Raw genomic sequence first — 57,671 nt, 5'->3', positions numbered from 1 at the left:
TGTGATGTACAAATTAAAACACCTTGTATTTGTTGTGCATAACGAGTAATCGTTGTTTCCTTCCAATTAACACTATTAAATATTATTTCTACACTTTGCATATTTTTACTAAATACAAATTGTAATGTATTCGTGTCTTGTAGCTCATAATATGTTTCACCAATAATAATAGGTGACATTTCATATAATGTATTACCGTTTTGAAACTCTTCTATTTCTTCCTCATTCATTTCTTTAATTTGTTCCAGTTGCTCTTCAATCTGTAAATTCAAACTTTCATAGGAGAGAAAATTAGAAACTTCAATAGTAATCGGAAATAAACTTCCTCTTACATGATAAAGCACGACAATATGTTTTTCTTTAGAAATATGATATAACCACGTTGCAGTCGCTCCTATTAAATCTACAATGTGAGTCAAATTTGGAAATAGTTCAGTTTTCCTTTTTATCCTAAGTTCCGTTCCTTGCACATCTTTAGGTATTTTAATACTTCCTTCTACTTTCCCTAAAAATTCTTTTACCATCTCATTATAAGAAATTGCTAATTTCATATTTATGTAAATTCCTCTCTTAAATATAATAAAGGTGTGAAAATTCACACCTTTTTCATCCCTTATTAACGGGCAGATTCGTTCAATTCATAATCAGTAGCGGAGATATCCCCTTTGATTAGAATTGAACTTTCTCCTTATTCGCTTTTAAACTCACCAATAAGCTCTTGTAATTCCTGAGAAAGCCAACTTAAAGAAGTCGCTAATTCTGCAATATCTTGTACTGATATTTCTTGCTCTTTCATGCTTTCTTCAACATTACTACTGCTGTTGGCATAAGTGTTTGCAATATGTGATAATTCATTTACGACTTGAACGATATTCTGGCTATTTTGTAAAATGTCACTCGAATTACCCGAAACAGCTTTTACTTGATCTGTAACAGATTGCGCTGATTTGGAGATTTTTTCAAAGAAATTCCCACTACTTTGAACAAGTGAAATTCCAGTTTCTACTTCTTTTGAACCTTTTTGCATTGAAACTACAGCATCTTCTGTCTCAGCTTGTGTTTCACCAATTAATTTCGCTATATCTTTAGCAGACGCTTCCGTTTGTTCTGCTAATTTTCGTACTTCATCAGCAACAACTGCAAACCCTCTCCCCGCTGCTCCAGCACGTGAAGCCTCAATAGAAGCATTTAAAGCTAATAAATTTGTTTGATTTGAAATACCTGTAATTACAGTTACGATATCACTAATTTCTTTTGACCTTGTTTCTAACGAATAAATGATGGAAGATAAATCTTGTACTGCATTTTGAATTAAACTCATTTGATTAATAATTTGTCCAATCACTTCATTACCTTCAATTGAATGTTGCTCCATACCTTCAGAAGCAACCGCAACTTGTTTCGCAGCCCCAGTTATCTCTTCTACCTTATCTTCCATTCCATGTACAATCTCTAAACATTGTTGTACTGAAGTTTTTTGAGACTGTGCCCCTACTCTTAAACCTTCAATAGAACTTGCAATCTCTTGAACTGCCATGCTGTTTTCCTCTGTACTCGCCGACAATTCTTGTGAAGAAGAAGAAACTTGCTCAGCAGTTTGCCTTACTTTATCTATAATCCCTTTAAACTTTTCAATCGTGTTATTGAAATAAACATTAATAATTCCAATATCATCTGGTCTTTCTTTTAATTTAATACTTAAGTCACCTTCACCAATTTTACGTAACCCTTCTCGTAAATCTTTTAATGGAGCTAACGAGTGACGCACGATAAAGAATTGAGTAATAGTCGCAATTGCTAATGAAATAATGATAAAGAGTAAGCCCTGTATCATAAACTTCTCTTTTGTAATAGGAACAATGGAAGCATCTAAGTCAGCCGCAATAATTGCAACAATATTATTTTCTCCATCTGTAATTGGTTCTAATATTGTCACCCACGAACCTATTTCATCTTCATATACTTCTGTCATTTGGGCCTTTTTCGTATCAATGACTTTATCGTATGCCTTCATCCAATGAGCGGGTTGTTCATAATAATCTCCCGGCTTTATAGGGAACGCTTTTGTTAACTCTGTAGTCAAACCAACGAGTTGTAATTCTCGCTTTTCATTCGGCTTTGCTCCTGTAACATACGTTTGTCCAACACTTTTCAATTCTTTTGACACTTCATCTAATTTCTCTGTTAACTTTTCTTTTTTCACTTTTTCGGCTGTAGGATCTTTCGCCATGTCTCTAACTAATTCTACATCCAATTTTTTCAATACTATTTCTCCTGTTTCAATAGACTGCCTTTCAAATAAAGACATCATACTATTTTGAAACATGTTGAAACTTAGTGCACCCATACTTCCAACAAGTGTCAAAATAACTAATACAGTTAATAAGACGTTCTTTTGAAGGAACGATAACTTATGCCAATATTTTTTCATTAATATCCACCTTCCTTAATTAACATAAACAAAAAAACAAAATATATGAATATTTTGTTTGAAAATGTTTCTCAATATGTTCGAGAATAAAAAAAAGCCAATGTAAAAGCATTGGCCAAGACCAACCCTATCCGTCCGGTAACTGGCTAGCGTAGCCTTTCGACCTTAGCTCCTGTAGTTTTGCGTCCTCATGTTTCCATCAGTTTGCCTTTCTCGCTGAACGAGTTGAACGATATGGGAGTTCTATGAGAATTAATTTATTCTCTTTCAAAGATTACAACATATAAATCAAAATGTCTACTTATTTAGAGATATAAATACAAATTTTTAATGCATTGCTTTTTCAAAATAATTTCAAAAAGTACGTGAATGTTACTTTTTTTGTGTTATATAATAAAAAATGTATAAACAACAAGGATTTCTTCGAGTATTTATTTAATTTTCATTCAAATTAAACTATTCGAATATATCTTAACTAATGAATTTCGGAGGTAGTTTATCATGTTTTGGCTACAATTTCTTACCTTGTTACTCTGTATTTTTATTGGTGCACGCCTAGGCGGAGTTGGTTTAGGAGTAATGGGTGGAGTTGGTATGGCAATACTCGTTTTTGTCTTCCACTTACAACCAACCGCGCCTCCTATCGATGTAATGCTTATGATTTTGGCAGTAATTACAGCCGCTGGTGCTTTGCAAGCTGCTGGAGGAATGGACTATCTTGTTCATCTAGCTGAAAAAGCATTGCGAAAAAATCCAAAGCGTATTACTTTTTTTGCTCCAATTGTTACTTATTTATTCACACTATGTGCAGGTACTGGTCACGTTGCCTATTCTGTACTTCCTGTTATTGCAGAAGTCTCTCGTGAATCAGGGATTAGACCGGAACGCCCAATGTCGATTGCCGTAATCGCTTCTCAGCAAGCAATTACAGCTAGTCCAATTTCAGCTGCCACAGTTGCTCTTTTAGCAATGTTAGCTGACTATAAAATCACTTTATTAGATATTTTAAAAGTGAGTATTCCTTCTACTTTCATTGCTTGTATGTTAGCAGCATTCGTTGCTAGTAAGATGGGAAAAGAATTAAATGAAGACCCTGAATACTTAAAACGATTAAAAGAAGGAATGATTCCTAAGCTTGAAGAGAAAAAAGAATTTGTAGGTGTAAAGGGCGCAAAATTATCAGTTATCCTTTTCCTTGTAGGAACCTTCCTTGTTGTACTTCTTGGTTCATTTGAAGCACTTCGTCCAGGATGGATAGTTGATGGGAAGTTAGCCCGTCTTTCCATGCCGAACACAATTGAGATGGTTATGTTAACTATCGCGGCTCTTATTATTATTTTCTGTAAACCAAATGTAGAAAGCATTGTGTCTGGTAACGTCTTTAAAGCAGGAGCAACAGCAGTTGTTGCAATTTTCGGTATCGCTTGGATGGGAGATACTTTCTTTAATGGAAACTTAAATATGATTCAAGGATCTATTCAGCATTTAGTAACAAGTGCGCCTTGGCTATTTGCCATCGCACTATTCATTCTATCTATTTTACTGTACAGCCAAGCAGCAACAGTACGTGCCTTAATGCCACTTGGACTATCCCTTGGTATTCCACCAGCGCTACTGATTGCGATGTTCCCTGCAGTAAATGGATATTTCTTCATTCCGAACTATGGAACAATCGTTGCTGCCATTAACTTTGACCGTACCGGTACAACAGGTATTGGTAAATACGTATTAAATCATAGCTTTATGATTCCAGGCTTAATTGCAACATTTACTTCTATCGGAATTGGAATGCTCTTAATTTCAATTATGTTTTAAAGAAAAAGCACAAACCTTTATTTAAAAAGGTTTGTGCTTTTTTAATCAAACGTTTGTTTAAATTTTTTGGGCAGTCTACTTCTCGATGTAGCACTTAAAATACTACATGTCCTTTTCTACAAAATTCGCTTTACTTCTTCAGCTAATTTTCTCGTACTTTCATACGTAGATTCAGCTAAACTAATTGCTGAAATAACTGAAACACCGTCCGCACCCGCTTCTATAACTGCCGCTGTATTTTCAATTGTAATCCCACCAATACCAACGATTGGCACTGTAATTCCTTGTTCTCTAAAATAAGCTAATCCTTTCGTTCCTTGAACCGCTTTCGTATCTTTTTTCGTACTCGTTGGGAAAATAGGTCCAACGCCTAAATAATCTGCTCCGTTTTCGATTGCAAAGCGTGCTTCTTCAATTGTATGAGCAGATACACCGATAATTTTATCTCCCATTTTTTCACGAACAGATGTAATTCCTTCATCATCTTGTCCTACATGAACACCATCTGCATCTAATTCAATGGCTAATTCTACATCATCATTTACAATGAAAGGAACACTATATTCCTTACAAAGCGTCTGCAATACTTTTGCAAAGCGCACTCTATCTCCTCCGATTAAAGAACCTTCCCCCTTCTCGCGAAATTGAAAAAGTGTCACTCCACCATCTAACGCTTCTTTCAATACAGCTAAAGGATCCCTCGTGCAGTTATTACTTCCCATAATAAAATACACTTGTAATAACTTAGACATCTTCTTTGTTTCAATGCGCATCATGTGTTTCATCCCCCTTACTCTAACTCCTCAATCTTTCCATACTTCTCAATATCACCAGCAGTAGTATTCGCTAACTGATTTAAAAATTCAATTTGGAAACTACCAGGTCCCTTTTCCACGGTCTTAGCAGCTGCCAGTTCCGAAGCTACACCATAAAACGTTAATGCTGCTACTGCTGCTTTTACATAATCTTTTTCTACTGCTACAAATGCTCCTATTACAGACGTTAGTAAACAACCTGTTCCCGTAACTTTCGTTAAAATAGGGTGACCGTTTCGAATAACAATAGTTCTCTCTCCATCTGTAACAACATCTTCTTTTCCAGTAATAACCGCAACTGTATTTAATTCGTCTGCTGCCTGCCTTGCAATACTTACAACATTGCCATTTCCAGTACCAGCGTCTACCCCTTTAATTTCCCATTTCTCATTAATAACGTTTGCTATTTCAGCCTCATTGCCGCGGATAATTGCTAAATCTATTTCGGCTGGAATATGTCTCGCAACTTCTGTTCGATACGAAGTTGCTCCTGCACCAACTGGATCAAATAGTACTGGCACATTGTTCGCATTTGCTGATTTACCCGCGAGTAACATCGCTTCTACTTCTTCAGGACGAAGTGTCCCCATATTTAATACTAACGCTCCAGCAATGCTAGCCATTTCTGCTACTTCTTCTTTTGCATACGCCATTACAGGCGATGCCCCAAGTGCCAACAAACCGTTAGCAGTAAAATTTGTTGCAACAACATTTGTAATATTATGAACAAGCGGATTAGATTCTCTCACCAAATCCACTACTTTACTAATTTCTTTCATATTCATCCTTTTCATCTCCTAACTATAATGATGGGAGATACACAAAAAGACACTTTGCGCGTACGCAAAGTGCCTGAACATGTGCTTTTACACTCTCCCTACGCTGGCATTATCCAACAGGTTCAAATGGTCAATGACGGACTAGTAGCCATACTCTCAGTTTGTATCCACAAACTCCCATGTGTTTCTTATTCATCTACTTCAAAGTCTACTCTTATTCTAGTAAAATAACAAGTTCTTTACTTTTCTATTTAATATAGAAGCAACTGATAAAGTGAAACTTTAATCAGTTGGGATTTTGTTCACTCCATTAAAAACAGCTCAAATATGGAGCGAAACTGAATCTCAAGAAGATGTATGCTATATTTAACTTATGGAAATTTGAAAGGATGTTTTTAATATGCCAAAAAGCGTTGTAATCGCTGAAAAACCTTCCGTTGCACGAGATATTGCTCGTGTACTGAAGTGTGATAAAAAAGGAAACGGCTATCTTGAGGGTAATAAATATATTGTAACTTGGGCTTTAGGTCATCTCGTTACATTAGCAGATCCAGAAAGTTATGATGTGAAATATAAAAAGTGGAATTTAGAAGATTTACCGATGCTACCTGAGCGTTTGAAATTAACGGTTATTAAACAAACTGGTAAACAATTTAATGCTGTAAAAAGTCAGCTACTTAGAAAAGATGTAAATGAAATTATTGTAGCAACAGACGCTGGACGTGAAGGGGAATTAGTCGCACGCTGGATTATCGATAAAGTTAAGCTAAATAAACCAATCAAACGTTTATGGATTTCTTCTGTAACCGATAAAGCAATTAAAGATGGTTTTGCAAATTTAAAACCAGGTAAAGCCTATGACAATTTATACGCTTCAGCAGTTGCGCGTTCAGAAGCTGACTGGTATATCGGTCTTAATGCAACTCGTGCTTTAACGACTCGCTTTAATGCCCAGTTAAATTGCGGCCGTGTACAAACCCCTACTGTTGCTATGATTGCTAGTCGTGAGGATGAAATAAAGAACTTCAAAGCTCAAACTTACTACGGCATCGAAGCTCAAACGATGGAGAAACTCAAACTTACTTGGCAAGATGCAAATGGCAATAGCCGTAGTTTTAATAAAGAAAAAATTGATGGTATTGTAAAAAGTTTAGATAAACAACATGCTACTGTTGTGGAAATTGATAAGAAACAGAAGAAGTCATTCTCTCCTGGTCTTTACGATTTAACTGAATTGCAACGTGATGCAAATAAAAAGTTCGGTTACTCTGCTAAAGAAACATTAAATATTATGCAGAAATTGTATGAACAGCATAAAGTGCTAACGTACCCTCGTACAGATTCACGCTACATTTCATCTGATATCGTTGGAACACTTCCAGAACGTCTAAAAGCATGTGGTGTTGGAGAATACCGTCCCTTCGCACATAAAGTATTACAAAAGCCTATCAAACCTAACAAATCATTTGTTGATGATAGTAAAGTAAGCGATCATCATGCGATTATTCCAACAGAAGGATACGTTAACTTCTCAGCATTCACAGATAAAGAACGCAAAATTTATGATTTAGTTGTAAAACGTTTCTTAGCTGTTTTATTCCCAGCATTCGAATACGAGCAACTAACATTACGTACCAAAGTTGGTAGTGAAACGTTCATTGCACGCGGAAAAACGATTTTACATGCTGGTTGGAAGGAAGTATACGAAAATCGATTTGAAGACGATGATGTAACTGATGACGTAAAAGAGCAGCTTCTGCCTCACATTGAAAAGGGCGATACATTAACTGTAAAGTTACTTATGCAAACATCAGGCCAAACGAAAGCACCTGCACGCTTTAATGAAGCAACTTTACTTTCAGCAATGGAGAATCCTACAAAATATATGGATACGCAAAATAAACAACTCGCTGATACATTAAAATCGACTGGTGGATTAGGTACTGTAGCAACGCGTGCTGATATTATCGACAAGCTATTCAATTCGTTCTTAATTGAAAAACGTGGCAAAGATATTCATATTACTTCAAAAGGCCGTCAGTTACTTGATTTAGCACCAGAAGAGTTAAAATCCCCTACACTAACTGGTGAATGGGAACAAAAACTTGAGGCTATCGCAAAAGGTAAGCTGAAAAAAGAAGTATTCATTTCTGAAATGAAGAACTATACGAAAGAAATTGTTTCTGAAATTAAATCGAGTGATAAAAAATATAAACATGACAACATTTCAACGAAGTCTTGTCCAGACTGCGGTAAACCAATGCTAGAAGTAAACGGCAAAAAGGGAAAAATGCTCGTATGCCAAGATCGTGAATGTGGTCATCGTAAAAATGTATCTCGTACAACAAATGCTCGCTGTCCACAATGTAAGAAGAAACTAGAATTACGTGGTGAAGGTGCAGGCCAAATTTTCGCATGTAAATGTGGCTATCGTGAGAAATTATCAACATTCCAAGAGCGACGTAAAAAAGAATCTGGAAACAAAGCCGATAAACGCGACGTTCAAAAATATATGAAACAACAGAAAAAAGAAGAAGAACCATTAAATAACCCATTCGCAGAAGCATTAAAAAAATTAAAATTTGATTAAACAAAAAGGTTCCTACCTCTATCGGTAGGAACCTTTTATTTTAGTGAATGATTTTACTTCCTTTTGCATTCTCAACAAATTTTTCACTTGATTTGTTAATTGGTGTTTTCAGTAATAACGCAGCAACAATCATAACTACTACGAAAGCACTTAACACAAGTAAATCTCGCGTTACGATATCCCAAAGCATTCCGCCAACTGTTTCACGAATTGCGCTAATTGCGTATGTGAATGGTAAGAACGGATAAATCGCTTGGAAGAACGCTGGTGTCATTTGGATTGGGAATGTTCCGCCCGATCCTGCTACTTGTAGTACAAGTAAAATGATCGCCATCGATTTCCCAACGTTTCCGAAAATAGAAACGAGTGAGTATACAATACAAACGAAGACTCCACCAATAAATAAACTAAATAACACAAACCAGAACTTATCGACTACGTACGTACCGAGTAAGAATATATCTCCCATCGATACGATAAACGCTTGTGAAAGACCTATCGTTAAGAATGTTAATAAACGTCCGAAGTAAATTTCATGGCTCTTATAATTCGCGCCCTCTTCGTGTACTTCTACCGTTAATAATGAAACCATTAATAATGCGCCTACCCATAATGCAAGCACTGTATAGAATGGTGACATCGCTGAACCGTAGTTCGGCATCGCAAATAATTTATTCTCTTTTAAATTGACTGGATTCGCAAAGTAATCACTTTGCTTTTCAACATCGTTTTTCAATAAGCGTATGATGTCTTTTATATCTTCTTCAGATTCAAAATCACGAATTTTATTTGCTAAGTCTTTAATCTTTTTCTCAGTCTCCGGCATTTCAGCTTTAATGTCTACTAATTTCTTTCTACCGTCTACTAAGCCTTTTGATGAATCTTCTAGTAATTTTTTAACATCTGGAAGCTTTTTGTCTGCATCATTTAAAATTTGAGTTGTATTTTTCGACATCTCTTTTGTACGAGCAATTGCTGTATTGAAATTAGGTACAATTTCTGAATCATACGTCGATAATACATCTGTTAATTGAGCTGATCCGCCCTTCGCAGCGTTGTTAATACTTTCAATTACATCTTTTGTAGGTTTCTGGCCATTGTTAAGAAGTGTAATTCCCTTATTCGTTGCCTCTACACCTTTTTGTAAGCTGCTTTTCGCTTTGTTTAATTTTGCGATTCCATTATTAAGGTTTTTATCACTATTTACATCCGCTAAAACCTTATTTGTACTTTCTAGAACTGGAATCATATCATCAATTAAACCGATTCCAGATTGGAATTGACCATTTAAGCTATTTAAAGCTACTTTCGTTGAATCTAAACCGTTAATACCTCTATTTTGTACATCTTCTTTTGCTTTCTGTAAATCTGCTTTTGCACCTTCAAGGCTATTTTTTGCTTTATCATAATCTGCTTTTGCATTATCATATATTTGATTCGCATCAGCTTTAGCTTGATCTACCGCGCTAACTGCCTTTTTATAATCAGCTACAAACGTTTCATTGTAATCTTTTTCAGCTCGATCGATTAAAGCATTTGTTTCATTTAATTTCTGATTAATTCCATCACGCACATCTTGTTTAACTTCCTGACCTGTGCTAATTAAATCGTTTAAACGTTTAAAACGATTATTTAAATCTTGTTGTCCATTCTTAATATCCGTTAAATGCTCTTTTCTTGTTTTAAAGAAATTTTGTCCAAACTCAGTTTGAGCCCCTTGCTCTAAACGAGCCATAACATCAATTACATAAGAAAGATTGTCAATATGCGTTTGAAGATTATTAGATATAGTCGAAATATTTTTCTTAGCTATCTCTGGATCAACGCTTCCATTTTGCAATCCATCCATAACACTTTGTGCATAAGCTGTTCCTGCACGTGATGAGCTTAGAACATTATTTACTGTTTGATTAATATTTTGTGCTATCCCTTTATACCCATCACTATTCAACTTAGAAAGATCCGGTCTCGCTGGGAATTCAGGTAATCCATTCATTCCAGACAAGTCAGGAATATTTAGTTCTACACCTGGATTCATTAAAAAGTCAGTAAATGCAGCTGCACTATCCATAACGCCTTTTGCTGCTACTAAATCATTTCTGATCGTTCCTGGAGCGTTTTTTAATGTTTGATCTTGTCTTGCAAAGAACTTATCTAAATTCGCCAACGCTTCCTGCCCATCATTTATTACACTCTCTACAACAGGTAAATCTTTCTGCGCTACTTTTACAACATCTTCTGCTCGAGTTGCATCATCTAATGCCTTATCCATGAGTGTATTCATTTCTGGGAACTGCGCTTCTAACTTAAATACAAGATCTTTTACTTTTTCGATACTTGGTAAGTTTGTTTCTAAATCGATTCCAAGATCATTGAAAATTTTAAAAATCTCACCGTTTGCTGTTTTTACAAAGTTTTTACTAATTTCTTCTGTAATACCTGATGCACCTTTTGCTGTAATCTTCGGTGCAATCGCGTTTACTTTTTCATTCACATAGTAATCCAGTTCTGGTTTTTTAGGATTTTCATCCAGAACAGTTGCAATTTTTTCAGAGAAGTCTTTTGGAATCGTAATACTTGCATAATAATCCCCACGCTCAACTCCGTAAATCGCTTGTTTTTCATCTACAAATTTCCAGCCAAGATTTTTGTTTTTCTTAAGGGAGTCTACAATCTCTTTCCCGATATTAATATCTTTCCCTCTTAAATTAGAACCTGCATCTTGGTTAGAAACTGCAATGGGAACCTCTTTTGTATTTCCATACGGATCCCAAGAAGCTTTAATGTTAAACCATGCATATAACGATGGTAAAATCATTAATCCTAAAACAATAACAATTGCAGCCCAATGTTTGGCTACATTCCGTAAATCTGTCTTATAAATACGCCAAATCTGTTTCATAGAAGTTATCACCTAATTATATATTTTTCCTTCTTTAGAAAATGATACATGCATTTTGCAATTATATCACTTTCTACATCGTGTATTAACCAAAAACGTACTATTTTTTCCCATTAACTTTCACTTACTTTATTATATAACGAAGTGAGTCAAAGTATGAATACAAAATGACCAAATCGGTTTTACATTCAATAATAACAAATATATATGAAATGTCATAAAAAATACAAGTATTTTCTCTTGGAAATACTTGTATTCCTAAAAAAAATCCTCACAGCTTTTATTCTCTGTGAGGATTTCTTCTATTATATATCCAATTGAACCTCTACACCGAAATGATCTGAAATTACATTTCTGTTTGTACCATTAAAAATAACTTTTGAAGAATGAACCTTTTTACTTTGGTTACACAATATTAGATCGATTCGCAAATTATGTTTATTTTCATCCCAACCAGCAATCTCGCCTTGGACAGTCGTTCCTTCATCCTTCTCTATTGCTAATTCATATGTGTCATACAACCCTTTTTGCATCATATACTCATAACCTTCGCCTTCCAAGCGAGCATTGTTATTAAAATCCCCCATTAAGAAGGCGAGCTTATTACTATCTACACGCTCCATCAAACGATCAACTTGACCTTTGAATGACTCTTCTTCATCATTCCACCAACCGAGATGGCAAGAGTAAAACGTTATATCTTTACCATTATAAGCAATTGTTGTACTTACAATTTTACGCGTTTTCCAATACGTTGTATCCTCGTTTTCTGAAATAAAGAACGTATCTTCTTTTATAATATTATGCTTCGTTATAATCGCTAATCCTTCTTCGTACACGTCATAACCAATATGAGAGAAATCCCAAGTAATATTGTAATCTTTTACATATAGCGCTTTTAACTCTTCTAATAGTAAAAGTCCAAAATTATCTTTTTTCTTGTTACCGCATACATTTTCAGCTTGTATGGACTGACTTACTTCTTGCAATGCGATGACATCGTACTCTTCTTCTTGAATTACTTTAGCAAGATATTTTATCTTTTCTATTTGATTCTCTTCTTGCCAAGAATGACAGTTTAAAGTTAGCAATTTCATATTATTACGCACCTAACATATCTTGAATGTCTGACTTTAATACGTCAGCTTTCGGACCATATACCGCTTGTACACCTTTATCTTTTACAATAAGCCCTAAAGCACCATTTTGTTTCCACTGTGCTTCTGGTGCAACAACATCTAAGTCTTTTACTGTTACACGTAAGCGTGTCATACAAGCATCTACGTCAGCAATATTTTCTTTTCCACCTAATAAATCGATAACTTTTGTTGCTAATGAACCGTCTTGTACATTTCCTGTTCCTTCTGATGCCTCATCTTCATTATCAATATAGTTACCTGCACGCCCTGGTGTTGGTAAATTGAATTTTTTAATTAAGAAATTAAATAGTGTAAAGTTAAGACCGAAGAACACTAATGAAACAATAACAAAGTTGATTAAGTCTCTTGTTAAACCTGCGTTAACCATCATTGGTGTACGAGTAATTAACTCAATAAATCCGAATGCATGAACACGTAAGTTAATTAAATCAGCTAGTGCGAATGCAAGTCCTGTTGTAATAGCATATACAACATATAATACTGGAGCAATAAACATGAACATGAATTCAATTGGTTCTGTTACACCTGTTAAGAATACTGCTAATGCTGCTGATAAAAACATTGGTTTATATTTTGCACGCTTTTCTTTATCAACGTTACGGAACATCGCAAATGCAATCCCCATTAACGCTGCTGTTGAGCCGATAACTTGTCCAGCTTTGAAACGAGCTGGTACAACGTTATTTAATAAATCGTTATATGCCTTCGTATCTCCATTTGCTAATAAATTATTTAAATCTGTAATCCATGCAAGCCATAATGGATCTTGTCCTGCTACAACTTGTCCAACTTTTGAACCAGTTAGCATCGTATATGTTCCGCCTAGCTCTGTATAGTTCATCGGAATCGTTAACATATGGTGTAAACCAAATGGTAATAATAAACGCTCTAACGTTCCATATACAAACGGTGCAACAACTGGTGCACTATCTTTTGAAGCTGCAATCCAGCGACCAAATTCATTTAACCCACTTTGGATGAATGGCCATAGAAATGATAATACAATCGCAGTAACTGTAGACCAAAGAATTACAACGAATGGTACAAATCGTTTTCCATTAAAGAATGCTAATGCCTGTGGCAATTTATTATAGTTATAATATTTGTTATATAGATTAGCTCCTAAGAAACCTGTGATAATCCCCACGAAAACTCCCATGTTTAATGCTGGTGCACCAAGTACAGAAGTAAAGTAATCTTTTACAAGTAAATCTCCTGCTATTACTGAAGAAACTGTCGCTTTTGAATCCGCTAACATTTGAGCGTTTACGCCAAATATAGCTCCTGTAATTCGGTTTGTTAAGACGAATGCTAATAGCGCTGCAAATGCACCACCTGCACGATCCTTCGCCCAAGATCCCCCAATTGCTACTGCGAATAAGATGTGTAGATTTGTAATGATTGCCCAACCGATGTCTTCCATTACGCGAGCGATTGTATGAACTGCGTTAACATCCCCAGCAGACATACCAATTAACTTACCGATGGAAATCATTAAACCAGCTGCTGGCATTACGGCTACAACAACTAATAACGCTTTCCCGAACTTTTGCCAAAAATCAAAAGAAGTAATTTTCATCTGTTCTTCCTCCCCTTTATTTATAACAACATAATGATTTAAATTATAATTTCTGTTCCCTTTATGAAAACGATTCCTTATGTTACTTTATTTTTATCTTTACGCAACCGTTTTCATAAATCTATTTTAATAAAAGCGTTTTCACTTTGCAATAGAAATTTATTTTTTTTCATAAAAAAAGATGCTCAAAGAGCATCCTTTTTTATTATGAAATGCGATAAACCCTTGTTTCATAAGGTTTTAAAGCAATTGTTGTTACTTCTTCATGTTCTGCAACTTCATAGTTATTTAAAAGCAAACGTTTGCGTTCTAGTGCAAATGAACCCTCATTATACACAGCTTCCTCTTTTGAGATATTACTAATTACAATGACTTTTTCATCCTGTAACGTACGTGTATATGCATAAATTTGTGGATCGTCTTCTAAAAGTAAATCGTACGTACCATAGTTCAGTACATCGTGCTCTTTTTTCAGGGCAATCATTTTCTTATAGAAATTGAAAATAGACTTTTCTTCATTTTTTTGCTTCTCAACATTAATTTCTTTGTAATTTGGATTCATGCTAAACCAAGGTGTACTTGTTGTGAAACCAGCATTCATCTCATCATTCCACTGCATAGGTGTACGTGAATTATCGCGGCAAGAAGCCCATACAATCTCCATCATATCTTGATGTGGTACGCCCTCTGCAATTTTCTCGCGATATAAATTTTTAATTGCTACATCATCGTAATCTTCAATATTTGGTAACTGAACATTTGTCATACCAATTTCTTGTCCTTGATAAATAAACGGTGTACCGTGCATAAAGAAATACATCGCTCCTAGAGCTGTTGCACTTTCACGCCAATATTGTTTGTCATCTCCCCATGTTGAAACGATACGTGGTTTATCGTGATTCTCAATATATAAAGCGTTCCATCCTTTATTTTCTAATCCTTTTTGCCATTTCGTTAATACTTTTTTCAATCCTACAACATCAAGGTCTTTCTTCTTCTCTGCATCCCATAAACTTAAATGTTCAAACTGGAATACCATATTGAACTTACCTTGCTCTTCTCCAACCCAAAGCTCAGCATCTTCAATCTTAACGCCATTTGCTTCACCAACAGTCATAATATCGTACTTAGAGAATGTATTTTCTTTTAGCTCTTCTAATAAAGGTTGAATACCTTTCACATTCATATGTTTATCAAAAGATGGCACATATTTTAACTCTTTTGGATTTGGCATATCCTTAAGGCCTTCTTCTTTTTTTATATGACTGATCGCATCAACGCGGAAACCATCAATACCTTTATCAAGCCACCAATTAACCGTATCATATAGTACTTCACGAACTTCTTTATTCTCCCAGTTCAAATCTGGTTGTTTACGTGAGAATAGATGTAAATAATATTGTTCTGTTTCTTCATCATATTCCCATGCCGAACCATTAAAAATACTTTCCCAGTTGTTTGGCTCCGCACCATCTTTACCATCATGCCAAATATACCAATCACGCTTCGGATTATCTTTAGATGAACGTGATTCAATAAACCATGGATGTTCATCACTCGTATGATTAATAACTAAATCAATAATAAGCTTCATATCACGCTTATGAACTTCATCTAGTAAAGCATCAAAGTCTGCCATTGTACCAAACTCATCCATAATATCTTGATAATCACTAATATCATAACCATTATCATCATTAGGCGACTTATACATTGGACAAATCCAAATTACATCTATACCTAAGTCTTTTAAATAATCCAGTTTTGCAATAATACCTTGTAAATCTCCAATACCATCACCATTTGAATCCATAAAGCTTCGTGGATAAATTTGATAAGCAACTGCTTCTTTCCACCATGTCTTATTCATAGTCCTTCTCTCCTTTTGCATCCCATCAGAATTTTATGCAAACGTTTTCGTAACACTATCATAACAAAATATGAACAGTTTGCAACTGTTTTCATTGAACTCTATGTAGATTCTTTATTCTTATGCTTTATTTATTTCTCACAAAGGTAAATCTCATTCTCCACCTCTCCTTGTCCACGCGTATTACAGACATTTTTCATATATTAATAAAAAGCTCTGATTATTTTGGAAAGGAGTAAGAAATTGAAGCAAACAAAATTAACAGGTCGTATCGTTGTTCCCACAGATCCTGACTACGACGTAGCCCGAATGAATTTAAATTTAAGTATTCCAAAACTCCCTTGTATTATTGTTTTTTGTCAAAATAACAAGGATGTATGTAACGCCTTAAAATGGGCACGTGAACGTCATATACCATTTCGGTTAAGAAGTGGACGTCATAGCTATGAAAATTTCTCTCTTTTAAATAGAGGACTTATTATTGATGTGAGTGAAATGCATCGCATTACTGTTAATACAGAGAAATTAACAGCAACAATTGAGGCTGGTGCAAATCTTGGCACTGTTTATAAAGAACTTTGGAATTACGGTGTTACAATTCCTGCTGGTACAAGTGCAAGCGTTGGAATTGTTGGATTAGCACTTGGCGGTGGTATTGGTATGCTTTCACGCTTATTTGGATTAACATGTGATCAATTAATGGAAGTGGAAATGGTACAAGCGTGTGGAAAATTTGGTGCCAAACTCATTCGTGCAAATGAACAAGAAAACTCTAACCTTTTTTGGGCATGCCGTGGTGGCGGTGGTGGAAACTTCGGAATTATCACTTCCTTAACTTTTCGAGTCCACCCCGTAAAAAATGTATCAATTTTCTCAATTACATGGGAATGGGAAGACTTTATTGCTGCATTTCAAGCGTGGCAAAACTGGGCACCTTATATAGATGAACGTCTCACTTCATCGATCGAATTATTCGCCAAGCAACGAAATAAAATCGAAGCACAAGGCGAGTTTGTCGGTTCTCCCTCTGAACTCCATTCCCTATTATCCCCTCTTCTTGAAACTGGTAGCCCCTCTCTCTTTATAGAAGAAGTTCCTTATATAAAGGCTGTTGAATTTTTTAATGGCGGTAACATCCCTGAAAATTTCAAGCGCTCTGGTTCCTATGTCTATAAACCTATTTCCCTTAAAGGCATTCAAATCATGCAATCCTTTCTTTCTCATGCACCAAATAAAGATGCTAGTATTTGGCATCAATCGCTCATAGGTGCTGTTGAAAATATTTCGCCGAATGAAACGGCTTATTTTCATCGTAAAGCAATTATTGCTCAAGAATACATTACCTCTTGGAAATGCGATGATGAAGAAAATCGAAATATACGCTGGGTTAAAGGTTTACGAGAAAGCTTAGATCCTTATACACTAGGTGACTATGTGAACTGGCCCGATATCGACATTAAAAATTGGCAAACTAGTTATTATGGCTCTAACTTTCACAGATTACGTAAAGTAAAAACCATGTATGATCCTTGTGATGTTTTTCATTTCCAACAAAGTATTCCTCCTTTTCATACGTGAAAAAAGGGGATAACATAAAAAAATCATCCAATATACCGTTACCTCGCAGTATGTTGGATGATTCAAGTTGATTTTCTATATCGTTTCAAATTCTTGCTCCTACTCATAAACTTTTACTTACAGATTAATTGTATTTCGTATTATTTTCATGCAATGAATGTAATTTAATATTTGGTACTTTATCTTGTTCAATACCTCTATTATAAGAAACAGGAACTTGAAATTCAAATTGCTTTGTCTCATGTTTTTGTAAATAGACTGGTTTCGGTACTGGATAGCTTTTTGAATTCTCGTTTGCATTATCATATAAAACAACTTTTAATGCTTGTGAATGATTACGATAATTTTTTAAAGTAACAATGCACTTCGGTTGGATATTCTCTCCATTTTTCTCCATTCTACACTGGCTATCTTCTTTTTTATATTCTATTGCTTCTACCCCTGTTTTTCCTGCGTAATACCATGTTTTATTCAATGTCTGGAGGATTGTATTTAAAATAAACGGCATCATTACAATCAAAATACTAATGCCTACTACTTTTATCTTATTCATTTTTCTAAATGCACTAGACTCCTTTTTTCCTAGCCATTTTAAAAATAATATAAATGCAAGTACATGTAGTATGAAAGAAACAATCAATATATTTGAGACTTTATAATCCATATAAACATACGTATGTATCGGAACCTTATAGACATTGAATAGTTTTTCCCCAATTAATTCATTATCATTTGGAATTTTTAATAATAACAAAACCCCTATACTGTAACAAATAGCTACTAATCGATCATACTCAATACGAATCATTCTTTCTCCCCTTCACTTTGTTTTTTATTATCGATTTTAGCTATTATTACCATACTATACAATCTTTTTATAGAGGATAACGTAAAAAAGTTCCTTATAAATATATAAAGAACCTTATTAATATACATTATGAATTAAAAAATCAATATACAATTTTCACATAGAGATTTCTTCAAAATATGTTGGATTGTGTATTGTAATTTTTTTATCTAAAATTGTAACAATGCTATCATTTTTTAATTGTTTTAATACGCTGCTAACTGTCTCTCGAGATGTTCCAGATATTTTGGATATTTCAATTGTTGTAAGTGGACATGAAATTACAATCTTTTCCCCACTCTGTTCTCCTAAATCCTGCATTAAATAATTTAACGTTTGGATAACACGATCTTGTGCATTAGGAATTGTAATATTTTGCACTCGATTTTCATTCAATTTTAATATAGATGATAATTGCTGAACAACGTACATCAATTGCGTTCTGCTCGATTTTACCATATCTTCAAAGATTACCGTTGGAATATAATATACCTCCACATCCGTCATTGCTTCTGCTGTATAGTTATATCCTCTGTCTGTAAACATACCACCATAAGGAAAAATAGAATACCGCTTTACATAGTCATCGTATAATAAGTTCCCATTTTGATTAACCCGCTCTAACTTTACAAAACCATCTAACATGAAGTAAATTCTTTCCCTTGAATCCCCTTCTAAAAATAAAAATTGACCTTTTTTATAAGTTCGCCAATAAACAAACTCTGTTAAGCCTTTCAATTTTTTTTCTGTTAAATGAGCAAATAATTCGAACTGCTTTAAGTCTTTCACTACGTTCCGTCTATTCATAAAATTCCCTCTCTCTTGCTGTATGTTGGAGCGAAAAATCAAGAAAGCGTATTCAATTTGAATTTTATCATAATTAACTTATATATTCAGATTTCATCATGAAAACTTTATGAACAATGAGTACAAAAAATATTAATAAATAAAAAGAATGAAGTTATTAACCTCATTCTTTTTTTTACTATTAAGTAGCGTACATAATAATTTAAACATACATGCATACATTCTGTTTTGAAATAATAGTACCAGCTTTTTCTTCTAGTGCTTCATATACTTTTTCTAAAGACGTAATAATTGTTTTTCTTTTTGGATTTGTATTAACAAAATTAATAGCAGCTTCAATTTTTGGAAGCATGCTTCCCGCAGCAAATTGTTGTTCTTCAATATATTCTTCTAATTGATTCACTGTGACATGCTCTAATTTTTTTTGATTCGGTTGATTATAATTTACATACACATGATCAACTGCAGTTAAAATAACGAGCGTATCGGCATCTACTAATTCTGCTAATTTCTGCGCAGCGAAATCTTTATCGATAACCGCTTCAGTTCCTTTTAACCCTTCTTCGGAATCAATTACTGGAATTCCACCCCCGCCAACAGCTATCACTATGTTTCCATCTTCCACCAAAGAATTAATCACTTTATGTTCATGAATACTTACAGGCTTCGGTGATGGAACAACACGTCTCCATCCTCTACCAGCATCTTCTTTAAACACTGCTTTTGTTTCATCCATTAATCTTCTGGCCTCTTCTTCTGTATAAAAAGGACCAATTGGTTTAGTTGGATTTTTAAATGCCTCATCTTTTTTATCCACAACAACGCGCGTTATAACCGTTGCTACATCTTTTTGTATATTCCGTTTTTTTAATGCCTTTTCAATCGCATTTTCCATCCAATATCCAATCATCCCTTGGCTCATTGCCCCACAAGTATCTAATGGCATTGCAGGTGTCTTTTCCGTTTCTGCAGCTTTTTGCTGTAATAAAATATTCCCCACTTGTGGGCCATTTCCATGCGCAATTACTATATCCACATCATTTTCCATTATTTTCACAAGTTGTTCCGCTGTTTTTTCCAACGCTTCTTGCTGCGCTCCCGCAGTAGCTTCTCCAGACTGTATCGCATTTCCCCCTAGTGCAACTACAATTTTTCTTCGTACCATATTTCAGCCCTCCAGTTCATTTCGCTTTCACAGCGCTTTATAAAGTAATACTGCCTGTAATTAATCCATAAATCGCAAAGAATGCTAAAGCACCAATTGCTACGGATGATGCTAATTCCACTCGAGTAAATATTTGCTTCGAACTCTTTTGCTTTTGAACATTGTAAAAAATAAAAATACCTGGCGCATATAAAGTCATTGTTAATAATAAATACTCTAAACCAGCTGCATAAACTAACCACACACCATAAATACTTGCTATCAAACCAATTATTATATTTTTATTTCGATCTACTTCTTCAGATTTTAAGCTATGCTTCAGTTGATAAAATGCTGAAAAAGCATATGGAATTAAAATGGCTGAAGATGCTAAAGAGAATGCAAAGTTATACGCCTGATCAGAAACGACGAATGTTAACAAGAATATTTGAATTAAACCATTTGTTATCCATAATGAATTTACTGGAGCCTTATTTTTATTTTCTTTTGCGAACCATTTTGGAAATACTCCATCTTTAGCGGCTAAATATGGAATTTCAGAAGCGAGCAAAGTCCAACCTAACCAAGCACCTAATACAGAGATGACCAAACCTAAATTTATAAAGATAGCACCCCATTTTCCAACAACACTTTCAAATAAATAAGCCATAGCTGGATTTTTCAAACCAGCAATATCTGCTTGCTGCATAAGTCCAAGAGACAATAATGTGATTAAAATGTAAATGATGAGTGTACCAATTAAGCCAATAACCGTTGCTTTCCCTACATCACTTCTATTTTTTGCTCGACTGGATAAAACAACAGCCCCTTCTACCCCAATAAATACCCATAGAGTTACAAGCATTGTACTTTTAACTTGGCTGCCAACTGCTCCCCATGAAAAAGAACCAGTTTGCCCCCAAAATCCATCTAAGAATGTATCAATATGAAACGCGAAGATTCCTATGACAATAAATACAAATACAGGTACTAATTTTGCGATTGTAGTTACTAAATTCACAAGTGCTGCTGATTGAACTCCACGTAAAATTAACATGTGAACACACCACAATAATACGCTTGCACCAATAATGGATTCTACATTTTGACCGCCTTCAAAGATCGGGAAGAAATATCCTAATGAAGAAAATAATAATGTACCGTAAGCTACATTCCCAAGCCAAGCAGATAGCCAGTATCCCCACGCACTATTAAATCCCATAAAATTACCAAATCCTGCTTTTGCATAGCTAAAAATACCACCATCTAAATCTGGCCGTTTTACAGTTAGATTTTGAAAAGATAATCCAAGTGCAATCATCCCAATTCCTGTTATAACCCAGCCAATAATAATGGCTCCAGCACCAGCACCTTTTGCCATATCACTCGCTAAATTAAAGGCTCCACCGCCAATCATAGACCCAACTACAAGAGCCGTTAGTGTAAACAACCCTAATTTCTTATCTTCACCCATTCCACTCACCTCTCTTTAATTGCAATAACAATACAAAAGCAATAGTGAATGATAGTGTCTAAAGGAGGAGAAAGAAGAAAGGAAGACTCCCTTTCTTCTTTACTCCATGTTTCCTAAAGTAGCTGCCATAACCGCTTTAATTGTATGCATTCTATTTTCAGCTTGATCAAATACTTTTGAATGTTTACTGCGGAATACTTCGTCAGTTACCTCCATTTCTTTCAACCCATATTTCTCGTAAACTTCTTCGCCATACATCGTTTCAACATCATGAAATGCAGGTAAACAATGTAAGAAAATCACGTTTTCATTCCCTGTTTCTTTAATCATTTTCATATTTACTTGATAAGGTCTCAATAACTCGACACGTTCAGCAAATTTTTCTTCTTCCCCCATAGACACCCATACATCTGTATAAATTACATCTGCATTCGCAACAGCTTCTTCCACATTACTTGTTATCATTACCTGTTCATTATATTTTTTTGCTAAATCAATTACTTCTTGTGCAGGCCATAAAGATTCTGGTGTGCAAATACGTACATCCATTCCAACGATTGCTCCACCAACTAGTAAGCTATTAGCAACATTATTTCGTCCATCTCCAACGTAAACGAGCTTCACATTTTTCAACTTCCCTACATGTTCTCTAATTGTTAATAAATCTGCTAGTGTTTGTGTTGGATGCCACATGTCTGTTAATCCATTCCAAACTGGCACACCAGAATTTTGTGCTAAAGATTCTACAGTCTCATGATTAAATCCACGAAACTCAATTCCGTCAAACATACGCCCTAACACTTTTGCTGTATCCTCTACGGATTCTTTTTTCCCAAGCTGAATATCACCTTTCCCTAAATATTCAGGATTCGCCCCTAAATCTGTACATGCTACTGTAAATGCACAGCGCGTACGAGTGGAGGTTTTTTCAAATAAGAGCGCTACATTCTTATCTTCTAAATAATGATGCGGGATACCATTTTTCTTTTTCTCTTTTAATTCTGCTGCCAAATCTAGAAAATATAACAATTCTTCTTGTGTAAAATCTTTTTCTGCTAGAAAGCTTCTTCCTTTTAAATTTGGTCTAGTCATTAACATACTTCATCCCTACTTTCTCCGTTATTTATACTAAATATCTTTACGAACAATTGGCATACTCATGCAACGTGGACCCCCACGACCACGAGATAATTCCGAACTTAGCACTTCAATTACTTCTATACCGTGCTCCCGTAATAACGTATTGGATACATAGTTGCGATCATATGTAACAACTACACCTGGTGCGATTGCTAATGTGTTCGAGCCATCATTCCATTGTTCACGAGCAGAAGCAATTACATCTCCTCCTCCACATGGAATAAGAACTAATTCACTTAAGCCTAATACCTCTTTTAATGCTTCCATTAAAGAAGTACGATGTGTAATTTTAAGAGTTTCCTCATCTGATCCTTTTTCTAAAATATAAATATTCATATTCCCTTTTGGCCCTTGAATGGCTGGATGAATTGTAAACTTGTCATAATCAACCATTGTAAATACTGTATCTAAATGCATAAATGCTCGGCATTTTGGAATTTCTATTGCTAACACTTTCTTAATTTTATTTTGTCGGCTAAAGAGATTTTTAGCTAAACGTTCAATTGCTTTAGCTGAAGTACGAGCAGACACTCCAATCGCAATTGTTTCTTCATTTAAAATTAGCTCGTCGCCACCTTCAATTGGAAATTTATAATCACGATCTAACCAGATTGGTACATTATGTTTTGCAAATCTTGGGTGATATTTAATGATGTACTCCATGAATAATGATTCACGTCTACGCGCTGGTTCTCTCATCTTATTTATCGTTAAGCCATCGCCCACGCTAGCTGCTGGATCACGAGTAAAATATAAATTAGGCATTGGATCTAAGTAAAACGGATAATGATCTTCCATTAATTCATATAAATGTGTCTTCTTACTTGTTTCAATTTCGTTTTTCCGTACACCGCCCATAATTTTTTGAATTAATTCTTCATTTGAAAAGGAAAGTAAATATTCTTTTAAAGTTTGATGTGCAACATTTACGTCAGCCTGTCCTTCTTTTAAAATACGATCAACAAATTCTTCTCGAAGTTTTTTATCTACTAACGCCTCAGCAGCTAGTTTTTCTAAATAAAGAACTTCAACACCCCGATTGCGTAACGTTTGTGCAAAATAATCATGCTCTTTTTGAATAATTGGTAAGTATGGAATATCGTCAAATAATAATTGTTGCAAATAATCTGGCGTCAAGTTTTCCACTTCTTTACCCGGTCGTTTTAATAAAACCGTTTGTAATTCCCCAATTTCTGAAGTAACATGTATCGGATGTTTCATTTGTTGTACCTCCTTTTAAATATGTTTGATGTCTTACAAGTACATAATAAATGCTCTGCACTTTTATCTTTGTGAAAGCATCCACATTATCATTGTGAAATATTAAACAAGTTATTTTTTTAAAATCATACGAATTTGTATTTTTATAACAAACTCTCTCGCTTTTTCAATAAAAAACACATATATTACGCATATATGTTGAATATTTAACTTCCGTATTTAAACAAAAATCCTGTTTTTAATTTTATTAAAAACAGGATTTTTGCATCTAAATAATTAAATTTAATCTTTCTTCTATAATCTCCCTATCTGATTTCGACTGTGAAATTATAAGGCATGTATCATTTCCACATATACATCCTATTTTTTCTTTCCAATCTAACTCATCAAATAAAACACCAATAACATGTGCATTACCAGGTAATGTTTTAATAACCATTAATTGATCTACACAATCAATTTTCACAACAACTTCTCGTAATTTTTTCTTTAACTTTATATCAGTTTGTAAATGCTCTTCTGAGAAAACTTTATATATCATTAATCCTTCTTGAGAAGGTACCTTCGTTAAGTTTAACTCACGAATATCGCGAGAAACCGTAGCTTGTGTTACTAATACATCTTTTTTTGCTAACAATTCTACTAATCTTTCTTGCTTATCTATTTCATACTCCTTTACAAATTGTTTAATTAACCGTTGTCTTTTTTCTTTTTTCATAAAAGACACCCCTTTTAATATTATAGCTCGCTATAATTTTCATCCGAAAGGGAGAGAAAAGAATGTTGCGGAAACGTTCATAGTTTAACTGTAAATATTAAATCAAACTAAATAAAAAAGAGAAGAACAGCATTCTGTTCTTCCTTTTACATTGAAAATCGTTCAATTGTTTGTTTCAAATCAGTTGCTTGCTTCTCTAAGTCCTTTAATAATTGATCGATTACTATCATATTTTTAGACTGTTGTAGCGTTACACGCGCCACTTCTTGCGAACCAGCTGACGTTTCTTCAGCAATTGCTGCTACAGCTTTTGTTTGTGCTCCTGTTTGATGAATGTGGCTCACTTGTTCATTCATATAACTACTAATTTGCTGAGTTGCATCGGCTACTTCCATAACACTTGATGACATTTCTTTTAAAATTAATTCCGTAGCTTCCCCACGTTTCGCCTCTTCTTTAGCTATTTTCACTTGTTCTGTCATTTTCATTGCAACTTGTTGTACTTCATCTTGCATATTCCGTAATAACTGAGATATGTTTCTTGCAGAATGATCACTTTCATCAGCAAGTTTACGTACTTCTTCCGCAACAACCGCAAAACCTCTTCCATGCTCTCCTGCGCGAGCTGCCTCAATAGAAGCATTTAGTGCTAATAAATTCGTTTGGCTAGCAATCGCACTCACAACAGACACAATATGTTCTACTTGTTTCATTCGTTCTTCTAACTTCTGTACATTTTGCATGGAATCTTCATTTTCTTTTGCCAATGTTTGAATACCTTGAATTAAAGACGTAAAGACACGAGTACTATGCCCTAAAGCTTGAACCATTTCTGAAGACAACGTATCAGACTGCTTCGCTTTTTCTTCTACTTCACTTGCAATAGACGTCGTTGTATCAACAGCAGAAACAATTGCTTGAATTGATGCTGCTGATTGCTCAGCGCCTGAAGAAATCTCTGCAAGAGTCTCAGATACACCTTGCGCTTGTCTCGTTGCTTCGCCTGTTTGTTTTCTAATCTGCTGTACTTGATTGTTTGTATAAGAAAATGTTGTATCAATATTTTTTACCATGCCCCTTAAGTTTCCTAACATCATATTAAATGCAACACTTAAAGATTTAATTTCATCATCTGTCTTCGGTAATGGAACATCTTCACGAATATCACCCTCAGCTGCTTTTCTTGCCGCTTCCTCTAACTTGCGAAGCGGTTTAATTAAAAATACGGCTGCTCCATATGCTAAAATTCCAGACCATACTACCCCTAATAACATAACGATAATATTATATACTGTTTGACTTACATAACTTTGAAAATAATCGTATATCACGTAAATAAAAAATATACTTGTTGAATATGTAATGAGAGCTAAAACTGTAGTGAATAGCATAAGTTGTGTACGTAATCCAAAAGAAAATGTTTTCCTTTCTTTTTCCATCTTCCCTTTCCCCCTTTTTATAAGCAATATAAATACTACCTATATATTATTATCCATATTTTCATTATAGAAGGATATAGGGATTTTAAAAATTATTATTTCTTTGAATATCAAATTGCACGAAAAAAATAAAGGATTCTGACAATTTATGACTAATAACAGAAATAAGGGGCAACATTTGTAAAATATATTTTTAACTGGGGGTTTTGTATGATTCAAGTTCGAAATCTAGTAAAATCATTCGGTTCACTTGATGTGTTAAAAGGAATTGATTTAGAAGTAAAAGAAAAAGAAGTTGTTGTTTTAATTGGTGCCAGTGGTTCTGGTAAAAGTACATTACTTCGCTGTCTTAACTTTTTAGAAATGTACGATGAAGGCGAAATTCACTTACAAGGTGAGCGAATTGATCCAAAGCATTCAAATTTAAATAAAGTCCGTGAAAATGTCGGTATGGTTTTTCAGCACTTTAACCTCTTTCCTCATATGACCTCACTAGAAAACATCATAGAAGCACCTATTCACGTAAAAAAATTAGAGAAAGCAAATGCAAAGGATATTGGAAATCAACTTCTCCAAAAAGTCGGCCTTCAAGATAAAGCGGATGTAACTCCTCATCTTCTTTCAGGTGGTCAAAAACAGCGCATTGCCATTGCACGAGCTCTTGCAATGAGCCCTAAGATTATGCTATTTGATGAGCCTACCTCAGCTTTAGACCCTGAACTTGTTGGAGAAGTATTGCAAGTTATGAAAGAACTTGCTGAAGAAGGGATGACAATGGTTATTGTTACTCATGAAATGAATTTCGCAAAAGATGTAGCTGATCGCGTCATCTTTATGGACGATGGAAAGATTGTAGAAGATGCTCCGCCAGCACAATTCTTTTCAGCTCCATCACATGAACGAGCAAAACAATTTTTACGCAACGTTTTATAATGTAACTTCTGTTTCAAACGAAAAGGAATATATTCATACGGTGCACAACTAATCATCCAAATAAAATATTTCAATAACATACTAAAAAACCATCCGTATGATCAATATATAGGAGGGGTTTTATGAAAAGAAAACTATTAACCATTGTTGCGAGCATTACACTATGTACATCCTTCATACTAGGAGCTTGTAGCAAAGAAAGCTCTACTACTTCATCAAATGGTGAAAAAGAATTTCGCTATGCGATGAGTGGATTATACAAACCTTTTAACTATAAAGAAAATGACGGCAAACTTGTCGGCTTTGATGTAGAAATCGGTGAAGCTCTTGCTAAAAAGATGAACATGAAGGCTACGCCAGTTACAAACCCATGGGAAACGCTAATTCAAGGTCTTCAAGCGAAGAAATATGATGTAATACTGGGTAGTATGGCAATTACAGAGGAGCGCTTAAAAGCTGTTAGTTTCTCAAATCCGTACTATCGCTCTGGCGCCCAAATTTTTGTGGCTAAAAAGAATACCGCTATCTCTTCTCCAGAAGATTTAAAAGGTAAGAAAATTGGTGTTGTAAAAGCTAGTACCTTTAAAAATCTTGTTGCAAAATATACAGATCAAATCACAGAATATGACAGTGATATTACTGCTCTTATGGACTTAGAGCCTGGGCGTGTTGATGCAGTAATTACGGATCAAATGGTTGGTCTACGTATGATAAAAGAAGGAAAATCGAATATAAAAGAAGCCGGAAAACCATTAAATCTTGATGAAATGGGAATTGCTATCCGCAAAGATGATAAAGAAATGGTTGAGCAAGTAAATAAAGCGTTAGATGAAATCATTAAAGATGGTACGTATGAAAAGATCAGTAAAAAATGGTTCGGGCGTAATATTCTTGGTGAAGAGGAAAAAACGAAGTAAGTAAGTTAGCCATTCAAAAGATTCATAAACAGTGCCCCACTGATTAAGTGTTCATTTTATGTGGGGCATTTCATTCTCTACTAAAATCTATACAATATGAGGTGAAACGCATGTTTGAAATTTTTATCTCTTCCTATCCCACACTCTTAAAAGCTACTATTGTCACATTACAATTAACATTAACTTCCCTAGTACTCGGTTCATTAATTGGATTATTATTCGCTTTCTTTCGAATCTCTAACAATAAAGTTTTAAATAGTATCGCTCATGTCTACATTGCTATTATTCGTGGTACACCTTTAATTGTTCAAATTGCCATTCTCTATTTTGGAATTACATCCGTTGTTGTTTTCACCCCTTTTTGGGCAGGAGCAATCGCTTTAGCAATTCATAACGGTGCATATATTACCGAAATTTTCCGTGGATCTATTCAATCCGTTGACCGGGGACAATTAGAAGCAGCTCGCTCTTTAGGCATGCCTTATCCTTTAGCTATGCGACGAATTATATTACCACAAGCATTTCGTCTGTCTCTTCCTCCTCTAGGAAACCAATTTATTATCGGATTAAAAGATTCTTCACTTGTTGCTTATGTAGGAATGTCCGAATTATGGGGATCAGGTTTATCAATTGCAGCAGGTAACTTCCAACAATTAGATACTTACATAATCGTTGGTGCATACTATCTCGTACTTGTTCTTCTATTTACTTATTTTGTTAATCTTTTAGAAAAACGATTACAACGAAAAGAAACTAACTCCGTCCAAGTGAGCAGAAAAAACAAGAAAGAAGTTTCTTTATAGCAAAAAAGCAAGCTCACTAAGAGCTTGCTTTTTTGCTATAAAATACATCTATTTTTACTGATTTACTTTTTTAATACTCTCTTTTTCTTCTATATGTTCCTCACGATATGAAATATTATGAGGATCTAGTCCATTTCCTAAAGAACCATAGAAATGCTCTCTATGCGGATCAACTAATTCACTTCCGTGATAATACACACGTGGTGTATTCCAAAGTGCTGCCAATGCTTTTGTCATCGGCATTTCGTGATAGCGTTCCGGCCACATTTCTTTAATCTTCTCTTTTACTAACGGATAGTATTTTGAACTCATAGCAGGAAACAGATGATGTTCTGTATGATATGAGAAGTTGAAATGTAAAACGTCTACCCAGCGCGGCACTGTTACTGATAAACAGTTTGCTAATGGATCATTTACTGGAACAATTGGATTTAAGCGGTGATTTGTTGCGATATATGCCATTACAATAAAGTTAGCAATTAACAACGGAATGACATATGCAAATAACCATTTTCCTGGTCCCATAATAAACAATAAACTAATCCAAACTGTCCAAGGTAAAAGAAGTTGAAGCCATACAGATTTTTGATTGGATGACTTAAATTCTTTTATAAAATGAAAGAACATTCGAGTCGAATGCAATGTAAATTGAATTGTTAGTGACAGAAAACTAAAGAATGAACGTACATGAAGGGGCATACGATATACCCAACTCAAAAACTTACTCTTCTTAAGTTTCTCAAGTGTCGGCCATGCATCTGGATCATTCTCTTCATGCTGTGTATGAACATGATGCGTTGCATTATGCCACTTTCTCCAAAGCTTTGGCCCTGTTGATAATGGCATAAATGCAATCGCGCCTAAGAAGTCACGAAGCCATGCCTTTCTTACAACAGTTCCATGTAAAATTTCATGCCCTAAAAATCCAAGTGAAGCAAAACATAATCCAAGAACAATTGCAATTCCTAGATTCGCCCACACATTCAATTCAAATACACCAATCGCTATTAACCCCGCCAATGCCACAAGCAAATAAGCCAGTCCACCAAATAAACGAGTAGGCACTGGTTTAAATGCTTTTTTCGGCAAATGTGGTGATACACGTGCTGCATACCACCCAAACGTATGAAGCTCCTTCATCCTTTTGCTCCTTTCTTATGCCGCGCCTTGCGCAACTTACATATATTAATTCTTGCTTCCAGATTGATTTTACTAGGTGATCCAAAAAGCATCTATTATAAGGAAAATATACTCACTCTATCGTCACTTATTTTTCGCTTTTATTATCAATGAAAAACATTTCTCTTTTTACTCTCTATCAACCTTTCCACATGATGAATCATAACAATAGAATTTCTATATTGTCAACACCTTTTATGACCTAGTAATAAAAGGTGGTTATATTTTTATAATCATACTTTATTTCACTAAAGAAAATGTATAGATTCCATAAGGATTTACCCAATATATATAGACATTTTCTTAAACGCCATAGACTCTATCTCATTCAATAACTCCCTATGTAATCAACAAAACTGAATCACTTGAATTTAGTTTTATATAAATCCTACTACTTCATAATGCCCCACCTAATTAATTATATTAAAATAATTTATAACCTCTTTTAATAAAAATAGACTACTTCTAAAACAACACACATGAATTTCATATAATATGGAAATATTAAAAGGAAAATTGTTCTAAAATCAGGAGGTTTCCGCAATGACAAGTGATACATTTCCACAACTGCCGCTATCTTATTGGATTGAATCTACTCAGTTTCCTACTTTCCCTCGTTTATCCGAAAATATAAAGACGAAAGTTGCTATTATCGGTGCTGGTATTACAGGTATTACTACTGCCTATTTACTTGCAAAAGAAGGCGTCGATGTTGTTTTAATTGATTCCGGCCGTATTTTAAACGGAACGACTGGGCATACAACAGCGAAAGTAACAGCACAACATGATCTTATTTATGATGAATTAATAAATCATTTCGGTGTAGAAAAGGCCCGGCTTTACTATGAATCAAATAATAAGGCTCTACAATTCATAAATAAAACTGTTCAAACATATAAAATCGACTGTAATTTCTCAAATGAAGATTCATATTTATATACAACTACTGATAACGGATTAAGAAATTTATCGAAAGAATATGAAGCTTATCAAAAATTAAATATACCTTGTGACTATGTTCAATCTCTATCGATTCCTATTCCAGTACAATCTGCGCTTGTAATGAAAAATCAAGCACACTTCCATCCCCTTCTTTATTTAAAAACACTTTTAGAAAAGTTTGTGGAGATGGGCGGAAAGGTCTATGAACAAACAACAGCTATGGATGTGGAAAAGGGCGATTATCCACAAATAATTACAAAAGAGGGCCATCATATCACTTGTGAATATGTCGTCTCTTGTTCACATTTTCCTTTTTATGATGCGAATAGCTTTTTCTTTACGCGAATGTACGCAGAACGCTCCTACGCTCTTGCAATAAAAGCAAAAACGGAGTATCCAGGTGGCATGTATTTAAGTATTGATGATCCAAAGCGCTCCTTACGCTATATAACAAACAATGGAGAAAAATTAATTTTGATTGGCGGAGAGAGTCATAAAACAGGTCAGGGAATAAATACAATGCTTCATTATGAAGCACTCTATTCTTTTGCTGAAGCCACTTTTGGAATAGATGAAGTTCCTTATAGATGGTCAGCACAAGATTTAATTACTCTAGATAAGCTTCCTTATATCGGACATATTAACGAAAGAAATCCAAATATATTTGTTGCAACTGGATATCGCAAATGGGGAATGACAACTGGAACTGCTGCCGCTCACCTACTGAAGGACTCCATCCTAAAAGTTCACAGTCCCTATAAAGAACTGTATGCACCATCACGCTTCCATGCAAATCCAGATATAAAAACGTTCCTCTCCCAAAACATTGATGTTGCGAAACATTTAATTGCAGGAAAGATTGAAACCGCATTACGTAAGCCAGAAGATCTCGAAGTTGGTGAAGGATCTGTCGTACATGTTAACGGTAAACGAGCAGGTGCTTATAAGGATAAAGAAGGAAAATTACATATCGTCGATACAACTTGTACACATCTCGGCTGTGAAGTTGAATGGAATAATGGTGATTGTACTTGGGATTGCCCTTGCCATGGTTCTCGTTTTTCAATTGAGGGAGACGTTCTTGAAGGCCCAGCAGATCAACCGTTAAAACGAGTTGATAATGAGTAAACAAATAAAGAAGTTCAACAAAATTACTGTTGAACTTCTTTATTTGTTATAAACCCTTTTCAGATAAAATTCGACACAAGGAGGAAAATACTAACATTAAATAAAATAATATATTCATCTACAAATTAAAAGGGGTGAATATTATGCAACCTTCAGCTCCACCTCATCTAGAATCTACAGAAACTATCTTTCCAAGCTCTATTACAAAACTTGTTGTTTTTATTTGTTGGCTAGCCATTTTAGCTGATGGATATGATTTAGGTATTTACGGTGCCGTTCTACCAAAGCTCCTAGAAGACAAAAGCTGGGCGCTATCACCAGCGCATGCTGGTACAATTGCAAGCTATGCTTTATTTGGGATGTTTATTGGGGCTATTCTAGTTGGAACGATTACAGATCTAATTGGGCGTAAATGGACGCTTATATGCTGTTTAGCACTTTTTTCTATCACAATGGGTTTAGCGGCTATCGCTCCTTCTCCTGAGTTATTTGGATTATCTCGATTTATAGGAGGAATCGGATTAGGCGGTGTTATCCCAACAGCTTCAGCACTTACTGTTGAATATTCACCAAAAAAAAGGCAATCTTTTATTTATGCTCTTATGTTTACTGGCTATCCTTTAGGTCTCGTGTTAGGTGCTATTTTGTCCATGCTTATGTTAGAAGATTTCGGATGGAGAATTATGTTTGGTATCGGAATGATTCCACTACTCCTCATTCCTTTCATTATTCGCTATTTACCCGAGTCCATTCAATTTTTATTATCACGTAATCGCCAAGAAGAAGTGAACCAAATTCTTAATCGTTTTCAAATTGAATTTCATGTAAAAGATAAAACTCATCAAGACCCATCTACTATACGAAAGAAAAATGGATTTTTTACTTTATTCTCAAAAGAATACATAAAAGCAACGCTACTTTTTTGGATCACTTATATAATGGGAATGTTTTTAATATATGGTTTAAACACTTGGTTACCACAGATGATGCGCCAGGCAGGATATCCTCTTGGGTCTAGTCTGTCATTTCTACTTATGCTAAATATTACCGCAGCTATCGGCGCATTATTCGCTGGAGCAATTGCTGATCGTATAGGAGCAAAAATTATTATTAGCATCTCTTATCTTATGGCAGCCATATGTATCGGACTATTAACAATCAAACCATCTGTTACAATCATTTATCTTTTAATTGGCCTTGCTGGTATTGGATCAGTCGGTATTACTCAAATATTAAATGCATATGTAACACAATACTTCCCATCACATATCCGAGCTACCTCCTTAGGCTGGGGACTGGGGCTTGGCCGAGTTGGTGCAATTGCTGGCCCAATTCTCGTCGGTATTATTATGACAATGCAATATGACTTAGCATGGAATTTTTACTTATTCTCCTTTGCAGGTCTTATCGCAGCTATATCTGTTTTCTTCATTCCTACAAAATAAAAAGGGCACAAACTTACTTGTGCTCTTTTTCATATGCTTCAAACAACATATCTCGAAACAATGTATTTAAACTCTCAATATCGATTCCTGATCCCTTTTCAATTCCTTTTACATATTGCTGATAGTAATGAATTTGTTCTTCTAAAAATTGATTTAGCACCTTAATTTTCAATCCAACATCTAATTCAGTACCTGCTTTTTTCTTTATTAACAACTTTTCAATTTCATCTAATACGCTACGTTCTAATGATAATTCTGTAATCAATCGGTCAAATTCTACAGGAGGTAAAGTCGTTTTCTCTTCTAGCCACTTACAAGCTAAAATGGGACGTAATACATAAAAGTACTTTTTCAGCTTTACATTCTCACCTTGCAAAAATTCACGATAATTTTTCGACGCCATATGTAAATAATGATATATCGTTGCTTTTGGATCAAAATTCTTCTCACTCATCTGTTGAAGTAGTTCTGGAAAATTAGAGTTTTTCGAATAAAAAATTGGTGATCGAATCCACTCAAGTAAAGCAGGATTCGACTTCGCGAATAGTTGCAAAGACTTTTTAATATCCCAACCACTTATATCTAAATCATCACTAATTGGATATTCAATTACATCTCGTTTGTCATGAATTGATAAATACCATTCTACCGGATGTATATAAACAAACCTAACATCATAATCGCTATCTTTCGATGGAAAACCCCAAGCACGACTCCCTGATTCTACCGCAAATAAAATTTTCACATCATTCTCTTTTTCAATTCTTTCTAACTCCGACTCGATTTTCTCTCTCATTGCATAACACCTCCATTTTTTGATTATTTCCTTGGAAATTCGACAAATACAATACTAATTTTACTACATACCAAAAAAACTGTCAGAAATTACTGACAGCCTAATGAAACGTCTATTGTTGCTTTTCGATTACAGTAGTAGCAATTCGTTCAAACTCTTTTTGAATCTCCTCTTTATATGCATCTACTATTGAAAAATCCATAGCAGCAATATAAATTCGTTCTAATTTATCACGAACCGATTTTGCTTTCGCTAAGAAAGACATCGCCTCATTCATTTTTGCTTTATATTGAATGGAGACATCACGAATTTCCTTCGCATATTTCTCATCCGTCCCTGGCGTAACAATAAGGGCATACATATCAATAATTTCATCACCCTCGCGACTTGGAAAATATTCATGTGGTGCGGTGCTATCAAAAATTGCAAATCCTAATTCTCTTACGATAACCATATCAAGACTATTCGGGTCAAATCCGCAATGATATACTTCAACTTCAAACCCTTTTTCTTCAGCTGCCTTAGCTAACTTTTTGAGCATCGTTGATTTTCCAGAGCCTGGGCGCCCTTTTATAAAATAACGATGTGGTAACCCTTCTGTTAAATTAGGAACAAAATCAACTGCTCCTTTCGGTGTAGCAGCTCCTAAAAAACGATGTTTTACAAGCGATTGTCTCCCGCTTTTATCTGCAAATAATTTCTGGATTAGCTGATTGGTTAGTTCATTTGCTTTATTAAAATCTATATTATCAATATATATCTTCTCCCACTCATCATGTATAACCAATGCCTCTTTAAAACGTGCGTAAGCAGACTGAAAAGCTTTGCTTGCTTCTGAAACAAATCTTTCAATTTCTAACTTCTGCTTTCTTAGTTTATCTGAGTCCCAAGCAATTCCTAAATTTATATACTCTTCAACAACTCCTGGCATTTTTGGCTCAATAACATGCGGCGATGTCCCATCAACAATTCCTACTTTTAATTTTGGGATAATTACACCATCAACCGATTTATTATCAGAAGAACAATGTAAAAATTCAATATCATATCCTTTTTCAATCCATTCACGACCTATTGCCTTTATTAAAGAAGATTTTCCCGTTCCTGGGCCACCCTTTAAGATAAATAACCTGTCTAATCCTTTTAAATTCTCTTCGTATAAATTGTGAAATCCCCTAGCTGTATTACCACCAGCATAATAATTTAATACATTTCCTGTCACTGCACTCACTCCTTCGCAGCATTCTATTTACATAAGCTACAATATGCGAGCAGCTTTATTTGGGTGAATACCTATTTTGCATTGCACGAAAAAAGGAAATGAATTACAATTTAACTATCGGAAAATTCCGATTTCAAAATTAAATACTTCTTTATCAAGAGAGGCAGAGGGACCGGCCCTTTGAAGCCCAGCAACCTCAGTTTATACAAACTGAATAGGTGCTAATTCCTGCAAAATGCATTGCATTTTGGAAGATAAAACTCAACTAGCATGTAAAGCTCATCTTTCTTGATACTGAAGGATGAGCTTTTTATTATTTGAAAAATATATATTGGAGGTATGTAAAATGAAAGTAATTGATCTATCGCAAACATTTGAAAATAATATGTCTCAATTTCCTGGAACACCTAAAATACAACTAGAAGCTGTTACAAGTGTTGAAGAATCAGGCTATCAAGTTACAGATTTTCATTCTGTCGTTCACGTTGGCACACATTGTGATGCCCCTGCGCATTTTATTTCAGGCGCAACGACCATCGATCAATTACCGCTGGATCAATTTGTAGGCGAAGCTGTTCTTATAGATGTAACACATATTCAAGAGCGAAAATTACCTAAGGCAGTATTGCATAATACTGTCATAAAAGAAGGTGATATTGTTATTTTTCATTCTAATCTATCCACTAAATGGAATACAGAAGCTTATGAGAAAGAAGCATTTTACCTTTCTGAAGAATTAGCTAAAGAACTAGTGCGATTAAAGGTAAAATCTATCGGTTTAGATTTCATTTCTCCTGATGAAGTCACAACAGAAACATCACCGATTCATCACATATTACTAGGGAATAATATTTATTTAATCGAAAACTTAACAAATCTAGATGCTATCGAAACAAAACGTTTCTTTTTCTCAGCCGCACCTTTAAAAATTAAAAATAGTGACGGTGCTTTCGCAAGAGCATTTGCTGTTATATTTTAAACACAACCTATAAAGTGAACCTTTAATCAGTGGGGGTTTTGTTCATCCCACACCTAACTTCTTTGCTTCCGCTGAATTTTGAGGTGGGGGTCTTACTGCCCGGCAAATAGCGGGATTAAAAAAAGCAAAGGCCACTACTGGTCTTTGCTTCTATATTTTCTATTTAAATTAAGAAAGAATTGTTCCACACGAGGACGCACCCAAGCTAAACAATCTATCTCTTTCTTCTTTGTGCAAGCTATCTCTTCTCCATCTACCATTTCAACAAGTTCTAGTTCTAACAGTTGCCTCGTGAATGCTAACATATTCACTTCTTCAGATGGATACTCTTCTTTTAATTTCTCCTCAATTTCTCCCAATAAAAAACCGTCACGCATCATTGCCAATGCATCAATCCAAAGTGGCGGCATTTCATATTTTTCTCCTGTAATTGTATCTTTTACAATATAATTCTTTTGCTCTTTTCGAAATTGAATCGTGTGTAAACATACAGTCGAATTTAATGTTAATTCCATCATACCACCTCTTTCATAATATCTGCATAGAAAAAAGGATGCGCGTGCACCCCTTCTTATCTTTTCATAACACTACTGAACCGTTACATGAGCAATCAATCTCATGTCGATATTTTCCTCCATTATAAACGAAGTATTTTATAAAAAAAACCCTTCTTGAAACATTTTATAAAATGTTTATATTTACACAACAAGAACACTTTTCTGAAAAATCTTTTCTCCCAATACATTAAACGGTCGGCAGAAAAATTTCGACTTTCGTTCCTACTCCTAGACTACTTTGGATCGTGATACTCCCTTGATGTTCCTTAATAATTTTATATGTAATCATTAATCCAAGTCCTGTACCATTCTCCTTTGTTGTGTAAAACGCCTTGCCGATTTTTTCCAACTTTTCATTCTCTATACCAAATCCTTGGTCTTTAACAGAAATACACAAATGTCCTTGCGTTTTTTGATATGCACGGATATGAATTTCTCCACCCTCTGGCATTGATTCTATTCCATTTTTAATGATATTTAATAACACTTGTTTTAATTGCTTATCATCACCGTTTATAGCCGGTAAATTCCCATCTACTTGTAAATGACATTTAACTCTATATTGCGTTGCATAACTTTCCATTAGATGCACAACATATAGAAGGATGTCTCGTATATTACACCTTTCATAATTTGTTGGCTTTGGTTTTCCTAACAACATCAATTCACTAACAAATCCATTAACCCTTTCAATTTCTTGTAACATAATGTCGTAGCTCATCGTATCAGCTGGATTTCTTTCTTTTTGCATTTGCGTAAACCCTTTTAACGCTGTTAACGGATTTCGAATTTCATGGGCAATTGTTGTAGACATAGTCCCAATCACAGCTAAATTTTCCGTCTCTTTCATATTGTTCATCATTTCAACCACTGTTCTTACATAAGATTGAAATCGTTTTAATAAAGAATGTGAAATAATGAAATAGAATACACATAAAACAAGTGGAATTACCACTTTTAAATCTTGTAATAGCAATGTGAAAAATACGTACTTTCCAATTACACTAAAGGAAACTAAATAAAAGTATTTTCTATTCACGAAAACTGGGGCAAATAAAATTAATAACATTTCTACCATACTACCATGTTCAAAAGGTCTATCCGTTCGCAAATAAATCATTAAATTATTAACAAGATTGATAAACATGTACCCAAATAAAAATAAATATTTTACAGAATATACATACCCTCTTTTTTGAAGATATATAGAAATAGGAAATATTGCTATTACAAATATAGGCACACCTATCCCAAGACTACCTTCTGGCCAACCTACCGCTGTTCCACTAATATTCATAGCAGGATACACAAAATAATATATAGCGTCATATAAAAAGAATATAATATAGAATAATAATATAAATACCTTTAAGGCTCTTCTTTCTTCATAAATCAAGCTCTTGTATTTATTCATATAAAAACTCCCCTTGATCGATACAAAAAACTTTCATTGTTATCTCCTTAAAGTATAAGTATGAAATTGCTTTCAGGGCAATATTTAACCTTATAATACTGAAAGGAAGGAGATCTCTCCTTCCTTTTAGTAACAACTTACATCCATCTTACCCTGTCATGTAACAATCCATCCGTAAAATTATTATGCCCCATTACAAAATCCTTCATATATAAATTTAAATACTCACCGTACTTACTTTCTGTATTTAATAACAACTCCTCGACGTAATAAGCACCTTGTTCGAATTGATCTAAAAGTAAACTGGACAAGCCCGCATAAATCCCGCACCCTACCTGAAAATACGTTGCATTCGTTTTATATTTACGAAAAACTTGGCTACTATTCATCACATTATACATATATGTCTCACTATTTTCATAAACGAGTAACACACCGACCAAGTCCTCTCCAGCAACCTCTTCTTCCGCTGGATTAAACACTTTACGATTCCAGTTCCATAAATCTTCTACTTGATCTAAGTTCTGTCTAATTATATTTGTTGTATACTCATTAATTCGATAAAGAAAACCAACTTCCATATTGAAGTTTTTCCCTAAAATTAATACTTCCTCATGTGGCATTAAACAACCATAGAATTCTTTTTCTCCTAACTTCACTTTATACTCTGAAGCATATACATCTTCATAAAAGTAAAGAGGACGATGATGACTCATATACATCGGATAACTCCAGATCGCTTCATCTAAAAATCGCTCTACTGCCCATGAAGCATAAAGTGTATGTGGCTTTATAAGTGCTGTATCATTCAAAAATGATGTGTCATGTTCTACAATATAACATGCTCTGGGCCTTTCATTTGGTCGTTCCTTCATAAGCTCAACAACCATCCATTGAACAACACCTGGATTCATACCTGAACCTATAATCGCTTTTGTATTTGTAAATTTCTCTTTCTCCTTCTCAAACCTTGTATATCTTTCCGTAAGCTGAAAGCCGATTAAGCTATCGTCCTGATCTACTGCCTCATTTTCCAAGGCTGAATTAATATAACAAATTCCTAGTTCATTACAGCAGCTTAATACTCTAATCGTATCTGCCCCTGAAACATCAATCACAACACTCGTTCTTTTTTCTTTTAAATGCTTTTTAAATTCCACTACATTTTGAAGGTTTATTTCATATAAATATAATTGACCTTTCAGATTCGAAAACAACTCATCATAATAAATCCTATCTTTTTGTTTTATATCCACCAAATGAAATTTGGCATTCTTTAATACTTTATAAATTGGATCTTTTTCATTTGCTATCGCTTGATTTAAAATTGCTAAAACTGCTTTTGCTGCTCCACCAGCACTACCAAGCAATGTAATTGATAACGAATTCGGAAACTGCTCCACAAACAAAACCCCTTTAATAAATTAGTTGAGCAGCTCCTCCTCAAAAAATAAATTGAATACATAAAAAGATAGCTCGTACATATTTCTTTATAAATTAGTGCAAAATTTTCTCAAAAAAATCACACCATAATATATTTATATTCAATTCATTTTCCCCTCATATTCAAATCGAGCTAAACAAATAGGCTCGACCTTTTCTTCTGCATATAAAAGAAAAAGCCAGCCCTTTCAACTAGCTTACGGACAATGGACAGATTTTACATGTTGAATATTTACATACATTTTCGCATCACGTGCTTTTGATATTTCAATATGACCTTCATCAATTTTCGCCATTTTTCCAATTTTATTGGACTCCTCACCTAAATCGAACACCATAATTTTCCCAGCCATTTTAATAAGCTGTTCTTCAAACGTTCGAGCTAACGTAATATTTAACGGATTCACGGGGAGTTCATTTTTATTGAGGGCATAAGGCACTTGATTTTCTTTATACGGAATTAACCATTTCAAGTGTTTTAAAGATATATATACCGTTTTATAAACCGGACTATAAAAAACAATATAATCGTTCATCACACTTGTAACATAACCATGTATTGGAGCATTTCCTGCTACATAAACTTCTGTAAAAATCCCTTTAGAAGTACTTAATACTTTTCTCAAAGAAATTGAAGGGGATTCCCTCTTAATTACAGAATCAACATCTGGTTTTAATATTTCTTCGTCATATGGTCTTAAAAATTTATAGTATTGTACATGATATAAAGATATATATACGTAATCTTGTCCATTGTAAAGAACAACGATATCATTTCCTACATCAATTAATACACCTTTAAACCTTTTTTCACCGATTAATTTAACATATATATTTTCTCCAATACTTTTGTTTAACTCATTCATCTATATCCTCCTTCCTATGAATTTCTTCTTACCTGTCTTCCATTTCTAAAAAAATAATCAGGGCAAAGTTCTGTTTTAATAGTAAGTAATTCCTTTTCATACTATCGAAATAAGAAATTGTTCTTCTCTTTCCCTCATAATGCCCCTCTTATTTATTAAACATTATTCATCTTCATTCTTTTTACATTTAACTACTTGACTCACACTCTTAATATGAGACTTAATTACATAAATAACTTCATCGCCGTTTACTAGTGTAATACAGCCATGGTGTACCTCACTTAATAAACCTTCCACACACTCTGGACCGCCACGATTAATTTTTACCCACTTATACTTCAAGTCTTTTAATATATCTAGAAAAGTATCCTCATCAGAGCAGAAACATGAACTATAGCAATCGCCACATTTACTTTCTTTCACTTTCTTCACTAGACTCTTCACATGTTTCAACTGATAATATACTAGTTCACCATGAGGTAACTGTAACGTTAGATAATCTTTTCCTAACGATACGAGCTCACCAACTCGACTTTCTGGTCCACGAAGATTTACTTTTACATTCTCACCAACTAAACATCTAATTTGGTCACAGCATAATACGTTCTCCAATTTCGTATCCCCCTTTCTTATTATCTTCCTCTACTTGATTGTCTTTGTGCACGAGCGCGACCTGAGTTATCGCTACTACTTTCCTTACTGTTACTATCGTCGCTCTCATCGCTCTCTCCGCATGCTAATGCATTATAGTTAACACTTTTAATATGCTTTATTGCAATTAATATAACTTCTTCTTTTACAATTAATGTAACGAAGTCACAAGAAACATCTTGCAAAATGCCTTCCACTTTCTCTGGACCACCGCGATTAATTTTCACCCAGCAATATTTGAAACTTTCAAGTAGTGCTTCAAAGTCGTCTGCACATTCGCAATCTTCCCACTCACCATCACTTGATCCACATTCTTTCGCATTTTTTGTAATACTTTTTAGATGACTAAGTTGATAGTAATAAAGCTCACCTTTTTCATTCTGCAATACAAAGTAGTCCGGACATACTGATATTATTGTTCCTTTTTGAGATTCTGGACCACCCCTGTTTACTCTCACAAAAGATCCAATTAAGTCTTTCAAAAAATCACAATGAAATAAACTCACGAGAAAACCCCTTCCATTAATTTATAAGCTTTTGCACTGATAGTATATGTATCTGTACAGGTTACGTTCTCTATGTTTGTCCTAGCTAGAAAAAAATATGCTTTTAACATGGTAGACTACTACCTATCAAAATTTGAAGAAAGGCTAAGAACTCCTTATGTTTTTGATATCTTTAAACAAAAAACCCCTTATGAAGATACATTTCTGCATATCTTCATAAGGGATTTCCCATAGTTTAATCTTCGTCTTTAACATCCATATCTTCTGGAATTGGTTCGTTCAATATTTCTTCCACTAATTGCTTATATTTCTCCATTTGTTCTAAATGCGTATTGAATTGTTCTTTATTTACTAAATATTGCTCTCCATCGAATAGCGCACGAATTTTCTTTTGCTGAATTAACTCTTCAATATACGATTTTGGTAAATTCAAATACTCCGCAGTCTCTTCTACTGTTATATACAATGCGTTCATTCCTTTATTATTTTTTCATCTATACTGTATCTTACTTTACTTTATTTTTGTAAACAAATAAAAAAGATTTTGTAAATGCAGTTCAAAAAGCAGGTAGATGCATTCCATATATTGTATAGTATTATATAGTAAGAATTTTTTAAATATAGAATGGTATTACCCATTTACACAAAGGAGAGTTAACATATGGCTACTCGTCACATCATTACAATGTTAGAAAAAACACTACAAGTTGAAACAGAAAACACAATTTCTCATTTGAATGTATCTTTATCTGATCGTTTTCTTTCTCAAAGCACAGCAATACATGAAAACAATTGTTATCATACAATTGGTGAATGGTACAAAAATCATTTCTTATTCCAACAAGATGATTTCCTTTGGGCTAAATATGCCTTCTATGACGCATATTGTGAAGCCATCAAAAAACAAGGTCATCTTACAAAACGTGTTCGCCAAATATTAGAATCATTAGCTCGAATGCATGGAAAACAGTATATTGCTTCTATACTAAATATGCCATTTCCTAATGAACGCGCTAAAGGGACAGCGTAATTTAGCCATGTTCTGCGTAAGCAAAACATAGCTAAATTGTTTTCTAGGATGCTTTACCAATAAAATGTTCATATCATATGAACTGATGAAACCGGTGTCATTATAATGATAGAAAATATAGTAAACAGGAAAACCCCCACGTACATCTCTCATCCATTGGAATAGAGAAATACGTGGGGGTATGCTTGTTCCTTATTATTTCATCATCTGCTTAATCAGTTCGCGATTTCTCTTCTTAAATACTTCATTATGAGAAGAAACCATTCCATACTCACTTGCATCTGGTTGGATAAATTGTTTTGCTTTATTCACAGCATTTCCAGCATCTTGGAATGCACCTGCAATTAAGTGTAGTTTCCCTTCGTGCTTTAAAATATCTCCAGCAGCATATAATCCATCTACTGAAGACTCACTATTTGCATTACCTGCAATATAATAATTATCTATAATTGCAACGTCTAACTCACTATTTTCTAATAATGTAATGTCGCGTTCATATCCATGATTAATAATAACTTCATCAATAGGTAAATGAGAAACCTCACCTGTTTCATGATTTGTTAATTCTACATATTCGATCGCTTCATGATTATCACCAGCAATTAATTTTGTAATCGATGTATTAAAGAAACACTCCGCTGAGCTGTTCATAAGTTGTTTTACTTGTGCTTCATGACCAGATAATTCTTCTTTTCTATAGGTTACAAACACTTTTTTCGCAATTGGTTCTAATTCATTTGCCCAATCAACAGCAGAATTGCCTCCACCGGAAATAATAACTGTTTTACCTTTGAAACGCTTTAAAGATTTAACTGTATAATTTAAATTCGATACTTCAAATCGCTCAGCACCTTCAATAGATAACTTTTGCGGTTTCAATATACCACTTCCTGTTGCGACGATAACTGTTTTTGAAAAGTGTTCTTCGCCAGTACTTGTTTTTAATGTAAAAGTACCATCTTGATTACGAATAATCGATTCTACTTTTGTACCTAATACAACTTCCGGCTTAAATGTTAACCCTTGCTGTACAAGTTGTTCAATTAACTTATCACCTGTAACTGGCAATAGTCCTCCTACATCCCAAATCATTTTTTCCGGATACACATGTATTTTTCCACCTAAATGTGGTTGAAATTCTATTATTTTCGTTCTCATTTCTCTGAGTCCACTATAAAAAGCTGAATAAAGCCCTGCAGGTCCTCCGCCTATCACGGTTACATCAAACAATTCTTCTCGATTCATTCGTGCTCACTCCTCAGCTATTAATCATTGATTATCATTCTCAATAAAATATAACCTGTTTCCGCAAAATTTACAATCAAAATTACTATTGACAATACACCTATATAAAATTATATTATTTAAAGAATCAATAGTGATAATCATTATCATTTTGTTAATAATTAGCAAATTTGAGATTACATCTTCTTTCATTAATATGGTTATTACTATATTATAAAATCTCATATTCAAGATTTTTAATAAATTATTTTGCATTACCACTACTATTTCAAAAAGATTGCAGTTAAACAAATTATTGTATACACATATCATCTATGTTAAAGGAGAAAGACGATGAAAAAGTTATTTATTTCACTAACAGTCCTTTTCGTTCTTGTTATGAGCGCTTGTAGCAATAGCTCTACAGACAAAAAGAACGATGCAAAAGGTAGCAAATCAGAAACAATTACATACCAATCTGAAGATGGTAAAAAAGTAGAAGTTCCTGCAAATCCAAAACGCGTTGTTGTATTATCATCATTCGCTGGTAACGTAATGTCATTAGGTGTAAATCTTGTTGGGGTAGATTCATGGTCTAAACAAAACCCACGTTTTGATAGCAAACTTAAAGATGTTGCTGAAGTATCTGATGAAAATGTTGAAAAAATCGCTGAACTAAATCCAGATTTAATCATCGGTTTATCAAATGTTAAAAATGTCGATAAGTTAAAGAAAATCGCGCCTACTGTAACATACACTTACGGAAAAGTTGATTACTTAACACAGCATTTAGAAATCGGTAAGTTATTAAATAAAGAAAAAGAAGCAAAAACTTGGGTTGATGACTTCAAGAAACGTGCACAAGAAGCTGGCAAAGAAATTAAAGCAAAAATCGGTGAAGATGCAACAGTTTCTGTTGTAGAAAACTTCAACAAACAGCTTTATGTATACGGCGAGAACTGGGGCCGTGGAACAGAAATTCTGTACCAAGAAATGAAATTAAAAATGCCTGAAAAAGTAAAAGAAAAAGCATTAAAAGAAGGTTACTACGCATTATCTACTGAGGTATTACCTGAATTTGCTGGCGATTACTTAATCGTAAGTAAAAACAAAGATACTGATAACTCATTCCAAGAGACAGAATCATATAAAAACATCCCAGCAGTAAAAAATAATCGCGTATATGAAGCAAACATGATGGAATTCTATTTCAATGATCCACTTACATTAGATTTCCAACTAGACTTCTTCAAGAAGAGCTTTCTTGGTAAATAATACAAACATGAGGAATTCTTAATTTAAGAATTCCTCTTCCTTTATTCTATGAACAGAAAAGATGTGAAACGAATGACAAAAGATCATGACAATCCACGTTCTATAGCTTTTACATACAAACTAATTTTAAGCTTAATTGCATTCTTTCTTATTTTTATGGTTGCAATGGTATTAGGTGCTGCAGATACTTCGATAAAAGATGTATGGTTAGCACTCACTTCCTCCGCTAAAGGAGACAAAATATCTATTATTCGAGAAATACGTTTACCACGTGAAGTTGCTGCTATTTTTGTAGGAGCTGGATTAGCCGTTTCTGGAGCAATTATGCAAGGATTAACACGAAATCCACTTGCGGACCCTGGATTATTAGGGCTATCTGGTGGAGCAAATGCTGCGCTTGCACTAACACTTGCTTTCAATCCTTCCATCAGCTATCTTTACTTAACGTTAGCTTGCTTTATCGGTGCTGCAATTGGCGCAATTATGGTATTTGGAATTGGTATGGTGAAAAAAGGCGGCCTTTCTCCTCTTCGAATTGTATTAGCGGGCGCTGCAGTTTCAGCATTTCTACTCGCAATTTCAGAAGGAATTGGCATTTACTTTAAAATTTCACAAGATGTATCACTTTGGACTGCTGGGGGCGTAATTGGAACAACTTGGAGCCAATTAAAAATTATTATTCCAGTCATTTCAATTAGTATCTTTATCGCTATCTTACTAGCAAAAAAATTGACAGTTCTTAGTTTCAGTGAGGAAGTGGCTATTGGACTAGGTCAAAAAATTATTGTTATTAAAACTATTTTATTTATCATTATTATCTTACTTGCAGGTGCATCTGTAGCGCTTGTTGGAAATATGGCATTTATCGGTTTAATGGTACCTCACATGGTACGCCCAATTGTCGGTCCAGATTACCGATTTGTTATACCGATGTCAGCAATTGCTGGAGCTTCCTTTATGCTACTTGCAGATACAATCGGACGTACTATTAACGCTCCGTACGAAACACCAGTTGCGGCAATTGTCGCGATTGTAGGATTACCATTCTTCCTATTTATTGTACGTAAAGGAGGAAAAACATTCTCATGATGCAATCTATTTTAAGAAAACAGCGTCTCATTATACTCGCTTTACTTATAGTAATCATCACAACCATTGTAATTGGAATGGGACTTGGTTCAGCATCTTTATCTTATGATCGACTACTCCCAACATTAATGGGGCAAGGGACTTTTAAAGAGGAGTTCGTTTTATACTCTTTAAGACTACCTAGAATTGTCATTACATTATTAGCTGGTATGGCTCTCGCTTTATCAGGGGCTATTCTGCAAGGAATTACCCGAAATGATTTAGCTGAACCTGGTATTCTTGGTATTAACTCTGGGGCTGGTGTTGCTGTTGCTATTTTCTTTTTATACTTTCCAATAGACGTAGGTTCATTTCTTTACTTACTACCTGTCGTTGGATTTATTGGGGCATTTCTGACAGCTGTTCTAATTTACGTATTTTCATATAGTAAATCAACTGGACTTCAACCAATACGATTAACATTAACTGGTATCGGTTTTGCATTTGCACTATCTGGAACGATGATTGTCCTTATTTCATCCGCGGATCGTATGAAAGTAGACTTTATTTCAAAATGGATTGCCGGAAATATTTGGGGAGATGACTGGATCTTCGTTTTAGCAATGCTCCCATGGTTAATCATATTAATTCCGTTTATTTTCTATAAAGCAAATCGATTAAACATCTTAGCATTAAACGAACCAGTCGCAATCGGCGTTGGAATTGAAATTGAAAAAGAACGCAGGTACTTATTAGTTGCAGCCGTTGCACTTGCAGCTGCAGCTGTTTCCGTAACAGGAGGAATTAGCTTTATCGGATTAATGGCTCCTCATATCGCGAAATCTTTAGTAGGTCCAAGACATCAAATCTTCATGCCTATCGCCCTTTTAATCGGCGGATGGCTATTATTATTAGCAGATACAATTGGACGAAATATCGTTGATCCTAATGGCATTCCAGCAGGTATTGTCGTTGCTTTAATTGGGGCTCCTTACTTTATGTATTTGTTACTTAAAAAAGCGTAAAAAACACCCTCAAGATCTTTTCTTGAGGGTGTTTTTGTTTCATTCTACTGTTGCCCATACCCTTCAAACTTCTTCGCCAAATTCTCCATCTCGTCTTCTGGCAGTAACTTCGGTTCTCCGACGCTTTTTGTTTGATAATAAATTTGAGCACAAAATTCAATCTCTTCTGCAATAGTAAACGCCATTTTTATATTATTTGCCCCAGCAATTAAACCGTGATTCGCAAGTAACACTGCACGGCGATCAATCATGCCTTCAAAAGCAGCATCTGCTAATTGCTTCGTACCAAATGTCTCATACGGCGCACAGCGTACATTCGGGCCTGCAAAAGCAATTAAATACGATACTGCAGGAAGTTCCCATCCTAATGATGCAATCGTCTTTGCATAAGGAGAATGTGTGTGTACAAGCGCATTTATATCTTCACGCTTTCTATAATAAATAAGGTGCATATCTAGTTCACTTGATGGCTTTCTTTCTCCTTCTACTACTTCACCATCTAAGTTTAATATAACTACATCTTCAGGCTTTGTTTCATAATAATCTAAACCACTTGGACTAATCGCAACAAGACCTTGTTCACGATTAAAGATACTAATATTACCGCCCGTCCCCTTTGTTAAACCACTAGAAATCATTTTCTTTCCATACGCTACAATTTCTTCTCTTTCTTTTTGTAATAACATATACATCCCCCTAAGTATGAAGCTTATGATGACTGACTTTTATATTTATCTACTTATTGAAATAGCTTTTTTAAATTCTCCGTAAACGGTGCCTTTACAATCCCTTTTTCTGTAATAATCGCTGTTACATTTTCATGTGGAGTAACATCAAATGCTGGATTATATACTTTACTTTCTTTCGGAGCTGAATATTGTCCAAAGCGATTAATCACTTCAGAAGCATCTCTTTCTTCAATCGGAATTTCTTTTCCTGTCGATGTCTTTAAATCAATTGTCGGTGTTGGCGCTGCTACATAAAACGGAATGTTGTAGTACTTAGCTAAAATAGATACGCCTAATGTGCCAATTTTATTTGCTACATCACCATTTGCTGCCACACGGTCGCATCCAACGATTACTGCATCAATCTTCCCTTGTGACATGACCATAGCTGCCATATTATCCGTAATAACAGTAACGTCAATACCCGCTCGCTGCAGTTCTAATGCTGTTAACGTTGAACCTTGTAATCTAGGACGCGTTTCATCCGAATAAATTTTTAAATTCCATCCTTTTTCTTTCGCTAAATACATTGGAGCCGTCGCAGTACCATACTTAGTCGTCGCTAAAGCACCTGCATTACAGTGCGTTAATACTCCCATTTCATCATGGAATAATGTTAATGCATGCTCTCCAATTTGACGGTTAATTTCTTCATCTTCTCTATGAATTTCTTTTGCCTCTTCTAGTAATCTATTTTTCAGCTGTGAGATTGATAAGTGAGCATTATCTGTCGCTACACTTTCCATTCTTTCAAGCGCCCAAAATAAATTTACTGCAGTCGGTCTTGATGTCGCCAAGTATGTACATACCTTTCTTACTTCATCCATAAATCCTTCTTCCGTACTTTCAGCAAATTCCTTTATCCCTAAATACACTCCATAAGCAGCTGAAACACCAATCGCGGGTGCACCTCGTACTTTCATTACTTGTATTGCATCCCACACACTTTCAGCTGTTTTAAAAGATTCATAGACAATTTCATTCGGTAATAACGTTTGATCTAACAAAACTAAAGCATCATTTTTCCACTGAATTGGTATTAATTGCTCTTCCATCATATTCTCCCCTTACTTCGCGTAGTGCGTTGACTGTTCTTTTAACGTTTCTACAAAACTTGTGCCCGTTCTATATTGATTCGCTCGTAAAATAAAACGCTTCGCTACTTGAAGACAAATTCGCTCCGCTCTAGCACGTGCTTCCTCATTCTCAATACAAGTAATATCTTTTACTTTCGCTAATCCAACAATACGGCGAATTAATTCCAGACCTGTCACTGTAGCCGTATCCTCTAATACAGATTGCAAATAGACTTCGCTAAAGCCTTCTTCTTTCGCCATAATCTCGGTCACATGAATATCCCAAGCATCTAAAAACTTCTTCTTAAATAAATCAATTATCTCTACCATCGTAGTTTGTAACCAATCCATATACGTATCTTTCTCAGCTCCAGGTGGCATCGTTGCATCTGCATTCACCCAAGCAAACATTAAATTCGCCATTACATTCCCAACGTCATATCCCATAGGTCCATAAAAAGCAAACTCAGGATCAATAACCTTTGTAGAATCATCTCTTACAAAAACAGAACCAGTATGTAAATCACCATGAAGTAATGCCTGTGCATTCGTCAGAAAAGAAAATTTACGTTTCGCTACTTCCATACGAAGCTCTTTATCACTATAAATATGTTCCCTAATCCATCCCTCATTTAACGGAAATAACTCATTACGCTTATTATGATTGGTAAATGGTTCTGAATATACGAGGTCCTCTGTAATCTCACATAATTCAGGATTTATATAATTCTTCACAAGTTCCTTCTTCTCTTTATGATTCATTACAACATCCGATGTTAATAAAAGTGTATTTACCATAAAAGTAGTTAAATCATCCGCAAGCCTCGGAAATATTTGATGATTTATAAGTGCTGTACGTAATATTGTGTGATCCGATAAATCTTCCATTACGCAACAATTCATCACACTATCAAATAAATACACCTTAGGAACAAGTCCAGGTGCTAACTCCTCCTCTAACTGCAAAACATCTGATTCTATACGAATACGATTCGTCGACAACTTAAACTCCTCTGAAATGCGAGCTGTATCCCCAGCTTGCTTTACGATGACAGACATGGTCTCTTTTTCATCCCAAACGCGGAACACATAATTTAAATTGCCATCACCTATTTCTTTACACTGTAACCCCTTTGCATTTTCAAACTTAGATAATTTCTCTTTCACATATGCAATCACATCTTTAGCTTCCATTAAAAAATACTTCGTGAACTTAGACATGGTTTCCCCTCCACACTAATTGTAAGCGTTTTCTAAAAGCTATAAAAAATAATAGGTTGAATTTTTTCATCCTATAAATATGTATTCTTCTTTTTGAAAGGTATATCTAGGTTTTATTATATCTTGTTAGCACTTTGAGTCAATGTTTCTAACTATCATCGTAATATACTTCCTAATTATATATTTGAGATGACAAAAATTGTTCAAAAATTTTCCGATTCATTTTATTTTATTTATCACAAAATTCTTTGTAAAATAGAAGTAAGCAGTTCCTTTTCAAAACCATAACTTCTAAGAAATATTTCTTTCCTAAGACATTAAACTTACACACTATCTCTAACATACACATTAAACTTTTCAAACACTCATCTAAAATTTATAGACTTAAAATTACCTTTCTATTCCGTGATAGCCTTAATTGAGAATAAATATTAATTAAATTGGAATAAAGTTGGTTTATTCGCTTGACAAAATAACCAATTCTATATGATAATTAATATCGAATTAGAATTATTATAGTTAATTAAAAAATATATTTTATGAGCACACTATTTTTTGATGCTCAAACCAACATTTAGGAGGAATTTTAACATGTTATTAATCGGCACAGAAGTAAAACCGTTTAAAGCTAATGCTTACCATAATGGAGAATTTATCCAAGTTACTGACGAAAGTTTAAAAGGAAAATGGAGTGTAGTTTGTTTCTACCCAGCTGACTTCACATTCGTTTGCCCAACTGAACTTGAAGACTTACAAAACCAATATGCAACTCTAAAAGACTTAGGCGTTGAAGTATACTCTGTATCTACAGACACTCACTTCACTCACAAAGCATGGCATGATAGCTCAGAAACTATCGGCAAAATCGAGTACATCATGATTGGTGACCCAACTCGCACAATCACTACAAACTTCAACGTTTTAATGGAAGAAGAAGGTCTTGCTGCTCGTGGTACATTCATCATCGATCCAGACGGCGTTATCCAATCTATGGAAATCAATGCTGACGGTATCGGCCGTGACGCAAGCATTCTTGTTAACAAAATTAAAGCTGCTCAATACGTACGTAACAACCCAGGTGAAGTTTGCCCAGCTAAATGGCAAGAGGGTTCTGCAACACTTAAACCAAGCCTTGACCTTGTAGGCAAAATCTAAGGAGTTCGATCAAAATGATACTAGATGCAGATATAAAAACACAACTATCCCAATACCTTCAGTTAATGGAGAACGATATTTTACTTAAAGTAAGCGCAGGAGACGATAACGTATCTAAAGATATGTTAGCTCTAGTAGACGAATTAGCTACTATGTCATCTAAGATTACAGTAGAAAAAGTTGAATTAGAGAGAACACCAAGCTTTAGCGTAAACCGCCCTGGTGAAGACACTGGTGTCGTATTCGCTGGTATTCCATTAGGACACGAATTTACATCATTAGTGTTAGCTTTACTACAAGTAAGTGGACGCGCTCCAAAAATTGAACAAAAATTAATCGATCAAATTAAAAACATTCAAGGCGAATATCATTTTGAATCTTATATCAGCCTAAGTTGTCATAACTGTCCTGATGTTGTACAAGCTCTTAACGTAATGAGCGTTCTTAACTCTAGTATTACACATACTATGATTGATGGCGCTGCATTCAAAGAGGAAGTAGAAAGCAAAGACATCATGGCAGTACCAACTGTTTACCTAAACGGCGAATCTTTCGGAAGCGGTCGTATGACACTTGAAGAAATTTTAGCTAAAATGGGTAACGGTCCAGATGCATCAGAGCTTTCTGATAAAGATCCATACGATGTTCTTGTTGTTGGTGGCGGCCCTGCTGGTGCAAGTGCAGCAATTTACGCAGCACGTAAAGGCATCCGCACTGGTATCGTTGCTGAGCGCTTCGGTGGTCAAGTAATGGATACTATGGGCATTGAGAACTTCATCAGCGTAAAACGCACTGAAGGTCCTAAGCTAGTAGCAAGCCTTGAAGAGCACGTAAAAGAATACGACATCGATGTAATGAATCTACAACGTGCGAAACGTTTAGAGAAAAAAGAACTTATTGAAGTGGAACTTGAAAACGGCGCTATTCTGAAAAGTAAGAGCGTAATCGTTTCTACAGGTGCTCGCTGGCGTAATGTTGGCGTACCAGGTGAAGCTGAGTTCAAAAATAAAGGTGTAGCATACTGCCCACACTGTGACGGTCCATTATTCACTGGAAAAGACGTAGCAGTTATCGGCGGAGGTAACTCTGGTATTGAAGCGGCTATCGACTTAGCAGGTATCGTTAAGCACGTAACTGTTCTTGAATTCATGCCAGAATTAAAAGCTGATGCTGTATTACAAGAGCGTCTTAACAGCTTACCAAACGTAACTGTTCTGAAAAACGTTCAAACGAAAGAAATCACTGGTACTGATAAAGTAAACGGTATTTCTTACATCGATCGTGAAACTGAAGAGGTTCATCACGTTGAATTACAAGGTGTATTCGTACAAATCGGTCTTGTGCCAAACACAGACTGGTTAGGCGAAACAGTTGAACGCGCTCGCGGTGAAATCGTAACAGACAAGCACGGCGCTACAAACGTACCAGGAGTGTTTGCTGCAGGTGACTGTACAAATAATCCGTACAAACAAATCATCATCTCTATGGGTTCAGGTGCAAACGCAGCTTTAGGTGCATTTGATTACTTAATCCGTAACTAATAAAAAAGACGCGCTACCTATTGGTAGCGCGTCTTTTTTATTATATTTCATGTAAATAGTTATCAAGTTCCTTCCAACTCATTACTGTATAAGGTGTACCTACATTCAATACTACTTTTACATTTTCTGCTACTATTTGCATTCTCTTAGTTGGATTATCTCTTTTTCCTGAAGGATAAATAGCAAGTTTCATCATTTCTTGCTTTCCATCTTCATAAATCCTTTTCTTTAAACCAAATTGGTTAATTTGTTCCTTTGAAGGAACTTCTTTGCCTTCCCAGTCACATATTTCAAATAGAGGATACCTATCTCCGTGCCATTCCTCAATAATCTCAATGACTTTAAGAATAATACAACTCCCTGATACTAATTCATAACTAACAGCATCACCTGCTTTTAAAGAAGTATTAGCTATAAATCTTTTCGGCACTTTTTTAGCTTCTGGCTGCCGAGAATGTAACTGCTCTCTTAGTTTATTTAAAACTACTTCACGTTTCTTCTGTAATTTAGGTTCTTCTTCCCAACGGGCTAAATCTGCACCACTTTCTATTATTTGCAATGCCTCCTGCTTAACATTCTCTTGAAGTCTCCCTAACTTCCATTGTATGGAAGAAAATACCAACCGAAAAACAATAGTCTCTTCATCATCTAATTCATTCTTGTATTCCTCAATTACAATCCTACTTGCGTCCTCATTTGAATATTCATTTGCTAACAAATCCTTATACAGTAACTTAATATCTTCAGCAATATCGTCTGATAATAGTGCTACTCCCCAAGCACCCATACATTAACACTCCAATCTATACACTAAAAACCTCTCATTCCCATTCTTCTCATAAGCACCTGGCAATCTAACTTCTTTCTTCAGCTCAAACGCAGTCTGATTTTCTAAGAAGAAAATATAGTCCTCAGAAGGATAATATAAAATAATATCCACTTCTCTCCCCGTTTCTTCTACTGAAAGCAAAATGTTATTTACTACATTCATAAACACTTGTACAGAAAATGGATTAAAGAAATAAAACCTATTATCATGTGGATCAATCTCATATTCCTGCGCTAAACAACATTGGAATTGAATTTTCCCCTTACTGTTTCGTGCCTTTCGTGCATAACGATCTCGATTATCCATCGCTTCTTTATAAAACTCTTCATTCATTTCAATTCCAACTGCTGAAGCACCACATTTATGATGCATATAAAAGTTTAATCGCCCTTTTCCGCACCCAAAGTCTACAATTCGGTCGCTACTTCGTATTTCATATTGATTCAATAACTCATCTAACCCGCTATACGGTGTCGGTTCATAGCGATGATAATGCATAGACTTGTTAAACCCTTTTTGCTCACCGACTGTTTTTATATGTAAAACTGCATCGTAATATTGTTCGTTCATTCGTTTTCTCCTATTAAAAAATGGTACTTATTATTATACACCATGTACTGGAGGCTCATTTTTCATCAAATTAATAGGTACGTGAAATTATATTAACGATTTTCTCAATATATCTATCATAACTCAAAATATATCAACGGTTTTTCAAATATATCGATTTGCCGACAATTCACGACAAAAAAACAGGAGCTCTCTAGCCCCTGTCTTCTAACACTTTCAATACAGTTTGTTTCAATATTTCTACCCCATCCATAATACAACTATGATCAAACCTCATATACGGATGGTGTAATCCAGGTTGTAGGTCTGCTCCTAGTCCAAGCATGACAGCTTTTAAATGTGGTCTTTTCACTGTATAGTAATGGAAATCATCGCTTCCTGTCGTATAGAGAGGCCCTGTGCATCTCTCTTCCCCATACACTTCGAGAATACCTTTACGCATAAAGCGCTCTGCTTCTTCGGAAACCTCTGCTCCTGGTGCAAGATCCATCCATTCGTATGAAGTTTTCGACCCCATCGATGCAGCTGATTCTATTACATGCTCAATCTTTTTCTTTAATTCTTCTAATAGTATATTACTCTCTGCTCTTACATCTAAACTGAAATGACCATTTCCCGGAATAATATTTAAATTATCACCACCAGCTTGGCATCTTGTCATTTTTACTGAATAAGAACTTTGCGGTGGCAGCCAAATATTTTTCAAACCGATATTAATCATGGAAATGACATCAATTGCATTCACACCTTGGTGTGGTCTTGCCCCGTGTGCATCCTCCCCATGAATCATACCCTCTAAAAATCCTGCTGCTCCATGACGAATAGATGGGGCTGCTTGTTTCAAAGATAGTTCTTCAATTGGTCTTAGATGGACGCCAAATAAGAAATCAGCATCATCTACAGCACCTTTCTCCACCATCTTCAAAGCACCATTCCCCTTCTCTTCTGCCGGCTGAAAAATAAATCTAACCGTACCACTTTTCCATCTCATATTTTTCAATTGTAAAATAAGTCCCATTACAATGGTCATATGAGCATCATGGCCACATGAATGGTTCGCTTTAAATTCTCCATTTACTTCTTGCCAAAGTGCATCCATATCAGCACGAATCGCAATAACTGGATTCCCGCCTCCAATCTCAGCAATTACACCTGGACAATCATCAAATGTTCTATATGAAATTCCTTCTTCTTTTAAAAAGTCAGTAATATACGCTGTCGTTTCATATTCTTTCCAACTTACTTCAGGGTTTTCGTGTAAATGCTGAAAAATCTCCGTTAAGCGCTCTTGTAGTTCTAATGTTTTCAACGTTCCAGTCTCCTTCCCACATTACAAACGATTCGGGTTAATTATACTTATGAAAAACAGATGTTTTTATGAACATATTGAATTTTAAGAAAAAAGTCAATTGTTTATTTTTAAATACTTAAAAAGCTTACTCCTCACCTATATTACAAACTAAACAAACAACTAGAACATTCCTTATTTTCTGTTTTTTATGTTGACGCTTACATAAACTTTTAGTTATCATAACCTAATAAACGTCTATTTTACGACAATTCTAAAAATACAAACAAACATACGTAACAAGGAGGAACTTTATGAAAAAAGAAATACCTTTTGGAATAGCGATTATCCCTATTATCATTACCGTTGCAGTTATGATGGTTACAATTGTTGTATTAAAACAAACCCCTCACGTTCCACTTATTATCGGTACAACCGTTGCTTCTATTGTCGCTTGGCGTTATGGTTACAAATGGAATGATCTTGAAGAAGCAATGTATAAAGGGATTCGTCTTGCATTACCCGCTATCGTCATTATTATTCTTGTCGGCTTAACAATTGGTGCTTGGATTGGCGGTGGAATCGTCGCAACGATGATTTATTACGGTTTAAAACTTTTAACTCCATCACTATTTTTAGTTTCCATTACCGTCATTTGTTCTATCGTTGCATTAGCAATTGGTAGCTCTTGGTCTACAATGGGAACAATTGGTGTTGCTGGAATGGGAATTGGCCTAAGTATGGGAATCCCAGCTCCAATGGTTGCTGGTGCCATTATTTCAGGCTCTTATTTTGGCGATAAAATGTCACCGCTTTCAGATACAACTAACTTAGCCGCAGGATTAACAAATACAGATTTATTCGCACACATTCGTCACATGTTATTTACTACAGTTCCAGGTTTAATTATTACTCTTATCGTCTACGCGGTCTTAGGAAGAAGCTTCGGCGCTAACAATATTGATGCGAAAAGCATCGATCAAACGTTACAAGTATTGCAACAAAACTTTGTTATCTCACCTTTCCTACTCATTATACCCGTAGCCGTTATGGTATTGGTCGCTAAAAAGGTTCCTGCCATACCAGCCATTCTCGTCGGTATTATTTTAGGGTTCTTATCACAAGTCTTTATTCAAGGTGGTTCTGTCTCAGCATCTGTCGGTGCACTCCAAGCTGGATTTGTTATAGACACTGGAAACAAGCTAGTAGACGAACTATTTAACCGCGGTGGCTTAGATTCGATGATGAATACAGTCTCGATGACAATTGTCGCTATGACTTTCGGAGGAGTATTAGAACATACAGGTATTCTTCGCTCAATTGTAAATCAAATTTTAAAGTTAGCGAAATCAGCAAAAGGGCTTATCGCTTCTACTATCGCATCTTGTTTTGCAACAAACCTTACTTGCTCTGAACAATATATTTCAATTGTTGTCCCTTCAAGAATGTACGCAAATGCATACACAGAAAAAGGACTACATTCAAAAAACTTATCCAGAGCATTAGAAGATGGCGGAACATTAACTTCTGTCTTCGTTCCTTGGAATACGT

Annotated in this window: 48 protein-coding genes, 2 pseudogenes and 3 riboswitches (2 of these 53 cut by a window edge); of the genes and pseudogenes, 16 read left to right on the top strand and 34 right to left on the bottom strand. The window is 34.9% G+C overall.

The annotated features are described in order from the left end of the window. Positions 1-551, bottom strand: partial view of a non-ribosomal peptide synthetase family protein gene (locus ACS2FK_RS24910; protein ID WP_063546334.1) — the 5' end (the start) only. Its footprint begins 3,031 nt before the window's first position; 551 of the gene's 3,582 nt are visible here — the first part of the coding sequence; it begins with the start codon at positions 549-551; its stop codon lies off the left edge, out of view. Between the two features lie 137 nt (positions 552-688). Continuing rightward, positions 689-2,431, bottom strand: a complete 1,743-nt coding sequence (locus ACS2FK_RS24905; protein WP_063546332.1) for a methyl-accepting chemotaxis protein — start codon at positions 2,429-2,431, stop codon at positions 689-691. A gap of 134 nt (positions 2,432-2,565) precedes the next feature. Continuing rightward, a riboswitch (cyclic di-GMP riboswitch) is annotated at positions 2,566-2,650 on the bottom strand. A gap of 282 nt (positions 2,651-2,932) precedes the next feature. Between ACS2FK_RS24905 and ACS2FK_RS24900 the strand changes: the two genes are divergently transcribed. After that, positions 2,933-4,246 (top strand): anaerobic C4-dicarboxylate transporter family protein, encoded by a 1,314-nt coding sequence (locus ACS2FK_RS24900; protein ID WP_000498704.1) that lies wholly within the window; start codon positions 2,933-2,935, stop codon positions 4,244-4,246. 116 nt (positions 4,247-4,362) lie between these two features. Here ACS2FK_RS24900 and thiE read toward each other — a convergent pair whose 3' ends face one another. Then, positions 4,363-5,022 (bottom strand): thiamine phosphate synthase, encoded by a 660-nt coding sequence (gene thiE, locus ACS2FK_RS24895; protein ID WP_063546330.1) that lies wholly within the window; start codon positions 5,020-5,022, stop codon positions 4,363-4,365. A gap of 14 nt (positions 5,023-5,036) precedes the next feature. Continuing rightward, on the bottom strand, positions 5,037-5,846 hold the full coding sequence (gene thiM / locus ACS2FK_RS24890; RefSeq protein ID WP_063546329.1) for a hydroxyethylthiazole kinase: 810 nt from the start codon (positions 5,844-5,846) through the stop codon (positions 5,037-5,039). A 72-nt stretch (positions 5,847-5,918) separates the two neighbouring features. Next, a riboswitch (TPP riboswitch) is annotated at positions 5,919-6,031 on the bottom strand. Between the two features lie 209 nt (positions 6,032-6,240). Between thiM and topB the strand changes: the two genes are divergently transcribed. Then, complete coding sequence (gene topB, locus ACS2FK_RS24885) at positions 6,241-8,430, top strand: DNA topoisomerase III (RefSeq protein WP_063546327.1); 2,190 nt, start codon at positions 6,241-6,243, stop codon at positions 8,428-8,430. A 40-nt stretch (positions 8,431-8,470) separates the two neighbouring features. On the opposite strand, the gene ACS2FK_RS24880 is transcribed toward topB, so the two are convergent. The 4 genes from ACS2FK_RS24880 to ACS2FK_RS24865 all read right to left on the bottom strand — a co-directional run bounded on the left by ACS2FK_RS24880 (position 8,471) and on the right by ACS2FK_RS24865 (position 15,941). Beyond that, positions 8,471-11,332 carry a YhgE/Pip domain-containing protein gene (locus tag ACS2FK_RS24880; protein WP_000810079.1) on the bottom strand — a complete coding sequence of 954 codons (2,862 nt, stop codon included), beginning with the start codon at positions 11,330-11,332 and terminating at the stop codon, positions 8,471-8,473. 305 nt (positions 11,333-11,637) lie between these two features. After that, positions 11,638-12,429, bottom strand: a complete 792-nt coding sequence (locus ACS2FK_RS24875; protein ID WP_000771978.1) for an endonuclease/exonuclease/phosphatase family protein — start codon at positions 12,427-12,429, stop codon at positions 11,638-11,640. A gap of 4 nt (positions 12,430-12,433) precedes the next feature. After that, positions 12,434-14,071, bottom strand: a complete 1,638-nt coding sequence (locus tag ACS2FK_RS24870; protein WP_000705566.1) for a PTS transporter subunit IIBC — start codon at positions 14,069-14,071, stop codon at positions 12,434-12,436. Between the two features lie 205 nt (positions 14,072-14,276). Next, positions 14,277-15,941 carry a glycoside hydrolase family 13 protein gene (locus tag ACS2FK_RS24865; RefSeq protein WP_001044706.1) on the bottom strand — a complete coding sequence of 555 codons (1,665 nt, stop codon included), beginning with the start codon at positions 15,939-15,941 and terminating at the stop codon, positions 14,277-14,279. Between the two features lie 243 nt (positions 15,942-16,184). Here ACS2FK_RS24865 and ACS2FK_RS24860 point away from each other — a divergent pair, with 243 nt between their 5' ends. Continuing rightward, positions 16,185-17,519 carry an FAD-dependent oxidoreductase gene (locus ACS2FK_RS24860; protein WP_000814894.1) on the top strand — a complete coding sequence of 445 codons (1,335 nt, stop codon included), beginning with the start codon at positions 16,185-16,187 and terminating at the stop codon, positions 17,517-17,519. A 124-nt stretch (positions 17,520-17,643) separates the two neighbouring features. On the opposite strand, the gene ACS2FK_RS24855 is transcribed toward ACS2FK_RS24860, so the two are convergent. From ACS2FK_RS24855 to ACS2FK_RS24815, 9 genes and pseudogenes are all read right to left on the bottom strand, one after another. After that, on the bottom strand, positions 17,644-18,327 hold the full coding sequence (locus ACS2FK_RS24855) for a hypothetical protein (RefSeq protein ID WP_000619195.1): 684 nt from the start codon (positions 18,325-18,327) through the stop codon (positions 17,644-17,646). A gap of 156 nt (positions 18,328-18,483) precedes the next feature. Next, positions 18,484-19,173, bottom strand: coding sequence for a Crp/Fnr family transcriptional regulator (locus tag ACS2FK_RS24850; protein WP_001081906.1), 690 nt, complete (start codon positions 19,171-19,173; stop codon positions 18,484-18,486). Between the two features lie 202 nt (positions 19,174-19,375). After that, positions 19,376-20,338 (bottom strand): carbamate kinase, encoded by a 963-nt coding sequence (arcC, locus tag ACS2FK_RS24845; protein WP_063546325.1) that lies wholly within the window; start codon positions 20,336-20,338, stop codon positions 19,376-19,378. 37 nt (positions 20,339-20,375) lie between these two features. After that, a complete protein-coding gene (arcD, locus tag ACS2FK_RS24840; protein WP_000503413.1) occupies positions 20,376-21,791 on the bottom strand; it encodes an arginine-ornithine antiporter in 1,416 nt (471 codons plus the stop codon). 99 nt (positions 21,792-21,890) lie between these two features. After that, a complete protein-coding gene (gene argF, locus ACS2FK_RS24835; protein WP_000930283.1) occupies positions 21,891-22,889 on the bottom strand; it encodes an ornithine carbamoyltransferase in 999 nt (332 codons plus the stop codon). 30 nt (positions 22,890-22,919) lie between these two features. Then, positions 22,920-24,152, bottom strand: coding sequence for an arginine deiminase (arcA, locus tag ACS2FK_RS24830; protein WP_000682331.1), 1,233 nt, complete (start codon positions 24,150-24,152; stop codon positions 22,920-22,922). 268 nt (positions 24,153-24,420) lie between these two features. Beyond that, positions 24,421-24,870, bottom strand: a complete 450-nt coding sequence (gene argR, locus ACS2FK_RS24825) for an arginine repressor (protein WP_000711826.1) — start codon at positions 24,868-24,870, stop codon at positions 24,421-24,423. A gap of 146 nt (positions 24,871-25,016) precedes the next feature. Then, positions 25,017-25,589: pseudogene (locus ACS2FK_RS24820) on the bottom strand (methyl-accepting chemotaxis protein); the annotation flags it as partial. 369 nt (positions 25,590-25,958) lie between these two features. Next, positions 25,959-26,144 (bottom strand): annotated as a pseudogene (locus ACS2FK_RS24815) (HAMP domain-containing protein); the annotation flags it as partial. Between the two features lie 375 nt (positions 26,145-26,519). Here ACS2FK_RS24815 and ACS2FK_RS24810 point away from each other — a divergent pair. From ACS2FK_RS24810 to ACS2FK_RS24800, 3 genes are all read left to right on the top strand, one after another. Further along, positions 26,520-27,242: an amino acid ABC transporter ATP-binding protein gene (locus tag ACS2FK_RS24810; RefSeq protein ID WP_000616920.1), complete on the top strand. Its 723-nt coding sequence runs from the start codon at positions 26,520-26,522 to the stop codon at positions 27,240-27,242. A 122-nt stretch (positions 27,243-27,364) separates the two neighbouring features. Next, positions 27,365-28,159: an ABC transporter substrate-binding protein gene (locus ACS2FK_RS24805; RefSeq protein ID WP_000823755.1), complete on the top strand. Its 795-nt coding sequence runs from the start codon at positions 27,365-27,367 to the stop codon at positions 28,157-28,159. 47 nt (positions 28,160-28,206) lie between these two features. Beyond that, the gene (locus ACS2FK_RS24800) at positions 28,207-28,962 is read left to right on the top strand and encodes an amino acid ABC transporter permease (protein ID WP_003269335.1); all 756 of its coding nucleotides are present in this window, start codon (positions 28,207-28,209) and stop codon (positions 28,960-28,962) included. Between the two features lie 54 nt (positions 28,963-29,016). On the opposite strand, the gene ACS2FK_RS24795 is transcribed toward ACS2FK_RS24800, so the two are convergent. After that, entirely contained in the window at positions 29,017-30,102 is a 1,086-nt protein-coding gene (locus ACS2FK_RS24795; protein ID WP_000661208.1) for a fatty acid desaturase family protein, read from the bottom strand. A 582-nt stretch (positions 30,103-30,684) separates the two neighbouring features. Here ACS2FK_RS24795 and ACS2FK_RS24790 point away from each other — a divergent pair. Both ACS2FK_RS24790 and ACS2FK_RS24785 read left to right on the top strand, forming a co-directional pair. After that, positions 30,685-32,211 (top strand): FAD-dependent oxidoreductase, encoded by a 1,527-nt coding sequence (locus tag ACS2FK_RS24790; protein WP_000199990.1) that lies wholly within the window; start codon positions 30,685-30,687, stop codon positions 32,209-32,211. 143 nt (positions 32,212-32,354) lie between these two features. Further along, positions 32,355-33,656 carry an MFS transporter gene (locus ACS2FK_RS24785; protein WP_063546323.1) on the top strand — a complete coding sequence of 434 codons (1,302 nt, stop codon included), beginning with the start codon at positions 32,355-32,357 and terminating at the stop codon, positions 33,654-33,656. Between the two features lie 13 nt (positions 33,657-33,669). On the opposite strand, the gene ACS2FK_RS24780 is transcribed toward ACS2FK_RS24785, so the two are convergent. Continuing rightward, positions 33,670-34,452, bottom strand: coding sequence for a nucleotidyltransferase domain-containing protein (locus tag ACS2FK_RS24780; RefSeq protein ID WP_063546321.1), 783 nt, complete (start codon positions 34,450-34,452; stop codon positions 33,670-33,672). 112 nt (positions 34,453-34,564) lie between these two features. Then, positions 34,565-35,674 carry a PRK06851 family protein gene (locus ACS2FK_RS24775; RefSeq protein WP_063546319.1) on the bottom strand — a complete coding sequence of 370 codons (1,110 nt, stop codon included), beginning with the start codon at positions 35,672-35,674 and terminating at the stop codon, positions 34,565-34,567. A gap of 148 nt (positions 35,675-35,822) precedes the next feature. Beyond that, a riboswitch (SAM riboswitch) is annotated at positions 35,823-35,935 on the top strand. An 85-nt stretch (positions 35,936-36,020) separates the two neighbouring features. Between ACS2FK_RS24775 and ACS2FK_RS24770 the strand changes: the two genes are divergently transcribed. Next, positions 36,021-36,653, top strand: a complete 633-nt coding sequence (locus ACS2FK_RS24770; protein ID WP_063546317.1) for a cyclase family protein — start codon at positions 36,021-36,023, stop codon at positions 36,651-36,653. A 134-nt stretch (positions 36,654-36,787) separates the two neighbouring features. On the opposite strand, the gene ACS2FK_RS24765 is transcribed toward ACS2FK_RS24770, so the two are convergent. The 7 genes from ACS2FK_RS24765 to ACS2FK_RS24735 all read right to left on the bottom strand — a co-directional run bounded on the left by ACS2FK_RS24765 (position 36,788) and on the right by ACS2FK_RS24735 (position 42,565). Beyond that, a complete protein-coding gene (locus ACS2FK_RS24765; protein ID WP_000424116.1) occupies positions 36,788-37,168 on the bottom strand; it encodes a hypothetical protein in 381 nt (126 codons plus the stop codon). A gap of 229 nt (positions 37,169-37,397) precedes the next feature. After that, positions 37,398-38,624 (bottom strand): ATP-binding protein, encoded by a 1,227-nt coding sequence (locus ACS2FK_RS24760; RefSeq protein WP_063546315.1) that lies wholly within the window; start codon positions 38,622-38,624, stop codon positions 37,398-37,400. Positions 38,625-38,761: 137 nt separating this feature from the next. Further along, positions 38,762-40,027, bottom strand: coding sequence for a hypothetical protein (locus ACS2FK_RS24755; protein WP_063546313.1), 1,266 nt, complete (start codon positions 40,025-40,027; stop codon positions 38,762-38,764). Between the two features lie 237 nt (positions 40,028-40,264). Further along, positions 40,265-40,933 carry a hypothetical protein gene (locus ACS2FK_RS24750; protein WP_063546311.1) on the bottom strand — a complete coding sequence of 223 codons (669 nt, stop codon included), beginning with the start codon at positions 40,931-40,933 and terminating at the stop codon, positions 40,265-40,267. A 162-nt stretch (positions 40,934-41,095) separates the two neighbouring features. After that, complete coding sequence (locus ACS2FK_RS24745; RefSeq protein ID WP_063546309.1) at positions 41,096-41,545, bottom strand: hypothetical protein; 450 nt, start codon at positions 41,543-41,545, stop codon at positions 41,096-41,098. A 20-nt stretch (positions 41,546-41,565) separates the two neighbouring features. Continuing rightward, entirely contained in the window at positions 41,566-42,090 is a 525-nt protein-coding gene (locus tag ACS2FK_RS24740) for a hypothetical protein (protein WP_063546307.1), read from the bottom strand. 235 nt (positions 42,091-42,325) lie between these two features. Further along, the gene (locus ACS2FK_RS24735) at positions 42,326-42,565 is read right to left on the bottom strand and encodes a helix-turn-helix domain-containing protein (RefSeq protein ID WP_001998970.1); all 240 of its coding nucleotides are present in this window, start codon (positions 42,563-42,565) and stop codon (positions 42,326-42,328) included. A gap of 186 nt (positions 42,566-42,751) precedes the next feature. On the opposite strand from ACS2FK_RS24735, the gene ACS2FK_RS24730 reads away from it, so the two are divergent. After that, positions 42,752-43,120 (top strand): hypothetical protein, encoded by a 369-nt coding sequence (locus tag ACS2FK_RS24730; RefSeq protein WP_000235475.1) that lies wholly within the window; start codon positions 42,752-42,754, stop codon positions 43,118-43,120. 195 nt (positions 43,121-43,315) lie between these two features. On the opposite strand, the gene ACS2FK_RS24725 is transcribed toward ACS2FK_RS24730, so the two are convergent. After that, entirely contained in the window at positions 43,316-44,365 is a 1,050-nt protein-coding gene (locus tag ACS2FK_RS24725) for an NAD(P)/FAD-dependent oxidoreductase (RefSeq protein WP_063546305.1), read from the bottom strand. A 333-nt stretch (positions 44,366-44,698) separates the two neighbouring features. Between ACS2FK_RS24725 and ACS2FK_RS24720 the strand changes: the two genes are divergently transcribed. From ACS2FK_RS24720 to ACS2FK_RS24710, 3 genes are read left to right on the top strand one after another with little or no spacing between them, the layout of a single operon-like run. Then, positions 44,699-45,619 (top strand): iron-hydroxamate ABC transporter substrate-binding protein, encoded by a 921-nt coding sequence (locus ACS2FK_RS24720; protein WP_000732597.1) that lies wholly within the window; start codon positions 44,699-44,701, stop codon positions 45,617-45,619. 48 nt (positions 45,620-45,667) lie between these two features. Further along, positions 45,668-46,708: a FecCD family ABC transporter permease gene (locus ACS2FK_RS24715; RefSeq protein WP_002025239.1), complete on the top strand. Its 1,041-nt coding sequence runs from the start codon at positions 45,668-45,670 to the stop codon at positions 46,706-46,708. Continuing rightward, complete coding sequence (locus ACS2FK_RS24710) at positions 46,705-47,712, top strand: FecCD family ABC transporter permease (protein ID WP_063546303.1); 1,008 nt, start codon at positions 46,705-46,707, stop codon at positions 47,710-47,712. The genes ACS2FK_RS24715 and ACS2FK_RS24710 overlap by 4 nt, the downstream gene beginning before the upstream one ends. A gap of 44 nt (positions 47,713-47,756) precedes the next feature. Here ACS2FK_RS24710 and ACS2FK_RS24705 read toward each other — a convergent pair whose 3' ends face one another. From ACS2FK_RS24705 to mtnK, 3 genes are read right to left on the bottom strand one after another with little or no spacing between them, the layout of a single operon-like run. After that, positions 47,757-48,398, bottom strand: a complete 642-nt coding sequence (locus ACS2FK_RS24705) for an L-fuculose-phosphate aldolase (RefSeq protein ID WP_000926548.1) — start codon at positions 48,396-48,398, stop codon at positions 47,757-47,759. A 53-nt stretch (positions 48,399-48,451) separates the two neighbouring features. Beyond that, on the bottom strand, positions 48,452-49,498 hold the full coding sequence (mtnA, locus tag ACS2FK_RS24700; protein WP_080469725.1) for an S-methyl-5-thioribose-1-phosphate isomerase: 1,047 nt from the start codon (positions 49,496-49,498) through the stop codon (positions 48,452-48,454). Between the two features lie 9 nt (positions 49,499-49,507). Beyond that, positions 49,508-50,737 carry an S-methyl-5-thioribose kinase gene (mtnK, locus tag ACS2FK_RS24695; RefSeq protein ID WP_063546299.1) on the bottom strand — a complete coding sequence of 410 codons (1,230 nt, stop codon included), beginning with the start codon at positions 50,735-50,737 and terminating at the stop codon, positions 49,508-49,510. A 591-nt stretch (positions 50,738-51,328) separates the two neighbouring features. Between mtnK and ahpC the strand changes: the two genes are divergently transcribed. Next, on the top strand, positions 51,329-51,892 hold the full coding sequence (gene ahpC / locus ACS2FK_RS24690; protein ID WP_000924420.1) for an alkyl hydroperoxide reductase subunit C: 564 nt from the start codon (positions 51,329-51,331) through the stop codon (positions 51,890-51,892). 14 nt (positions 51,893-51,906) lie between these two features. After that, the gene (ahpF, locus tag ACS2FK_RS24685) at positions 51,907-53,433 is read left to right on the top strand and encodes an alkyl hydroperoxide reductase subunit F (RefSeq protein WP_053565379.1); all 1,527 of its coding nucleotides are present in this window, start codon (positions 51,907-51,909) and stop codon (positions 53,431-53,433) included. Positions 53,434-53,473: 40 nt separating this feature from the next. Here the strand turns inward: ahpF and ACS2FK_RS24680 are convergent, their stop codons facing one another. The 3 genes from ACS2FK_RS24680 to ACS2FK_RS24670 form a co-directional block, all read right to left on the bottom strand. Continuing rightward, on the bottom strand, positions 53,474-54,220 hold the full coding sequence (locus ACS2FK_RS24680; protein ID WP_063546297.1) for a hypothetical protein: 747 nt from the start codon (positions 54,218-54,220) through the stop codon (positions 53,474-53,476). A gap of 3 nt (positions 54,221-54,223) precedes the next feature. Continuing rightward, a complete protein-coding gene (locus ACS2FK_RS24675) occupies positions 54,224-54,832 on the bottom strand; it encodes an SAM-dependent methyltransferase (RefSeq protein WP_001005624.1) in 609 nt (202 codons plus the stop codon). Between the two features lie 193 nt (positions 54,833-55,025). Continuing rightward, positions 55,026-56,141, bottom strand: a complete 1,116-nt coding sequence (locus ACS2FK_RS24670) for a M20 peptidase aminoacylase family protein (RefSeq protein WP_000853516.1) — start codon at positions 56,139-56,141, stop codon at positions 55,026-55,028. Positions 56,142-56,434: 293 nt separating this feature from the next. Here ACS2FK_RS24670 and nhaC point away from each other — a divergent pair, with 293 nt between their 5' ends. After that, a protein-coding gene (nhaC, locus tag ACS2FK_RS24665) for a Na+/H+ antiporter NhaC (protein ID WP_063546295.1) crosses the window boundary here: on the top strand, positions 56,435-57,671 show its 5' portion. The gene runs 185 nt beyond the window's last position; 1,237 of the gene's 1,422 nt are visible here — the first part of the coding sequence; the start codon lies at positions 56,435-56,437; the stop codon falls past the right edge of the window.

Source organism: Bacillus cereus group sp. BceL220, assembly GCF_051776965.1.
Classification (GTDB): Bacteria; Bacillota; Bacilli; order Bacillales; family Bacillaceae_G; genus Bacillus_A; species Bacillus_A cereus.
The sequence above is the reverse complement of the archived record's forward strand: the minus strand, read 5'-3'. Positions and strand labels throughout refer to the sequence as shown.

Bases quoted from the DNA above. Each gene is read 5' to 3' on its own strand.
- ACS2FK_RS24880 (WP_000810079.1), bottom strand. From the start codon at position 11,332: ATGAAACAGATTTGGCGTATTTATAAGACAGATTTACGGAATGTAGCC.
- ACS2FK_RS24900 (WP_000498704.1), top strand. From the start codon at position 2,933: ATGTTTTGGCTACAATTTCTTACCTTGTTACTCTGTATTTTTATTGGT.
- ACS2FK_RS24735 (WP_001998970.1), bottom strand. From the start codon at position 42,565: ATGAACGCATTGTATATAACAGTAGAAGAGACTGCGGAGTATTTGAAT.
- arcC (WP_063546325.1), bottom strand. From the start codon at position 20,338: ATGGTACGAAGAAAAATTGTAGTTGCACTAGGGGGAAATGCGATACAG.
- ACS2FK_RS24715 (WP_002025239.1), top strand. From the start codon at position 45,668: ATGAACAGAAAAGATGTGAAACGAATGACAAAAGATCATGACAATCCA.
- arcA (WP_000682331.1), bottom strand. From the start codon at position 24,152: ATGAAACATCCGATACATGTTACTTCAGAAATTGGGGAATTACAAACG.
- argF (WP_000930283.1), bottom strand. From the start codon at position 22,889: ATGTTAATGACTAGACCAAATTTAAAAGGAAGAAGCTTTCTAGCAGAA.
- topB (WP_063546327.1), top strand. From the start codon at position 6,241: ATGCCAAAAAGCGTTGTAATCGCTGAAAAACCTTCCGTTGCACGAGAT.
- ACS2FK_RS24765 (WP_000424116.1), bottom strand. From the start codon at position 37,168: ATGGAATTAACATTAAATTCGACTGTATGTTTACACACGATTCAATTT.
- mtnA (WP_080469725.1), bottom strand. From the start codon at position 49,498: ATGATGGAAGAGCAATTAATACCAATTCAGTGGAAAAATGATGCTTTA.
- thiE (WP_063546330.1), bottom strand. From the start codon at position 5,022: ATGATGCGCATTGAAACAAAGAAGATGTCTAAGTTATTACAAGTGTAT.
- ahpC (WP_000924420.1), top strand. From the start codon at position 51,329: ATGTTATTAATCGGCACAGAAGTAAAACCGTTTAAAGCTAATGCTTAC.
- ACS2FK_RS24855 (WP_000619195.1), bottom strand. From the start codon at position 18,327: ATGATTCGTATTGAGTATGATCGATTAGTAGCTATTTGTTACAGTATA.
- ACS2FK_RS24870 (WP_000705566.1), bottom strand. From the start codon at position 14,071: ATGAAAATTACTTCTTTTGATTTTTGGCAAAAGTTCGGGAAAGCGTTA.
- ahpF (WP_053565379.1), top strand. From the start codon at position 51,907: ATGATACTAGATGCAGATATAAAAACACAACTATCCCAATACCTTCAG.
- mtnK (WP_063546299.1), bottom strand. From the start codon at position 50,737: ATGTCTAAGTTCACGAAGTATTTTTTAATGGAAGCTAAAGATGTGATT.
- ACS2FK_RS24790 (WP_000199990.1), top strand. From the start codon at position 30,685: ATGACAAGTGATACATTTCCACAACTGCCGCTATCTTATTGGATTGAA.
- ACS2FK_RS24805 (WP_000823755.1), top strand. From the start codon at position 27,365: ATGAAAAGAAAACTATTAACCATTGTTGCGAGCATTACACTATGTACA.
- ACS2FK_RS24750 (WP_063546311.1), bottom strand. From the start codon at position 40,933: ATGAATGAGTTAAACAAAAGTATTGGAGAAAATATATATGTTAAATTA.
- ACS2FK_RS24705 (WP_000926548.1), bottom strand. From the start codon at position 48,398: ATGTTATTACAAAAAGAAAGAGAAGAAATTGTAGCGTATGGAAAGAAA.
- ACS2FK_RS24675 (WP_001005624.1), bottom strand. From the start codon at position 54,832: ATGAACGAACAATATTACGATGCAGTTTTACATATAAAAACAGTCGGT.
- ACS2FK_RS24725 (WP_063546305.1), bottom strand. From the start codon at position 44,365: ATGAATCGAGAAGAATTGTTTGATGTAACCGTGATAGGCGGAGGACCT.
- ACS2FK_RS24730 (WP_000235475.1), top strand. From the start codon at position 42,752: ATGGCTACTCGTCACATCATTACAATGTTAGAAAAAACACTACAAGTT.
- ACS2FK_RS24710 (WP_063546303.1), top strand. From the start codon at position 46,705: ATGATGCAATCTATTTTAAGAAAACAGCGTCTCATTATACTCGCTTTA.
- ACS2FK_RS24795 (WP_000661208.1), bottom strand. From the start codon at position 30,102: ATGAAGGAGCTTCATACGTTTGGGTGGTATGCAGCACGTGTATCACCA.
- thiM (WP_063546329.1), bottom strand. From the start codon at position 5,846: ATGAATATGAAAGAAATTAGTAAAGTAGTGGATTTGGTGAGAGAATCT.
- ACS2FK_RS24865 (WP_001044706.1), bottom strand. From the start codon at position 15,941: ATGAATAAGACATGGTGGAAAGAAGCAGTTGCTTATCAAATTTATCCA.
- ACS2FK_RS24810 (WP_000616920.1), top strand. From the start codon at position 26,520: ATGATTCAAGTTCGAAATCTAGTAAAATCATTCGGTTCACTTGATGTG.
- ACS2FK_RS24770 (WP_063546317.1), top strand. From the start codon at position 36,021: ATGAAAGTAATTGATCTATCGCAAACATTTGAAAATAATATGTCTCAA.
- ACS2FK_RS24875 (WP_000771978.1), bottom strand. From the start codon at position 12,429: ATGAAATTGCTAACTTTAAACTGTCATTCTTGGCAAGAAGAGAATCAA.
- ACS2FK_RS24785 (WP_063546323.1), top strand. From the start codon at position 32,355: ATGCAACCTTCAGCTCCACCTCATCTAGAATCTACAGAAACTATCTTT.
- argR (WP_000711826.1), bottom strand. From the start codon at position 24,870: ATGAAAAAAGAAAAAAGACAACGGTTAATTAAACAATTTGTAAAGGAG.
- arcD (WP_000503413.1), bottom strand. From the start codon at position 21,791: ATGGGTGAAGATAAGAAATTAGGGTTGTTTACACTAACGGCTCTTGTA.
- ACS2FK_RS24760 (WP_063546315.1), bottom strand. From the start codon at position 38,624: ATGAATAAATACAAGAGCTTGATTTATGAAGAAAGAAGAGCCTTAAAG.
- ACS2FK_RS24680 (WP_063546297.1), bottom strand. From the start codon at position 54,220: ATGGGTGCTTGGGGAGTAGCACTATTATCAGACGATATTGCTGAAGAT.
- ACS2FK_RS24780 (WP_063546321.1), bottom strand. From the start codon at position 34,452: ATGAGAGAGAAAATCGAGTCGGAGTTAGAAAGAATTGAAAAAGAGAAT.
- ACS2FK_RS24905 (WP_063546332.1), bottom strand. From the start codon at position 2,431: ATGAAAAAATATTGGCATAAGTTATCGTTCCTTCAAAAGAACGTCTTA.
- ACS2FK_RS24720 (WP_000732597.1), top strand. From the start codon at position 44,699: ATGAAAAAGTTATTTATTTCACTAACAGTCCTTTTCGTTCTTGTTATG.
- ACS2FK_RS24850 (WP_001081906.1), bottom strand. From the start codon at position 19,173: ATGAATAGACGGAACGTAGTGAAAGACTTAAAGCAGTTCGAATTATTT.